We start from the raw sequence: 57,671 nt of genomic DNA, 5'->3' as shown, positions 1-57,671 counted from the left end.
GTTCTTATATTTTTTATAAATCTTAAACTGATTTTTCCAGCGAAATAAATAACAATAATATACATTGAGCATATAAAAACCAAATATAAGATGTGATAAAAAATTGGTAACCCATGTGAATCTATTATAATACGCCGCCTTTTATTAATAAACTGAACTTATCTTACCTAAAAATCCATTAACTATTTTATCATTTCCTACATACATTTGCAAATACAATGTCTCACCACCACCAAAAAACCAGAAAAACCATAGGAAAAACCATAGGGACGGTTCTTATGGCTACACCTTTAATACAATTGCCCTACTTACCCCGGTTAGTCTTGCAATTTGTCTTGTAGACATCCCCTCAGTCTTTAATCTTTTTAAAATCTCATCTCTCATGTGAGATTCAAAATTTTGGACTTCCAAGCAATTTCTAGTATTACAAACTTCTCTAATAATTTCTATTGCTTCATCATCTGTCATTCTTCTTTTTTCTTCTAACTCCAAACATCTATCATTATTAATTTCTTTATGAAGAGCTTCAAAACTTTTTGTTGCCTTTTCTCTGTCATTATTAATTATGTCTAATACAAAATCTACATCCGTAACGCTATTCTTTCCTATAAACTCATTATAACTACTCCATTTATAGTCAGCGATATCCGTTACTAAACCTGCTTTTAAGGGGTTCTGGTGAATATATCTTACTACCACCATGAAATAACTCTCACTATCAACCGTTTCACTCTTATATCTATCTTGAAATAAATGTCCGCAACGCTTATATTTGCAATTATACCAGTATACATAACTTGCTCCTATTCGCCGCATTGTTATTCCTAATTCTTCACTCCCTTCTTGCAAAAGTAAATGAATATGGTTTCCCATTAAGCAATATGCATATATCTTATACCCGCTTTTTTCTTTATAGTCCTTCAATGTCTGTAAAAACCTTACATTGTCTTCCTCTTCCTCAAATATGGTTTGCTTATTTATCCCACGTAAAATAATATGATATATTCCATTTTCACTTTTCTCTCTTGCTTTTCTCGGCATATAAATTCACCTCTGCATTTATGCTATCATAAACACAGAGGTCTATCAAACCACAAGAACCGTCCCCTTGGTTTCTTTGATTAAGTATTGAATAACTATTACAATAATGTTAATATATACATATATGTTAAATTTATTACATTTGCTAGGAGGTTTAATATGTTGAAGGTTCATAATAAATATTCTCTTATATTTTCTATGGGTGTCCTTTTACAATCAATTTGTATTTTAGGAGCTTGTATTTCCAGTACAAACCAGTACAATGATATTCGAGATGTGTTATTTAGAGTGTTATCTATACCCAATATTTTAAGCTATTTTTTTATGGCTATTGGGTTGATTGGATTCACGGCATTATTTGATAAAATCAAAAAATGAATCTATAACTTAATGACTATTACTTTCAGATATATATATAGTAGACTAAAAAATACTTCTGTTTGCTGACTCTTCTTATTTGTAAAAATTTATTCAGGAATTAATTTGAGCATTGCATATAATTAGCAGACTTTCATTTTTATGCTATCTTCTAAATATTGGTGTAATTCTATCTAAATAAATATTGCCAACTTTATTAACTCAAAGTTGGCAATATTTTAATATTACTTAGTTAGTATATGAATCTAATGAATATGAAATATATTTTGTGGGTTCTGTAAAGCTTCCGCTAAAGAATAAAGGCATCCCATTTAGCATACCTACTTGCGTCCAAGTTCCCTTGTTCTGATAAAACTTACATCTATATTCTCTGGTATTATAGGATGAGTCCTCAGGTGGACCTGTTAATGTTTGACCTCTTGTAATGGAATATGAGATCTCATTGTTTAAATTTAATGACCCGAATTTTATAGTTCCGTCTACAGAGGCTGATAGCTTTTCTGTTATTGTTGATGAAATAGTTTTTGTTTCACCTCTTGCACAAGAGGCCATAAATCTGTCTGATTCAAGAACATTGTAGTGGGTATATTTTTTACTAGGATATGTTAGGTAATCACCTATGCCATTAGGAGACACCTGAGATTTATCACTATTTGTGTCTAATTGTGATTCTGTTACATCTTTTTTATCTGTAGTCGATGATACAGCGTATCCAATTTCATATATTGTGATACTATCTGTATTTGGGTTTGAGGTTGCTAGAGATTTTAACTCTTCATCACTGATATCGTCTTTGACATTAGATCCAATGTTAAATTCAACATTTCTTCCATCGATCTTTAATACTCTTGTTTGTTTTTCACTCTTAGCAAAAGCAGAACATACATTACAGAGTAGAAAAACTAAACATAATGATAAAACAACTATTTTTTTCATAAAATACCTCCATTTGTTTTTATTATACAGCTCAATTATCCTTCATTTTTCACAAAATCCATCTTTTATTTTAGCGTAGAAATATTTCCGATCTACTTGCTTGATTTTTCCCTTCACAAATGCTCCGATATATTGTATACTTATAATAACTTGTTGCTTTTGTGCAGGGGCATGCCTCAAAATCAATGTAGCTTTTGAACAGTAATGATTGATTTTTGAGGTGTTTTGCTTTTATACATCTAAATAACTGGCGACCTTATATGTATCATGCTTATCCACCTTCTTTCATGCAATTTAATTATAATCAAATTTTCCATTCACTATATAAGACCAAAAAATTCTTCAAGTGTTCCCATATTATTTACTTGAAAATTTTCTTAAACTTTTTGTAAGAAATATGGAATCAATTATATATTTCCCCTGTCTTATACGACAAATCCAATTTCTATACCAAACGCGCTTAGTATGTTTTCACTATATCACACATCCCCATTTTTTCAATATTTTTGGAATGAAAACGTAGTTTAAGGGAACGAAACTGCACATAATGTTTTTTCGTTCCCTTAAACTACGTTTTCATTCCTTTTGGGTTGCTTCAGTTTCATTTTTGTGCTACCATTGCAACAGCTTAATAAGCTATCTTACCGGAAATGCGGTTGTAAAATGATTGTCCGGTTTTTCAATGTTAAAGATTCAGCAGTGGGAATTTTTTCAGCCGCTTTCTTATTTATTGATTCGAAGGATGAGTTTCAGATGCATAGCTTGATAGATGTTTTTACGTATAAAGTCTATAAGGAGAAATTGTTATCTCATCGTGACCTTCGGAAGATGAGGTATGCGATGACGGTTGTTTGGAATGAGGCCATCAAATTTGCAGCACTGCTGGCTTTATTTTTATTACTCAATAAAATCCATGAATTTTTGCTTTGTGTAAGTATCTTATTGTCTATACGGATTTTTTCCGGTGGCTTGCATTTTGAGAGTAATTTCGCCTGTTTTATAGCCAGCGCAGTATTCTTCTGTATTATTATTGTATACTTGCCATTTTTATTTACTGTGATGACAGATATAAGTATCCTCTTAATGCTTATAAGTATATTGACTATTTTTATTTGTTCTCCTGCGCCGTCTCCCAATAGACCGATTATAAGTAAAAAAAGAAAACAAAACTTTAAATATCTTTCCGTCTTCTTTACTCTCGCATGGATATTTATTTTATATACATTTATTCATGATGTTACCTTTTTTGAATGCGGCATATGGACGATTAGTCTGCAAGCATTCCAATTATTTATAGGAAGGAGATGAAACCAATGAAAAAGATTTCTCCGGTATTAAAAGCAGTGTTATATTCCTTTGCTTTTATATTTATTTCAGCCGCAGATTTGATTACGGCTTCCGGCTCATTTCTTCTTTGGGGTGAACCGAAATGCCCGAAAGGTTTATTAAAATAGTATTTTGAATACTACATATTGCTTGTCAAAGGAAAGCTCTATGGTACCTTTATAAGCAGTTACAATTTTCTTTACATTATAAAGGCCATACCCTCGGTGCTTTCCTTGTTTTTTCGAATAGCGCCGATCAAATATATGCGTCATATCTACTTCAGATATTGATTGGCACGTGTTTTTTATCTGGAACACCTTTAAAACTCCTTGTGTACCAAGTGTTAAAATCACTTGGCCATTATCAGTACTTTCTGCTGCCTCAATGGCATTATTCAGTAAATTTCCCAATAACTCAACCAAATCATGCTTTTTCAAAGGATAATCGGGGATCTCTCCTTCAAATTCTACACTGAAAGTAATATTCTTCTCCTCTGCCAAGGCTTTTTTACTATAGATTATGGCGCTTAATATCGGGTCTTTTATATTTAAAAGCTGATCAACAGGCTTTGTTCTGCCAATTAATGCTTCTAGATACTCTTTCACTTCTTTCCGTGCTTCATGATCACCTTCAATTTCTACAATCCCATAAAGTGTATTAAGATGATTCTTAAACTCATGTTGTTGCTGCCGTACTTCATGTATTAAGTTCTTCAAAAACGGGATATATCTTTCATGAATGCGAATCATCTTTTCCTGCTCTTTCATTTTTATCAATTGATACACAAAGTATATATTTACCGCTTCCCATACGATTATACCGGTTAAGAAAGCAACAAAATGCCTCCATATAAAAGCTTTATCCGTTTGCCACACATAGATGATTAATAATATGATTACTACTATATTTACAATAGCCGATGCTATAAATGAATAATACTTTGATTAAAAACCATAGGGACGGTTCTTATGGCTACACCTTTAATACAATTGCCCTACTTACCCCGGTTAGTCTTGCAATTTGTCTTGTAGACATCCCCTCAGTCTTTAATCTTTTTAAAATCTCATCTCTCATGTGAGATTCAAAATTTTGGACTTCCAAGCAATTTCTAGTATTGCAAACTCCTCTAATAACTTCTATTGCTTCATCATCTGTCATTCTTCTTTTTTCTTCTAACTCCAAACATTTATCATTATTAATTTCTTTATGAAAATCTTCAAAACTCTTCGTTGCCTTTTCTCTGTCATTATTAATTATATCTAATACGAAATCTATATCCGCAATGCTACTCTTTCCTATAAATTCATTATAACTACTCCATTTATAATCAGCGATATCCGTTACTAAACCTGCTTTTAAGGGGTTTTGGTGAATATATCTTACTACCACCGTGAAATAACTCTCACTATCAACCGTTTCACTCTTATATCTATCTTGAAATAAATGTCCGCAACGTTTATATTTGCAATTATACCAGTATACATAACTTGCTCCTATTCGCCGCATTGCTATTCCTAATCCTTCATTCCCTTCTTGCAAAAGTAAATGAATATGGTTTCCCATTAAGCAATATGCATATATCTTATACCCACTTTTTTCTTTATAGTCCTTCAATGTCTGTAAAAACCTTACACTGTCTTCCTCTTCCTCAAATATGATTTGCTTATTTATCCCACGTAAAATAATATGATATATTCCATTTTCACTTTTCTCTCTTGCTTTTCTCGGCATATAAATTCACCTCTGCATTTATGCTATCATAAACACAGAGGTCTGTCAAACCACCAGAACCGTCCCCTTGGTTTCTTCCTTGGTTTCTTCCTTGGTTTCTTTTCATATTTACTTTATACTCATATTTTAAACCTTCTTTGCTTAATTCTGCGTTCTCATCAGCTTCTGCTTTTGCCATTGCCATAAGGTTCGATAAATATATAGTTGCATAAAAATCCTGCATTATAGCTGTTGGATTAACTCCCGAAAAGTTTTCCATCTCATATCGGCTTTTTAATTGACTGTATTTAACTTCTATCCCCCAACGTTTGAAATATAGTACTTTAAAATCTTCAGTAGTGAAATCTTCATCCATAATATTAGTAACTAATTTTTCAATTTCACCCGTTGGCAAAATAACGTTAATGATCCGCAATGTTAATGTCTTGTTTTTATGAATGCGCGTGATAATTTGATCCGGTTTATTTGCAGTATCAACTTCCGGCTGAAATTTATTAACCTTTACTCTCATCAAATATTTTAATTTTTTACTTTCTAAGAAATCAAATATATCCTTTGACGGATAACCCCTATCAAATAAAAACAAATCATTTTTAAATCCTTTAATTTCAAGCCTTTCGATAAGCTCTTTTGCTAGATCCCTTTCTGCTGCTTTCCATGTACGTATATCTGATTCAAGTATGTAATCATTTTCCATATCATATATTACAGAAACCATCGCTCTTGCCTGCTTCCTGTTACTTTGATTATGATAATACCCAAAATGTTCCCTGTTACTAACCGTATTAGGGATTTCAGGAATGCTACCATCAATAGAGAGGAGTCTATAACCATTATATTTTTTAAAGTTATCATCATTATAAAACCAGCTTATATAATTATCATTAAGCTGTATAAAGGCATCAGGCTTAATTTTTTGTCGTAGTTGTGAAAAAGCTTGTTTTGTCATAGCGTTATCTCCACCTAAGAATTCAAACCAATCATCTATCTCTATTTGTAATGTCTTTCTTAGTCCCTTTAATATAAAATATATTGCATCTTTAAAATTCATCTTAGCAGTGTCTTTTGTAAAATATGTGCTCTTTTTACGGTTGGTCAACATAAAGATAGCGTCGTTGATTTGTTCTCTAGCTATTTCAAGAGCAGTCATAAAATTTTTTAACATTTGTATCACCCAATATCGAGAAGATATACCATCAAAAAGGTATCCATCTCGATTATTGAGGTGTTTCAAAAAAGTCAAGTGTTTTTTATACTTTTATGTTAAGTTTTCATTACATTTGTTTGAGATTGCAAATTCCAATTATTGTATTCTTAGCTTTATGACATTGGTCTGCCGTCCCCTTGGTTTCTTTTAGCTGGTCTTGCCTTGTTGCTATTTAATGTCTCTGGCACCCTATTTTAAATATAAATAACGCCATATGGGTTTAATATTTTTATTATATGGTCTAGTCCTATATAGAAGTACATTATCACTCATCAATTCTGCATAAACTTCTTGGCCTTTATCAAAGGATATAATTGTATATAGTTTTTCATCCATAAAATTAAAAAGCATGAGTGTTCTTTGTATTGCAGTCTCCCATAATAGATATTTGTCTGTAGCAGTTAGTGTATTCAGATAAGTATTTTTCATTTGATTATATTGCGTATGTTCTCCATTAATTTTGTACTGCCATTGGTTATTTTTTAAATTATAAATACATACCTCGCCATCATAATATGTCTTTCCTGGCTTACCTTCTGCACAAATAAAATCACCGCTTATTGTAGGGTTTATGACGTTTTCATCTGTAACCAATACGGTTTTCTCTTTCGTCAATATATCATAGACAAAGCTTTGTCCTTTATAGGTACCATCTGGATTAACCAAAGCTTTACACCAAACTACTTTGTCATTAGAGATATTAGGATACCCGAATGCGTTCTTTGATAAGTCCTCATCTAGATAATCAATTATTTCAAGTTTTTTAGTTCTTATATTATATAATTTTATAACGGCAGTAACTCTATGCTCTACATTATAATCAAAAGTAATATATGAAATATACTCTGGAGAAATCGCAATTTTAGACGGTGCAAGATAGCCATATTCGATATGCCCTTCTGGGAGGATAATACCTTGATCACTGTCAATTTTTACTATTTTCTTTGTTAGTAAATCTATATAATATAACTTCCACCCTGCTCCATGTGTTTTATCTTGGGTTGGAAAAACATCACCATAAGGGCACTCCGCCCAAGCTACAATATTATTTCTCATATTGATTGCATATACTTTATTCTTACGATTATTTATAATATTCCAAGTCTCTATAATTTCCCCTGTATTCATATTGATGCTTTCAATTAAATTATTATCCGTATTATAATATATAAGCGCATCGTTCTCTTTTTCTACTCCCAATTTTAACATACCATTTAAATTGATTTTAGAATTGACCTGCCCACTTTTCCCTACAATATCTGTGTTTATTCCAAGCCCAATTTCGTCATTCGTCTTATAGCTTTTTTCTGTAATAAGTTCTTCTTGTTTAATAAAACTAGAATCTACGTTTTTTGCCTCTTTTTTATTTTCAGGCTCTATTTTAAAAGAGTTACTAAAACTACATGATGTCAGTACCAGTAATAATAATATCCAAATAGCTATTCTATTCATCGTATTTCTCCCTAATTAGTTATGGTAAGCAACAGAATACAGTATGATCATACTGTATTCTGTTGAAGCTCCCTAGATTAATTCATCTTAATAAACTAATCCCATATCATTTGTTAAGACTCCCATTGTTTGAAACGTCACATGCATATGCCTATCACCTAGATTGTCCTTTAGATTATTTGAATCATAATAATAACAAATTCTATTAGAAGGGTCAGAGCTATCGAACCCTTCACCAGCAACATAGTGATATATGTTACCAGAAACCATTGTTGAATACCCTTGCAAATAATGCGCTGAACCTTTTACTTGGTGCACATCATATACTACCCCATAATTACCCACTATGGTTGCAATGGCACTATCAGCCATTTTTACATTCCATTCAGACGCTTGAACAGCTGACGGCAATAAAGTATAGTATTTATAACTTAAATTTGATCTTCCACTAGCCTTATTATAATAATTAAGTGCTGGCGCTACTTTATATAGAATTGTTCCTGATCCATTAGGAACAATTCCACATAGCTTAGCTAATTCGGTTTGAGTTTTAGATAGACCTTTGTGTTTTAAAATAGCTTGAATTGATGCAGGAGCACAATAATTACCATATTCTTGTACCTCTCCTGGCAAATGAAGGTTTTTAGATTGCCAATCTCCTATTGCAGATACCGAAATATCACCTTTTTCTTTAGAAATATAATCATCCTCAACAGAATCTGGTGCATATTTTTTTATATAGTCTTTTACCTTTGCAATGTCTTTTGCGGTCACCGATTTTGAATTACTGATAGATTTCTTTCTTATAGCAATTACCTCACAAGCCATATCTGACTTTTCAAGTCCGTCTTTAATTTCTTTATCTGTAAATTCGCCAATACCTCTTGGATCTTCAGCAGTGAAATATTGACCTTCTGTTGAATTAGGATCTTCATTAGTATAAATCTGGCTTTCAGCAAAAACTGTAAAACTTGCTAATGATATCATTAATGTTGCACTTAGAATAGTACTAGTGATTTTTAAATTTTTTTTCGACATTAGTTTAATCCCCCTATTTTTATTAGTTTCCGTTGCTGTATCATATGAAATACTATCAAGTTATATGGCCGATAGTTTTTTAAAGATTTTTGCTCCTCTCCTTATTAAAGTTAGTCAAAACACTAAATGTTTATTTAGAGTAATTGCATCCTACTACCAAACGCGCTTAGTATGTTTTACTATATCACACATCCCCATTTTTTCAATATTTTTCAAATGAAAACGTAGTTTAAGGGAACGAAACTGCACATAATGTTTTTTCGTTCCCTTAAACTACGTTTTCATTCCTTTTGGGTTGTTTCAGTTTCACTTTTGTGCTACCATTTCAACAGCTTAATAAACTATCTTGCCGGAAATGCGGCTGTAAAATGATTGTCCGGTTTTTCAATGTTAAAAATTCAGCAGTGGGAATCTTTTGCAGTCGCTTTCTTATTTGGAGATTCAAAGGATGAGTTTTAGGTGCATAGCTTGATAGATGTTTTTACGTATAAAGTCTATAAGGAGAAATTATTATCTCATCGTGATCTTCAAAAGATGAAGTATGCGATGACGGTTGTTTGGAATGAGGCCATCAAATTTGCAGCACTGCTGGCTTTATTTTCATTACTCAATAAAATCCATGAATTTTTGCTTTGCGTAAGTATCTTATTGTCTATACGGATTTTTTCCGGTGGCTTGCATTTTGAGAGTAATTTTACCTGTTTCATAGTCAGCACAGTATTCTTCTGTATTATTATGGTATACTTTCCATTTTTATTTACTGTGACTACAGTGATAGGTATCTTCTTAATGCTTGTAACTCACATTCAGCATGAATAAATTACCATGCATTATTTATGTAAACTTGAATGGAATTTAGAACTTTTGGCGAATCTCTTTTATATACAAAATTATAGGAGTGATTCGTATGGCAAAAGCTTCAAAGAAGTCACATAAACACAAAAGAAATAAAAAGCGTAAAATTACTATACTGCATCCGGCAAAAGTAGAGCAACCTTTGATCCTTCCTTTTGCTTTACTGCTTGCAAACAAGTTTTTAAAACTCATTGGTTTTGTTGAATTCATAGATGGTAGTGTTGAATGGGATGAAAGTCATTGGAAAGTGTCTCCCGGTAATTTAGCTAAGGCCGTGATATTGGCAACATTTATGCAGGTACGAGCCCCACTTTACAGGATCAAGCGGGCATTTGCCGGTTATGATACTGAAGCATTGTTTGGCAAAGGGGTTATGCCAGAACACTTAAATGACTATTCCATCGCACGTGCATTAGACCGAATCAGTGAAGCTAAACCTGAAGGATTGTTTTCATCTATCTGTTTGTCTATGTACAGCGTGTTTCATATTGCTTTCAATCGGCTGCATTCTGATACAACAACATTGTCCTTTTATGGGCAATATATGTGCGACGATGCGCCGGAGGGTGCTTTGAACATCACCAAAGGATATAACAAGGATCACCTTCCGCATTGCAAACAGGCCGTAGTAGGTAAGATTGTCAATGAACATGGTATTGCCGTAGCCAGTTCAACTATGGATGGAAATACTTCCGATATTGAATGGAATCAAAAAGCCTTAGCCCTTACAAAGCAAATATTCGGAGATTGTTTGAATGAAGTAACTTATATTGCTGACTCTAAGCTTATTAATCTGCCAACGTTCAAGCAGCTTACCGATCCAGACAACAGGATACGGTTCATATCGCGGTGTCCTGCAAATTTTTACGGCAAGGTTGCCGGAAGACTGATCGAGAAAGCTTATAAATTTGATCAATGGACTGATATCGGTCAGATAGGTTCTGGCAAGAACGCATGTACCTATGAAATGCAGGAGTTTATGGAGGCTGTTGAAAATTGTGATACCCGGTTTATTGTTGTCCGCAGTAGTGCGGGAAAAGATCGTTTTGAGCATAAGCTGGAGAAGCAACGTATGGAGCTTAAAAAAGATATCCTGACATTATCGGGCAAAGTATTTGTTTGTGAAGCGGATGCCCGTGAAGAGTGGGCTCGCTTTGAAAAAGCTCACAAGAAGAGTCTTTTTCTATTTGACGTCTGTTTCAAGGAAGAAAAAACAGAAAAAAGACCACGTGGTAATCCGGGAAAAAATCCTAAACCTCCAGTTATCGTAATATCTTGGCGTGTAACTGTACACATACAAGCAGAAAATGCTACAGCTGTGGAGAAACTAAAACACGAAGAAGAATGCTTCGTGCTGATCACAAGTATTCATGAGACAGAATTTGATGGCAAGGAGATCCTCCGTCAGTACAAAGAACAAACTGTTGTTGAGGCGCAGTTTAGACTGTTGAAAGAACCTGCACTTGCAGCTTCAATCTTTTTAAAAACGCCAGAGCGAATTAATGCCTTGGTCATGCTCATGAACATCTCACTTCTGATTCGTGCAATTGTTCAGTACAAGATTCGTAAAAGTATCAATGAATCAGAAGAGGAGCTTCCACGTATTGGCTGGAATAACAAGAAGCTTGAAAACCCTACCATCAAATATGTGCTTGAAGCTTTAGAAAAAGCATACTTTGTGAAAGAACAAGAAGATACCTACAGTTATGGGTTTTATAGCGAACACCAACAATTAACTGTAACAACAGTGCTGGAACTGCTAGATATAGACATTGAAGAATTCTTAGAATGACAGTTAACACGACATCCATAGTAATCTCGAAAATGTATTATTAATAAAAGGGATATATTGGGTTGCCGGAGTTAGTGGTATACCTTGGTTCAGTGCGCTTTTTTTACGTAAGCTATGGTAAATCCACTAATTCTGACCGTAATCATGCTCATTAGCAAGTTGATATATCGCTACGCAACATAAAAGGGTAGTGGTAATTTATTCATGCTGAATGTAAGTTGTAAGTATATTGACTATTTTTATTTGTTCCCCGGCGCCATCTCCCAACAGGCCGATTATAAGCAAAAAAAGAAAACGGAACTTAAAATATCTTTCCGTTTTCTTTACCCTCGCATGGATATTTATTTTATATACATTTATTCATGATGCTACCTTTTTTGAATGTGGCATATGGACGATTAGTCTGCAAGCATTCCAATTATTTATAGGAAAGGAGTGAAACCAATGAAAAAGATTTCTCCGGTATTAAAAGCAGTGTTATATTCCTTTGCTTTTATATTTATTTCAGCCGCAGATTTGATTACGGCTTCCGGGTCGTTCGTTTTCTGGGGAGAACCAAAATGCCCGAAAAGTTTGTTAAAATAGAATTTTAAATACTACATATTGTTCGTCAAAGGAAAGCTCTATGGTACCTTTATAAGCAGCTACAATTTTCTTTACATTATAAAGGCCATACCCTCGATGCTTTCCTTCTTTTGTTGAATAAGCTCTGTCAAACATACGCGCCATATCTATTTCAGATATAGATTGGCACGTATTCTTTACTTGGAGCATCTTTAAAGTTTCTTGTGTACCAAGTGTTAAAATCACTTCACCGTTACTAGTACTTTCTGCTGCCTCAATGGCGTTATTTAATAAATTCCCCAATAATTCAACCAAATCATGCTTTCCTAGCGGATAATCGGGAATTTCTCCTTCAAATTCCACACTAAAAGCAATATTCTTCTCTTCTGCCAAGGCTTTTTTACTATAGATTATGGCGCTTAATATAGGGTCTTTTATATTTAAAAGTCGATCAACAGGCTTTGTTCTGCCAATTAATGCTTCTAAGTACTCCTTCACTTCTTTTCGCACTTCATGGTCATCTTCAATTTCTACAATTCCATAAAGTGTATTAAGATGATTTTTAAACTCATGCTGTTGCTGCCTTACTTCATATATCAAGTTCTTTAAAAATGGTATATACTTTTCATGAATCCGAATCATCTTTTCCTGCTCTTTCATTTTTATTAATTGATACACGAAGTATATATTTATCACTTCCCATATGATGATAGCTGCTAAAAACACAACAAAATATCTCCATATAAAAACTTTATCAATTTGCCATGCATAGATGCTCAATAATATTACTACTGCTATATTTACAATAGCCACTGCTATAAACGTATAATATTTGAAAAAGAACTGGCTGGTTTTATCAAGTACTGAAGATTTATAAATCATCAGGCAAACTGCAAATGTGGCTAAGTTTATAATGATGCCATTGTTAAATGAATAATTCATACTCCCTTTATAGATTGACAATGCATATGTAAATATTAATTGCACACTGGAGAATATGGCAAGAATAATGAAAAAATGCACTAGCACATCTCTGATTCGCATTTTAAAAAGCCAAGTAACAAGAGCACATAATATTGTAAAATTAATAACAAATCCCCATGCTATATCAAAATGATCTAGTATAACCGTTATTATTGAAAGAAGTACTATAATAGCCGCATTTTTCACCATAGATTTATTTAATGCCGGATTTAGCCGACTCCATAATAGTAGTAATGATAAAATCTCTATATTTGAGAGCACAAATATCTCATACCATTTCATGATATTCCTCTCCTTTAAACTACTCCATATCATACTTTTTCATAAAACTTTCCTTATATCTATCACTAATATATGCGGGAAGCGAATAATCTTTAAAATATGCCAGCCATGAATTTCTATCTGACTTGTCTATTCTATCAACACTTCCAGTATTTATAATATATGACTTATGAGTCTGCATGAAAGTTTCACGCTGTAACTTATCCAGCATTTTTTTCATTGCTATATTAGGTATTGTATACAGCCTGGTGTTTGTATGTATAACACAGTTCTTCCCCTGGGACTCGATAAATAATATATCATCTATTCTAATTCTAAGAATAAAATCCCTCAGCTCAAAGCATACCTGTTTTTCAACAGGAGGGATCTTTTGAACACCCCTTATCAACCGCTCGGCAACCTCTAACACTTCTTTTTTTGTATAAGGTTTCTCAATATAGTCATAACAATGATATTTTTTAAAGGCTTCAAGCTGATATTGAACATGGGTGGTGATAAATACAACATAGGCTAATTGATACTTTGAAATAGACCTTATAGTCTCCGCTACTTTCAAACCTGACATATCGGGCAATTGAATATCTAAAAAAAACAAATCAATATCTGTTTGCTTTAATAGCTGTATGGCTTCCTTTCCTGTGGATGCTTCCAATATCTTGATATTCCCGTTCAAAGATGTAAGCATCCTGGATAAATTTCTTCTTGCTAATTCTTCATCTTCAACTATTAATATATTTACCATTGGACCTCCGAAAGAATAGTATACGTTTACGTAATATATATACAATCTTATCATATAAAGGTAATTTTTTCAATATTTATACAGTACTTTGTATTATATTGTAAATTAATATGTCAAATGATGAAAAAATACTTTAGAATTTTGTATAAAATACTTTCTAAAAATTAAAAAAGCTGCTGACATTTTATTGTCAACAGCCATCTCTTTTCTATTTATTTAACTGCGTTTTTTAATGCCTGATCCAGATCATATATCAAATCGTCGGCATCTTCAATCCCGATGGATAATCTAACCATATCCGGTGTTACCCCTGCTACAGCCTGCTGTTCTTCCGACAGCTGCTGGTGGGTTGTGCTTGCAGGGTGTATTACCAGTGACTTCGCATCTGCTACATTGGCAAGATGGGAGAATAGCTCAAGGCTTTCAATAAATCTCTTTCCTTCTTCTACGCCACCTTTGATTCCAAAAGTAAATATGGAGCCGGCACCCTTGGGCAGATATTTTTGCGCCAATGCATGATATTTGTTACCCGGCAGGCTCGGGTAATTCACCCAGTTTACCAATGGATGGTTCTGTAAGAATTCCACTATTTTCTTTGTATTGGAAACGTGTCTTTCCACTCTTAGTGACAGCGTCTCCAATCCTTGTAAGAACATGAACGAATTGAATGGGCTTACAGCTGCTCCGGTATCCCTCAACAATGTTACTCTCGCTTTAATGATATATGCCAGAGGCCCCAGTGCTTCTACAAATTTAATCCCATGGTAGCTTGGATCCGGTTCGGTTAATACCGCAAATCTCCCGCTTGCAGCCCAATCGAATTTCCCGGAGTCTACAATGATTCCTCCGATAGATGTTCCATGCCCTCCGATAAACTTAGTAGCCGAATGGACAACAATATCGGCGCCAAACTCAATCGGTTTGATCAAATAAGGTGTACCGAAAGTATTGTCAATAATCAATGGAACACCATTTTCGTGCGCTATTTTTGCTACTGCTTCGATATCAATAATATTAATGCCCGGATTTCCTATGGTTTCTATAAATACCGCTTTCGTCTTTTCATTGATTGCCTGTCGGAAGTTTTCCGGTTCGTCAGGGTTTACGAATACTGTCTTAATGCCGAACCTTGGAAATGTGTTTGCAAATAAATTGTAAGTACCTCCATACAGCGTACTCGCCGCGACAATCTCATCCCCTGCACCGGTGATATTTTGAATTGCGTAAGTGATTGCTGCGGAACCGGAAGCAACCGCCAGTGCTCCTACTCCTCCTTCAAGAGCCGCCACGCGCTGCTCAAACACATCAGTGGTAGGATTCATAATTCTTGTATAAATATTTCCGAATTCCTTTAATCCAAAGAGATTGGCAGCGTGCTCAGAATTTTTAAATACGTATGATGTGGTTTGATAAAGGGGTACCGCTCTGGAACCTGTTGCCGGGTCAGGCGTCTGGCCTGCATGAACTTGCAACGTGTCAAATTTGTATTCTCTTTTACTCATTTTCTTATTCTCCTTTATTATTTATTTTCATTCTATTTAGATAATACAAAACTCTCCTGCGGATACAGGAGAGTCATTCATTTCTTCTCCTCTTATCTCTCAGCTTTGCTGCAGGATTTAGCACCTTGCACATACGTACCGGTTGCCGGGCTTCATAGGGCCAGTCCCTCCACCTCTCTAAATAAGAGCTTATTGTATATTATTTTTATATGTTTAGTTGGTTTAATCTAATTTATCATAATCATATGGGAATGTCAATACCTATATTGACTAATATTTATTATTATAACACTTTTTTTGATATTTGAAACTGTCTCCTCTGCCCATATCCACTTGGAATCCGACTGAATTGATTCTCTTTTCGATGCACTGCCTGCAGTGAGCCGCTTCATCTCCGGTACAAATTTTATTCTCATATAGCTCATATTTTGCTCTTACGTTTGTAGGAGAAAGATTGGGCATCGCGACATTCGCCCCTGCTTTGAGCGCCATTTCCCGCCCCTTCGGGTTTAATGTTCCCATGGCTGTCGTAGCAGGCAGCAAGCAATCAGGTACTAACAGTCGGGTAAATGCCAGCATTACAAGTGTATCTTCCACCGTACCGCCTATTGCATCCTTAAGAGGCGTAGCATTATGCGGAATAAACGGCCCTATCCCTATCATATCCGGCTCCAGCTCTTTCAAAAAGATTAGGTCTTCTGCCAGATCTTCCGCCCTCTGTCCCGGTAACCCAACCATAAACCCTGCACCTACCTGATATCCGATCTTTTTTAGTGTCTTTAAACAGTCTCTCCTATTGTCAAAATCCATGGTAGGATGCAGCTTTTGATACAATTCTCTCGATGCGGTTTCATGCCTTAACAGAAAACGATCTGCTCCTGCTTTGAACAGGTTTCTGTATACCTCTTCACTTCTCTCTCCTATGGAAAGCGTAATTGCCGTATCTTGAAAACGTTCTTTAATCCTTTTGATAATATCAGTTAAGATTTCCTCGGTATACCAAAAATCTTCCCCACTCTGCAAGACAAACGTTCTGTACCCTAATTGATACCCTTCCTGACAGCATGTCAATATCTCATCCGGCATAAGTCTATATCTTTCTACACCGGGGTTAGATACCCGTATACCACAGTAGAGACAATCCTGTTTGCATATATTGGAAAACTCCACAAGTCCTCGCATAAATACTTTGTTACCGTAATACTTTAGTCTGGTTTTATGTGAATATTCAAACAGATTTTCTTTATGTTCTTCATCCAAGTTTTTAAGCAGATAAACGATTCCATCTTTTTCTAAGGAGTTTTGCATATATAACTTATCCAATAAGGCCTTCATATTCATATCTCACCCTATCTTTTGCGATATTTTTATGTTACTGCGTGCATCTATATAATAGCGTAGAAACTGCACAGTATAGGAGATTGTGATAAAGTCAAATTTAGCACATAGAGAAAATCGAACTTGGGGACTGTCCCTGCTGTTTGCCCGGTTTTGGCATAACAGAGGGACTGTCCACATGTTTGATTTTCGAACGATTAAGCACTTTTTCACAGCCTTCTATGAGTTCATTTACACCAGCTTAGATTTACACTTTATCTCATACTCTACCAATTCCGTAACCGTTGGATTTTGACCGCACAGCGGACAATCGTGTCTCCTCTCCCATGGAATTTCACGTATATCCATATCCAACCCCTCAAAAGTCAAAATCCTTCCTGAAAGTGTTTCTCCAATTCCTAAAACCACTTTCACCGCTTCCAATGCCTGCATAGAACCAATGACACCTGTTACCATTCCCAGTATGCCTGTATCATTACAAGTGGCGACTACCCCATCTTGAGGCGGCATAGGGTATAGACATCTGTAACATGGAGATTGATCGGGAATAATGGTCATCAGAATGCCATCAAACCCCAGCACAGCCCCTTCTATCAAAGGCTTCTTCATAAAATAGCAGCAGTCACTGATTATATATCGCGCCGTAAAATTATCTACGGCATCAATGACTACATCATAATTTTCAATGATTTCTTCAATATTGTCAATGGTAGCTCTGCAGACATGTTTGACAACTTTTATGTCAGGATTAAGCCGAAGTAATTTTTCTTCTGCCGAGTCTACTTTTTTCTTGCCGATATCATCTGTGAAATGCAGAATCTGCCTTTGCAAATTTGAGATAGTAACTGTATCAAAATCAACTATGCCGATAGTTCCCACACCTGCTGCCGCAAGATAAGAAAGAATGGGCGACCCCAGTCCGCCGCACCCTATTACAAGCACCTTGGACTTTAATAGTTTTAACTGCCCTTCCAATCCTACTTCTTTAAGTATAATTTGCCTTGAGTATCTTAATTGCTGATTTCTATCCAACACCTTATCACCTACCATCAAATTATATTATGATTTCAGCACTTCATTCATACTTCCGGTACGGTACCCCTCTAAATCCAAACACACATAAGTAAAACCCAGGGTTTTAAAATGCTTGCTCACCGTCCGCATTAAATCTTTATCTAAAAACTTATCAAATTCTTTCTCACCTATTTCGATCCGAGCAGTATCTTCATGGTGGCGTATACGAAGCTGCTTAAATCCCAAATCCATAAGATACTGTTCTGCTTGTTCCACCATAGATAACTTTTCTCTGGTAATCTTATGCCCATAAGGGAATCTGGATGAAAGACATGCAAAAGCAGGCTTATCCCATGTAGGAAGCCCGAGCTGTTTAGACAAAGCGCGAATGTCTTCTTTTCTCAATTTTGCATGCTTCAAAGGACTTACTACCTGCAGTTCCTGTGCTGCCTGCATCCCCGGCCGGTAGTCATTTAGATCATCATAATTTGAACCGTCAGACACATATTGTATTCCTTGTTCTTTCGCAACTTCCCCTACCTTTTGAAACAATTCTTTCTTGCAGTAATAACATCTGTTTGTAGGATTGTCAGAAAACCCTTGAATATCCAGCTCTTCGGATTCTATAACAATATGCCGCGCTCCGATCTCCTCTATATATCTTACCGCTTCATGAAATTCCCTCTCCGGATAAGTGGAAGAACGTGCAGTTACAGCGATAGCCTGATCTCCCAACACATCATAGGCCACCTTAATTAAAAATGTACTGTCTACGCCTCCGGAGTATGCTACTGCAATGCTGCCCAGACTTTTTAAATAATCTTTTAAATCAGTAAACTTTTGTTCTAACATATCTAACAACTCCTTTGATCATATAAACTAGAATATGCGTATATGGACTTTGGGCAGACACAATGCCTGCCCTTCATCATAAATAGGGGATTAATTATTCACTTAAATTCATCAGATAGTTTTCTTTATTTCTTTGTAATAATCAGCTCACATACATCGTCACCATCTGCAATGAGCTTAGAAAATTCAAGCTGCAGATGCGGGAAGTTGCTGACGATTCCATAGTCACCATAGCGTGCAAGCTTACATAGCTTTGAAATTTCCTCATCACTGCACCCCAACTTCTTCCATGATTCTACAAGGGCACAATAATGAAATCTCATAACTCCTTTTTCATCAGTCTTTTCTACTTTCTCCATATCAAAAGCTTTTTCTGCGTAACCGCAGCCAAGCGCATCCACAAACTCACCCGGTGTGTTTACTTCTCCTAATTTTTTTCCTTTACTCTGACCAAATTTTGTGATCGCCTTTTCCGCTATAACCTCAGCATCCCCACCGATTTCTTCCGCTGCTTTCAATAATAGGTAAAACCATGTTGCCCTATCTTCTATCGCAGTACGAAATGCAGTAGTTACTTCACCATAATCAATATTTCTTGGCATCATTCAGACCTCCAAAATCTCATTTATTAATATTCTAAACTGCTTCTCCAAGGTACGCTTCCCGCACCTTATGATTTAGCAAAAGCTCTTTCCCTCTACCTTCCAATACAATGTTTCCTGTTTCCAGCACATACCCACGGTCAGCCACACTTAAAGCCATGGAAGCATTCTGCTCAACCAGAAGAATGGTGACCCCTTGGCTTCTGATCTCTTGGATCAACTCAAATATTTTTTCTACCATAATAGGTGCCAAACCTAAGGACGGCTCATCCAACAAAAGAAGAGAAGGTCTGGACATTAATGCCCTTCCTATCGCCAGCATTTGCTGTTCCCCTCCTGACAGTGTTCCGGCCATCTGATTTTTTCTTTCAAGCAATATCGAAAAAAGGGAGTATACCTGCTTAAATGACGACTCTTTTTCCCACTGCAAGTTTCGGGTATATGCTCCAAGCTCCAAATTCTCCAATACAGTCATTTTCGAAAAAACCTGCCTGCCCTCCGGACAAAGGGCAATTCCTGTCTTTACAAGATTATGCACCGGTTCGCGGGTAATTTTATTATCTTTGAAAAAAATATTTCCGTCACTAGGCGGCTGCACACTGGTAATAGATTTTAACAATGTTGTTTTTCCCGCTCCGTTGCTTCCAACCAAAGCGACGATTTCTCCTTCTTTAACCGTCATGTGAATACCCTGTATCGCATGAACTTTTCCATAATAGGTATGAAGGTTTTCAATGCGCAACATCAGCACCGGCTCCCTTCCCTAGATATGCCTGAATCACTCTGGCATCTTTCCTAACTTCACCAGGGTCACCTTCAGTTAATTTGACTCCATGATCCAAAACAACAATATGGTCTGAAATCTCCATCACCAATTTCATGTCGTGTTCTATTAAAAGCACCGTAATTCCTTCATCAGGAAGCGTCTTAATCAGGAGATTCAGTTCTAGAGTTTCTTGGGGATTCATGCCGGCCGCCGGTTCATCTAAAAGGATAAGCCGTGGCGAAGAAACAATGGCTCTCGCGATTTCAAGTTTTCTCTGCTGACCATAGGGTAAATTCTTAGATATTTCATCCCTTTTATCCAAAAGGCCTACTTTTTGTAATACCCTCTCCGCCTGAAAGACACTTTCTTTTTCTTGTTTATCTCTTTTTTTTGTTTTAATGATAGAATCCCATAAGTTATATGAGATTTTACCTTGAATACCAATTAAAACATTATCTAATACTGTCAGCTCAGAAAAAAGTCGAATATTCTGAAATGTTCTGACAATACCCTTGCGGATAAAATGATGCGTTTTCAATCCTGCAATTTCTTCACCGTCTAAACAGATACTTCCGGAATCAGGGATATAAAAACCGCTTAGCATATTAAACACAGTCGTTTTTCCTGCCCCATTTGGCCCTATAATACTGGTAATCTTACCGATCTGGGCTGCAAAATCAACTTTCTGTACTGCCTTTAATCCGCCAAAGGTCTTGGATAATTCAGTCACTTTTAGTAAGTCCATATTTATCATTTCTCCTTCCTAATACAAAGGATATGTCAAAAGGAATATTCCCCAAAATTCCTTGGGGACGTACCAACATCATAAGAACCAGCGCGAATCCATAGATCAGCATCCGGTATTGGGCAAGGAACCTCAATAACTCGGGAAGTATTACCATGATCACTGCACCTAAAGCTGCACCTGCCAGATTGCCCATCCCTCCTATAATCACCATACTAAGCACGATAATGGATTCGTCAAACGTAAAACTCTGCGGATCAATATAAGATACATAGTGCGCATAAATGCTCCCTGCCATACCCGCGAAAGCTGCACCAATTACAAAAGCGGCAACCTTATGCTTCAGAAGATTGATTCCCATTGCTTCAGCGGCGATATCATCTTCACGAACAGCCAGAAAATTTCTTCCGATCTTAGAATGTAAGATACGGTACATAACAATGAAGGTGATTACTACAAAAATCAATATAAGGTAAAAGTATGACGCATTCGTATCCAAGCTTTTACCAAACAGATTAGGTGCCGGTATTCCCGGCAGCCCCATAGGCCCTCTTGTAAGCGTATCCCAATTGATTAGCACCAATCGTACGATCTCATTAAATCCTAGTGTTGTGATTGCCAGATATCCTCCGCTTAGTTTTAGCGACGGAAGTCCTATCAATAATCCTGCTAAACTTGCCAATACAACCGCTGCAGGCATAGTTACCCAAAAAGAAATGCCATAACTTAATGAAAGTAATGCGGACGTATATGCGCCTATCCCATAAAATGCAGCATGGCCAAGTGAAATCTGTCCTGTAATGCCTGTAACCAGATTCAGGCTAAGTGCAAGAATAATATAAATCCCTGCCATCACCGCAATTCTTAATATATAATCTCCTAATCCAATGAAAGGTAATAATAATATAAATGCTGCACCAATAAAAAATATGATTTTTTTCATCGCTTCCTACACCTTTCTTTGAAAAGGTTTGCCTAACAACCCGCTAGGTTTAAATAATAACACCAATATCAGGATAGAAAATGCTACCGCGTCACGGTAGCCGGCATGAATATATCCCGCTGCCATAATCTCACTTACTCCTATTAAAAGACCTCCCAGCATAGCTCCCGGCAATACTCCAATCCCACCGAGGACAGCTGCCGAAAACGCCTTCAACCCTGCCATGTAGCCAATCCCCGGATCAACGGTCTGATAATACATGCCTACTAATATTCCCGAAACAGCAGCAATAGCAGCTCCTAGAAAGAATGTAAAAGATACTACTCTATCAATGGAAATACCCATCAAGGCAGCAGCTTCCATATTCTGTGCAGTCCCTCTCATCGCTTTACCCATCTTTGTATATTTAATGAAAAAGTGAATCGATATCATCATCAACAGCGAAAAGGCCAATATAAACAGTTGTATATATGCGATGTCAGTACCTAATACAGATAAGTACTTACCTTTTAATATAGTAGGAAAGCCTTTGGTTTCTGAACCCAACAGCAGCATAACGCCATTTTGAAGTATGATAGAAACACCTATGGTACTAATAAGTGCCGTAATCTTAGCCGCTTTTTTTATTCTTAGCGGTTTCAACGTGAGTTTCTCCAAGATATATCCGAGTGCGCCGGTTACCAATATCGCGAGTAAAAAAGCTGCTATGATATTTACGTTAAACATTACCACCAATACATAAAACAGAAACGCGCCTGTCATATAAACAGAACCGTGAGAAAAATTAATCAGTTCCAAGATCCCGAATACCATTGTATATCCTATTGCCGTAAGCGCATAAGTACTGCCAAGAGTAATACCGTTAATTAATTGCTGGAAGAACATATTCATCACCTAAATCAATTTATAGATAAAAAACTAAATACTTTGTAACACAGGGACTGTTCTTTAATTAGCTGAAAATGTTCAGACAGAAGAACCGTCCCCATGTCTTTCGACAGAAGAACCGTCCCCATGTCTTTTCATCTTTTTTTATTCTACTAACATAAACTTGCCGCCCTCAATTTTTAAAACTACCACTTCTTTTTCAACATCTCTATTTTCATTAAAGCTGGTCTTGCCGGTAATCCCATCGTAATCTTTCACTTGTGCAAGGGCATCGCGGATGGCTTTTCTATCGGTACCACCAACTTCTATCGCTTGTGCAAGTATTCCGATTGTATCGTATGCAACTGCGGCAAATTGATCCGGTTCTACACCATAAGCTTGTTTGTATGCTTCAACAAAGCTCTTTACTTTTTCACTCGGATCCTGCGGGAAAAAGTTACTTGTAAGGTATACACCTTCTGCCGCTTCGCCTGCCATCTTGATTAATTGCTCATTGTTTAAAGAACTCGGTCCCAATATGGTAACATCAAATTGCAACTGCTTTGCCTGCTGTAAGATGAGTCCTGTATCCGAATACATGGCCGCGATAAACAATAAATCAGGCTGCAACTCTTTTATCTTGGTCAACGTCGGTGTAAAATCCTTTGTTTGCCCGCCTATAAACGGTTCTGAGGCAACGATATCCGCACCTAATGCTTTTGCTTTTCCTTCGAATTTATCTTTTGTTACTACACCCCAATCATTGTTGATATATATGACTGCAATCTTCTTCTTATTTAAGGAATTCACTGCATATTCTGCAAGGATAGGCCCTTCGATTGCCTGCGTATTGATATTTCTGAACATATACTCACCTTGAGATGTAAACTCCGGATGTGATGAAGTAGGTGAGAATTCTACCAATCCGCCTTTTAAGTAAATAGGTGCTGCCGCCATACTCGGCGTGCTTCCAAAATGTCCGATTACGGCAGAAAACTTCTTATCGGATACAAGCTTCTGCGCGATATTTGTTGCTTCTTTCGCATCATTTTTATCGTCAAATATTTCTATATTGATTTTAGCGCCTTTGACTCCGCCTTTTTCATTGATGGATTTGACATGTAGATCGATTGCCTTTTTAAAACTTTCTCCATACTGTGCGTAATCTCCGGTAAATGGTGCTGCTACTGCAATGTTGATTTGTTCTTGTGATACGGATTTTGTCTCTTGTGTGCTGCATCCGGCCAATACCAGCATCAGACTTAGTATAGTAATTATAATAATTTTCTTGTTCATGAGAACACCCTCCTATTTCATAGTATTTTTATATGTTTACTATGTATTGATACCTATTTTACACAGAGTCAGTAATAATGTCAATAGTTTTTCAGAATAATATCTTAAATCCCTATATGTTTAGTATGGATTAAAATATATTTAGCATTTCTATTGTGCGCACAGATTTCATATCTGCCCTTGAATACTCCGATAACTTATTCGGGTGGATATGGAATCCACCCCTACCAAAGCTTAGCTGTTAGCATTCTATATAACTTGCCAGATTGTACATGTAAAGCTCACCATCTACATATTTCACTTAATTGCAACCTTAGAAGTTACTGTATCATGATATTCCTCTAGCGAGGTCTTCCATTAAGTCATCAGCTTCTTCCAATCCCACAGAAAGCCGGATTAATGTATTGGTAATGCCCAATCTTTCCCTCTCTACTTCAGGCATGGCAGCATGAGACATCTTTACAGGATACGACAATATGGACTCTACTCCTCCCAGACTGACAGCCACTGCCCATAGCTTAACATTCTTCATAATTGCCTTTGTAACTTCTTCAGAAACCGCTTTAAATGAAAGCACCGCACCGGCGCCTGATGCCTGACCGGCATGAATATGAAAACCCTTATGGGATTCTAATCCAGGGTAATAAACCTCTTCCACCCAAGATTGCTGCTGAAGCCATTTTGCGATTTCTCCCGCTGATTTTTGCTGCATTTCCATCCTGGCCCTTAACGTCTTAATCCCTCTATGCAGCAGCCAGCAATCATGAGGCCCCAGTATTGCCCCGTAGCCATTTTGAACAAAGTATATCTTTTTAGCAAGATCTTCGCGGTCGGTAACAACCACTCCGCCGATTACATCGCTATGACCTCCCAGAAATTTTGTGGCGCTGTGGATGGAAATATCTATCCCTAATTCCAACGGACGCTGAAGGTAAGGTGACATGAAAGTATTGTCGATCATAGTAATTAAACCATGTTTTTTCGCTATGTCCACGGCAGCCTTCAAATCCGCAATTTTTAATAAAGGATTGGACGGAGTTTCCAGGAAGATTGCCTTCGTATGATCCTTGACAGCAGCTTCGATATGATTGGCATCCTGCATATCCACAAAACTTACCTCTATTCCAAACTCAGTGAAAAAACTCGTGAGCATACGGTAAGTCCCCCCATAGATATCTTCCGGAGCGATAATATGGTCTCCGGGACGGAATATCGATAACACTGACGATACCGCAGCGATTCCCGATGAGAAAGCATATCCGTAACGTCCTCCTTCCAGCGCTGCTACTGTTTTCTCCAGTGCTTCTCTTGTAGGATTACCGGACCGGCCGTAATCATATTTTCCCGGCTGCTCTATATCGTGCTGATGATATGTGGAAGCTTGATAAATAGGAATGCTGATTGCCCCGGTATGGGCGTCCACTTCATTACCATTGTGTAATATTTTTGTACCGTATTTCATATACTGTTTCCTCCCTCTATAGCTTGTTTCAAATCGTATATTAAGTCATCCGCATCCTCTATCCCTACCGAGAATCTTAACAAGTCCTCGGTCACGCCAATCTGATCTCTGATTTCCTTTGGAATATCACCGTGTGTCTGCTTGGCAGGATAGGTAATGAGGCTTTCTACTCCTCCAAGACTTTCTGCGAAAGAAATCAGTTTAACACCATTGACTATTTTCTCCACAAATGCGGTATCTGTCACTTTGAATGAAACCATGGCACCAAATCCCTTTGCTTGTGTCTTCAATATCTCATGCCCGGCATGTGCCGCTATGCCTGGATAATATACTTTACTGACCTCAGGTCTTTCATTAAGCCAGTTGGCGATCTTCAAAGCATTTTCTTGCTGCCGTTCCATCCTTAAAGCCAGCGTCTTAATGCCTCTAATAATCAGCCAACTATCCTGCGGCCCTAGTACATTCCCTGTTGAGTTTTGAATAAAACCTATTTTTTCACATATTTCAGGGTTAGCAGCTACCACAATCCCTCCAAGAACATCGTTATGTCCTCCAAGATACTTCGTTGCGCTATGCAGTACAATGTCTGCGCCCATCTTGATAGGCTGCAGCAAGTAAGGCGTCATGAAAGTATTATCTACAATTGTTAACATATTATTACTTTTCGCAAGAGAAGCAACCCCTGTAATATCAGTGATTTTCATCAGCGGATTGGAGGGACTCTCAATAAATATCGCTTTTGTTTTACCTGGGTCAATTGCCTCGGCTACCTTGCTAAGATCTGAAGTATCTATATAACGGGCGGTAACCCCATATCTGCCAAAAACTTTTTCCAATAATCTATATGTGCCTCCATATAAATCGTCGGACACGATAAGATGATCGCCTGGGGATAAAAGCATCAATACTGCCGTTACAGCTGCCATACCCGTTGAAAAGGCATAGCCTCTACATCCTTCTTCCAATAACGCGGCAGTATCTTCCAGTACCTTTCGGGTGGGATTAGCGGTTCTGCTGTAATCATACCCGGTGGATACGCCTAACGCCGGATGACGGAAAGTCGTACTATGGTATATCGGAACGCTAATAGAGCCTTTCTCCGGGTCAGCGCCAATCCCTGCTTGCGCAACAATAGTTTCGATTTTCATTAATGTGTTCCCCTTTCATCAAAATAAATAAAACAAAACCTCCTATCCTGCAATTGAGAATAGGAGGTCTCTTCTCATCTTCCAGAATTTCTTCTGACGGATTTGGCACCAATGCTTCATGCTGGTTGCCGGGCTTCACAGGGCCGCTCCCTCCACCTCTCTTGATAAGTGTGCCATATTAAATTTCATTCTTTTATGTCAGTCTTTACAAGAACATTATAAATTATTTTAATATCTAATTATTCCTATATGTTTAGTATGATTTTAGCGCATATTTATTTATTTGTCAACAGTTATTATTACCATTGTTACCGAATTAAGCTTTTCAGCATTTCTTCAGAACCATCGAAAAAGTAATGGCGCTCGAAAATCCGGTCAGGGCTAGGGGCAGGCCTCGTGTCTGCCCACAGAGCATAGCTCGGGCAGACACAAGGCCTGCCCCTACATTAACTATAATAACTTGATTGATTATAAAAAGATTGACAAACTGTGACTACTGAAAAAGTGCTGATTGGTCATCTTAAATCATCGAATCACTCATGTCCATTCATCACTATTCGTTATTCACTGTCCATTGTACATTGTCCATTGTACATTTTTTCCGGTCTATCCATTCAAACTTTCATGCTGCCCCGTAATAATATAAATTACCCATTCCCCAATATTCGTAGCATGATCAGCGATTTTTTCGATATACTTTACAATTAATATAAATATGGTTGCCTGATTGATACATTGCGGATTTTTTCTCATCAACTGTTGAAGATCATCAACAATCAACTCAAAATAATCATCTACCTCTTTATCCTTCATACATACTTGCTGCGCAGCCGCTACGTCATTATTGATATATGCATCTATGGCATTCTTAACCATTTCACGGGCGGTTTTAGCCATTTTAGGTATATCAATGAGTGGTTTGATATATTCTTCATCGGCGATTTGTAATATTAGCTCACTAATATCCGCCGAATGGTCTGCAATTCTTTCAAGGTCAGTAATCATCTTGAGTATGGAGGTAATAAGCCTTAGGTCTTTAGCGATAGGCTGTTGGGTTGCAATCAACTTAATACATTTTGTTTCTATGGTTCTTTCCATCTCATCAATTTGGTCATCTTGTTCAATAACCCGTTGCGCCAATTCTTTATCTTTCTGCTTTAACGCATGAATAGCCTCTTCTATCGACTTTTCCACTAAGCTCGCCATCCTCACAACGTCCAAATGCAACTGCCGCAAATTCTCATCAAATACATGCCTTGTAGCCATCGGCCTCTCTCCTTGAAGAACTTTTATTATTTCACTGTTCCTTCATATTATACACCGCCAATATTACTATATATTTTCTTGCGTGTTAAGTTTTTGTAAATAATTCATATTCATTGGGGGCCTACGTTTTTATTCCACAGCTATTTGCTCAAATCGCTATTGGCAGCCGGATTATAAACTCAGTCCCTTTTCCTACTTCACTCTCAACATTTAATTCACCATTATACAGGTTAACAATATGCTTTACAATGGATAATCCCAAACCGGTTCCCCCTTGATTTCGTGAGCGGCCTTTATCTACTCTGTAAAAACGTTCAAACAGCCTTGGAATATGCTCTTTCGAAATCCCTATTCCACTGTCGGTAATATGAAATTCTACTGTTTTTCCAATCTTTACGCATGTTATTTCTACAATTCCTCCGGGGTTGTTATACTTTATGCCGTTATCTATTAAATTAATTAGCATTTGCTTTAATCTGTCCTTATTTACGCGAACTTTAGAAATTTGTGGGTCTACATGATGCTTTATCCGGATATTCTTCTTAGCTGCACTTTGAAATACCACATTCATTGCTTCTTCAATAATATCATGTAAATCATAGTCATCGATACGGACATCTTGTTTCATGGTTTCAATTTCTGACAGTTCGAGAATATCCTCAATCAGCGTAGTTAGCCGTTCTGCCTCTATATCAATGATATCAAGAAATCGCTCCGCAACATCCTCATCATGAATCGCACCGTTTTTAAGGGTATCAATAAAACCTTTTATTGACGTAAGAGGAGTTTTTAATTCATGGGTAACATTGGATACAAAGTCACTGCGCATTTGCTCCAGCTTTTTTATGTTTGTAACATCCTGAATGATAATCAGGGTCCCCATGACTTGAGCCTTCTCGGTTTTTTCGCCAATGGGCGAACGGTAAACCTTATAATATCTGTCATCATACTGAATATCCAGCATTTGCTGCTTTTCGTCTTCAAAAGAATCATTGTATTGTCTTAGAAATTGGTTAAACACATGATTTCGAATTACAAGAAGAATATTTTCACCTATAATTTTCTTATTGGTAATATCAAACATTTCTATCGCAGTTTTATTGATAAGCATGACCCGGTTATCTTTGTCTAACGCGATCAACCCGCCAATCATACTGTTTATAATAGTCTCCAGCTCTACATTCTTTTTCCAGAGCTGCGTGATTGTCTTATCCAGCTCATTTCTCATGTATACAAATGATTTGGCAAGCTCGCCGATTTCATTGGTTGCTTCTATATTTATTGTTCCTTTAAAATTTCCTCTAGCGATATTTTTAGCGAAAGTGGATAGCTGCCTAATAGGCTTTGTAAATTTATTGGTAAATTGAACTCCTAAAAGACTGGCTGCAACAAACGCCACTAAAATACCGAATATGATATATGAAACCATCTTCTTTCTGATGTCATTAATATCATCTATTGGAATGGATAGTCTCACGACGATGGTTTCAGGTTCTAATTCTACACGCATTGCAATATATTTCAAATACGTACCGATGGAGGTACTAAAACGAGTACTCTCACCTGTTCCTTTTTCAAAAGCTTGTATGATTTCCGGGCGGTTTGCATGGTTTTCCAACGTTGTATAATCTGTCGATGAATCCCCCAGCACTTTTCCTTCCCTACTCACAAATGTTACCCTGGTTTTTGTAATTTCACCATATTTTAAAGCTACATTGTTGAGCACCTCATAATCATTTGATACACCCATAGATAATAGTTCCATTCTTACCAGTTGACCAATCACCGTTAACTTGTTCTTTACTTCCGAAGTATAATGTTTTTGTGCCACCTGGTAAGAAAAAATTCCTGTAATCAAGGTTCCCAGTAATATCATAAGGACATAATTGATCATGATCTTCTTTTGCATAGACCTATACCCCTATTCTTTCAACTTATAGCCGACTCCCCGTACCGTTTCAATATAATTTTCCGCTTCGTCCTCAAGCAGCTTCCTTAAGTGCCTGATATGAACATCCACAGTCCTTGTCTCCCCGCAATAATCATATCCCCATATTTTATCCAGAAGTACATCCCTAGATAGTACATGTCCTTTATTAACAGCTAAGATTCTTAATAACTCAAATTCTTTTAAAGTCAACTGCAGCAGTTTTGTTCCCTTATAAACTTCACGTTTATTTAAATGAATCATAATATCCTTAATCTGAATGGTTCCGTTTTCATTTTGAACTTCCGGCTCATAATGAGACCTTCTGAGCACTGCTTTGATACGAGCCACCAATTCTCTCACACTGAAGGGTTTTGTGATATAATCATCCGCCCCCATTTCCAAACCAAGCACCCTATCGAACTCTTCACCTTTTGCGGTAAGCATAATGATAGGTATGTTTTTCGTCTCGTCCATAGAACGAAGTTTCCTGCAGACATCCAAACCATCCATACCCGGCAGCATCAAATCTAATAAAATCATATCCGGTTTACCGGCTTTAAGTTTAACTAATAATTCTTCTCCCGTCTCGGAAACGGTCACATCAAATCCGTTCTTCTCCAAGTTATATTTTATCAACTCACAAATATGCATCTCATCTTCTACTACAAAAATCTGCTTCTTATCCAATGCATTCACCCCTATCTTGCATCAATTATTTTTATTGGCCTTTATTAACTATCATTTTAACACAATCCCCGCACAAGTTTAATACCTATTTAAACATAAAAAAAGGATGCGCCTAAAACACACCCACTTTCACTATACTATTCACTATACTATTCACTATACTATTCACTATACTATTCACTATTCATTATTCACTATTCATTATTCACTATTCACTATTCATTATTCACTATTCACTATTCATTATTCACTATTCATTATTCACTATTCATTAAAGATCTGGCTGCTCTGATATGAACCGGTACAGCAATGTTTCCATTTCATCAACAGTTACAATTTTATTGACCGCTTCTTTTACGCGAGACCCATTCCTCAATCCCTTTATATACCATGCTACATGCTTTCTGGCTTCTCTAATTCCAACATATTCACCTTTGTATTTAACCAGCAGGCGCACATTTTCGATGGCTTTCTGAATTTTTTGCTCAGCTGACGGTTCCGGCAGAAGTTCTCCGGTTTTTAAATAATGGATGGCTCTGCTAAAAATCCACGGATTCCCCTGTGCGCCCCGGCCGATCATGATCCCGTCACACCCAGTATGTAATAGTATTTTTTTTGCATCCTCGGGGTTTGAAATATCACCATTCCCAATCACCGGAATGCTTACTCGCTCTTTTACCTTTTTTATAATATCCCAGTCTGCATTTCCACTATAGAACTGCTCCCGCGTACGCCCATGTACGGTTACTGCCTTCGCCCCGTTCTCTTCCGCTATTGCAGCAATTTCTACCGCATTGACAGTGTTGGCATCCCAACCCTTGCGTATTTTTACTGTCACAGGCAGACCAACGGCACCCGATACTGTCTTTACAATTCTGCCCACCAATGCAGGATTGGTCATTAGCGCCGACCCTTCCCCATTCTTAATGATTTTGGGTGTCGGACATCCCATATTAATATCTATAATACTCGCTCCTGTTGACACCGCATCATTAGCTATTCTAGCCATGATATCCGGATCCGAACCGAAAATCTGCACCGCTACCGGTTTCTCCCTATCATCTATTTGAAGTAATACTTCTGTTTTTTTATCCTGGTAATACAAACCCTTTGCGCTTACCATTTCGGTATATACCAAACCGCATCCTTGTTCCTTGCACAACAAACGAAAAGGCAAATCGGTAACACCGGCCATTGGTGCAAGAAACACATTGTTTTGCAGCTTTACATTTCCTATTTGCATAGTATCCTCCCAAAAAAGTGATGATAGTATTTTAACACATCGGTAACGGTTTTTAAATAATATTCTGTTATAGGCTTTTCAGCAAATTAGCCATTTCAATGGCTGTTACAGCAGCGTCCCATCCTTTATTTCCTGCCTTAGTACCTGCTCTTTCTATGGCTTGTTCAATGGTATCGGTCGTAAGTACCCCAAATATCACAGGAAGATCCGAATCCAATGAAACTTTTGCAATCCCTTTGCTTACTTCGGCAGCCACATAATCAAAATGAGGCGTCGATCCCCTTATGATAGCACCTAAACATATAACAGCATCATACTTTTGACCGGATGCCATCTTTTTTGCGGCCAATGGAATTTCAAAAGCGCCCGGAACCCAACTTACTTCAATATCGTTTTCTTGCGCGCCATGACGTACCAATGCGTCCAATGCTCCTGACAATAATTTTGAGCCGATAAACTCGTTAAATCTTCCTACTACAACACCAAATTTCAGCCCTTGTGCAACTAGATTTCCTTCATACGTTTTTACCATCATGATACTTCCTCCTAATTATTTATTTGCATGCTGATGGAACATGGTATCCAACATATGTCCCATTTTTTCATGCTTTGTTCTTAAATAGTATTCATTTTCCTGATTGTACGGTATTTCAATAGGCACTCTCTCTACAATCTCCAAATCGTACCCTTCCAAGCCAACCAGTTTTTTCGGGTTGTTTGTCATAAGCCGCATCCTTCTTACCCCTAGATCTACCAAAATCTGCGCCCCTGTGCCATAATCCCGCAAGTCAGCCGGAAAGCCGAGTGCTAAATTGGCTTCAACAGTATCTTTCCCCTGATCTTGCAGTTCATATGCCCGGATTTTGTTTACAAGCCCGATGCCTCTGCCTTCCTGACGCATATACAACAGAACACCTTTCCCTGCGTCATTTATTTGTTTGAGTGCTGTGCCCAATTGGTTTCCGCAATCACAGCGCATGGATCCGAAGGCATCCCCGGTAAGACATTCGGAATGTACTCTTACCAGAACAGTTTCATCAGGACGAATATCCCCTTTTACTAATGCGACATGATGCTCTCCATTTACGGAATTTTCATACGCATAGATCATAAATTCTCCGTAGGCGGTGGGCATCTTGGCCACTGCAGCCCTTCTTACCATCTTTTCTTGTTTTCTTCTATAACGAACCAATTCAGCAATGGTAATAATCTTTAGATTGTGTTGCTTGGCATATTCCATTAGCTGCGGTACCCTTGCCATGGTGCCGTCATCATTCATAATCTCGCAAATCACGCCCGCAGGATAAAGACCTGCCATTATTGGTAAGTCTACTGCAGCTTCCGTATGCCCGGTTCGGCTTAGCACGCCCCCTTCTTTTGCAATAAGAGGAAAAATATGCCCGGGGCGAATCAAATCTTCCGGCTTTGTCTCTTGGCTAATAATTGCTTTGACGGTATCTGCTCGCTCAAATGCCGAAATTCCGGTAGCCACCCCCTTCACATCCACCGAAACCGTGAAAGCAGTTTCTCTGGCATCAGTGCTTCTCATAACCATGGCGTTTAATCCCAATTCTGTGCCTCTCTGCTCGGTAATGGGCGCACAGATAAGACCTCGACCGTATTTTGCCATAAAATTAATAGCCTCCGGAGTAGCTTTTTCGGCCGCCATTAAAAGGTCTCCTTCGTTCTCCCTGTCCTCATCATCCACAACAATAATCATCTTGCCTTGCTTAATATCTTCAACGGCTTCTTCTATCGTATTGAATTTCATAAGTTCACGCTCCTTTTCTAGTTCACGGTTCACAGAATAAAAACCAGTAAAAAAGTGCTTCATCTATATATGTCACACTAAGTACATTACATACTCGTTCAAGAACGGGAACGTGACACGGGGACGGTTCTCCTGTCACCCAAAATCGTTGTGACATGAAAACCGTCCCCATGTCACATTCTTTCTTTTGTGCCTGACTGTAATATACATAGTGTTATTTATATAGATAAAAAACCTTCAAGTTATTATTAAATTCTTGTTTCAATATATCTGTTTTATTATTGTAGGGGTGGACGACCCTGTCCACCCGCTGTGCTATTACCTCATCTGCGGGCGGATATTGAATCCGCCCCTACGAAATCTTAACTGTCAGCGTAATATATACCTTGTTAATTACAAGTTTAAGGTTCGTTATCTGTAGTTATCTTATGCTCTTGATCATTGTCCATTGTCCATTTTTTCACTATTCACTATTCGTTGTTCACTGCTCTTAAAATCCGTTTTCCATCAAAAAGTCCATCGTAATTCCTTTACTCTGGCCCTGGGCTCTATTCGTCATCAGTTTCTCAATGTATTTCCCCAATATATCGCATTCCAGATTTACTATATCCCCGATGTTTTTTAAAGACAAAATGGTGACGTCCGCCGTATGCGGGATTAACGATACCTTAAAACCTTTTTCATCAACAATGGCTACTGTGAGGCTGGTCCCGTCTATCGCAATCGAACCTTTATTAACGATATGTCTCATAATGTCCTGGTGCGCTGAGATCCCTATCCATATGGCATTTCCTTCACGTTTTTTTTCAATAATTGTCCCGGTCCCGTCGATATGCCCGGTTACAAAGTGTCCTCCCAGTCTCCCATCTGCTCTAAGGGCCCTTTCCAAGTTTAACTTACTTCCTGCTTTTAGACTGTTTAGGCTGGTTTTTCTTAAGGTTTCAGGCATCACATCTGCCGTAAAAGAATCCGGATATAACTTTGTTACCGTTAAACATACGCCATTGGTTGAAATACTATCTCCAATATGTACATCTTCCAATATATTTCGGCAGTAAATACTTAGCTTAATGCTCTGAGTTCCGAACTCTATGCCTTTGACTTTTCCTATTTCTTCTACTATTCCTGTAAAAATATGATCACCCCTTCCTAAAGTAACCTTCTATGAGAAGATCCTGCTCAAATTGTTTTACATTGGTATGATAGATCTGCCATGCATCTTTCACTTTTTCCACACCCTTTCCACCGATGGGACCGGGTGCCTGCACTCCGCCGATAAGCTTAGGTGCGATAAACACCAGCGCTTTATCTACAATGCCGGCCTCTATCGCTGCTGCATTTAGCGTACTGCCTCCTTCCAGCAGTACACTGTCAATCCCCAAATCGTATAGCTGTACCATCAAACCTTGAAGATCTACCTTCCCTTCCCCTGAACCGGATTTTATCACTTTCGCGCCTTTGCCTTTCAGCATCTCCTCTTTTTCCCGGGAGATAAGATCTGTTGTAGCGATGAAAGTTTGCGCATCCGACCTGATGTTCAGTACATTGCTCTCTATTGGTATCGTTCCCTTACTGTCTACAATAATTCTAACAGGGTCACTGCTTTTCTTATCTTCTAGCCGTGTATTCAAGGAGGGGTTATCAGCCTTGACAGTATTTACGCCTACCATAATTGCCGCCACACGGTCACGGATTTCATGTACATACCGGCGGGCACCTTCTCCGGTAATCCATTTTGAATCACCGGTACGCGCAGCAATCTTTCCGTCCAAACTCATAGCGTATTTCATCATGACAAACGGGAGCTTTCGAGTAATATATTTGATAAATATTTCATTAAGCTCTTTTGCCTCTTTTTCCATAATGCCTACGTCTACGTCGATTCCCGCTTCTTTCAGCATATTTAACCCTCTGCCGCTTACCTTAGGATTAGGGTCTGTCATCGCAACAATGACTTTTGAAACGCCGGCTTCAATAAGCGCTTTTGCGCAAGGCGGAGTTCGACCATAGTGGGAACATGGTTCAAGCGTGACATAAATCTCCGCCCCTTTTGCCTTATCACCGGCCCGATTAAGTGCATTCACTTCCGCATGATAACTGCCGATTTTTTCATGCGCACCTTCTCCTACAATCACACCATTTTTTACAATCACAGCGCCTACCAGAGGATTGGGATTTGTTCTTCCCCATCCTTTTTTGGCTAACTCCAACGCTCTTTTCATATACTTTTCATTCATATCACTCACCTCAAAAAATCAACAAAAAAAGTTCCTGAAGTATAGTTTTTACTTCAGGAACCTTTTATATAAAAAAATATTTATACACAATATAAAAAAACAATGCATGTATCACTTCTTCCATCCAGACTATACTGTCGGCTCCGGAATACAACCGGATCTGCCTGTTAAGGCTCGCGGGCTTTTATACCGCCGGTAAGGAATTTCACCTATCCCTGAAGTTATTTAATTACATTAATAATACAAAAAAACATGTTTTTTGTCAATATAAAAGTGAAGACTTACACAGTCTTCACTTTTATGGCAATTTGCCAATTAAATATTTTTATTGAGCATTAAAAATATTCTTTACCTGTTGAAGATCAGCCTGACCTGCAGGCGCTGCCGGTTTATAGTACCCTTTTTGTTCAGCAACTTTGTATAGATCGTACTGGAATGTCTCACAGTTATTTCTAATTTGCTGCAGTGTCTGTCTTACCTGCTGATTACCTGCCTGCGCTATCGCATTGGCATAACCGGTAATACTGCTGTTTATCATGGAAAGCACGTCATTTACCATATCTTTTTCCTGCATCATTTTTTCCCTCCTAGCTTAATAATGACATTAGTTTTTGTTTTGTGTTTTGCGCATCCTGTGCAGACTTCTGAAACATCTGCTTAATCTGAGGATCTGTAGCCTGCTGCGCATAAGTGCTTAATTTTTGATAAGCAGTCTCATGCGAACCGATAAGGTGTCTTAAATTTTGAAGTTCCAATTGGTTTAATTGTGACATAAATAACACTCCCTTCTTTAATATCACCTATAGTATTTTGTATTATCCACTTGATTATTCATTACTGGTCCAGCTATGGATAATCCAATTTTTGGTTATCCATTAGACGTGTACTATCTGTAATATATTGTATTTGCATTCACTTTTATCATCCACTTTAAATTTCATAAAATATGATGTTATTTTAATATATTGAGAATACTAATTATTGAGGAGGGATACTATGGCTAAAAATAAAACAAAAGAACATTTTATGCAAAAGCCCATTGAACCGCATGACACTGCCGCATGGGCAAATATCAATGAGATGAAACCCGTTTCTCAAGTAACGGTTCCCAGTGAACTTGAAGTCAGAAACGCTAAGGAATACGTAGACACAAATCAAAAATAGCAAGTTGTATAACAATATTATCCATAAAAAAATCCCCTGTTCTCAGGGGATTTTTTTATTTCTTTATGATTGATACTGCATATCTGCAAGCCGCCTGTAAGTCTGATATCTTTCTTTTGCATGTTGTTCTGCTGCATCAAACATTTCTGCTGCTATATCGGGGAATACATTCATTAACTGAGAATACCGGACTTCTCCATGAATAAAGTCTTTAAAGCTTCCGGTCGGTTCTTTCGAATCCAGTATAAACGGATTCTTGCCTTGCTCTTTAAGCATCGGATTATACCTGTACAAATGCCAGTATCCGCTTTCTACCGCTTTCTTTTCTTCCATGATACTTGTTCCCATACCGGTTTTGATACCGTGGCTGACACATGGAGCATAGGCTATAATCAACGATGGTCCCTTATAGCTTTCGGCTTCGGTAATCGCTTTAATGGTATGGTTCATATTTGCTCCCATCGCGATCTGGGCAACATATACATAGCCATAACTCATCGCCATCATCCCAAGGTCTTTTTTTCTGATTTTTTTACCGGCCGCAGCGAATTTAGCTACTGCAGCTGTCGGCGTGGACTTTGAGGACTGGCCTCCGGTATTTGAGTAAATCTCTGTATCCAAAACAAGAATGTTCACGTCGTCACCGGCTGCAATAACGTGGTCAAGCCCGCCATAGCCAATATCATAAGCCCATCCGTCTCCGCCGATAATCCATTGGGACTGTTTCACCAGGTAAGCTTTTTTGTCCATAATTTCCTGAATGATCTTATTATCGTTATGTTTGTGATGCTTTAGTGCATCCAATACTTTTGCAGCTGCTGCTTTGGATTTCTCACCATCATCCATGCCATCGAGCCATTCACTAAAGGATGCTTTGATGCTTTCGTCCATTGGCGAATTAATCCCTTGTCTCATTACCTCGGCAATTCTTTCCCTAATCTGCTTCGCACCAAGATAGATGCCATATCCGTATTCCGCATTATCTTCGAATAGGGAGTTCGCCCATGCAGGTCCCCTGCCTTCTGAATTGGTCGAATATGGTACCGAAGGCGCACTGGCGCCATAAATAGAGGAACACCCTGTCGCATTTGCAATAACCATCCTGTCACCATATAGCTGTGTGACCAGCTTAACATACGGTGTCTCACCACACCCCGGACATGCGCCGTTAAATTCAAATAATGGCCTTAAGAACTGGCTGCCTTTTAGTGTTTTTGAATCCATCGCATTTTCCTTTGTAGTGATTGTTAATCCGTATTCCCAGTTTTCAGATTCCATTTCGATCTCCTGTTCAGCCGGCTTCATAATAAGGGCTTTTCCGGGAGCAGGGCAAATATCGGCACAGTTACTGCATCCTGTACAGTCTAACGGACTGATCTGGATGCGGTATTGATAGTTCTCCATACCTCTTCCGATTGCTTTTTTCGCTTTAAAAGTATCCGGAGCACTTTTCACTTCTTCTTCATCCAATAGATACGGCCTTATGACAGCATGAGGGCAGACATAGGCACACTGGTTGCATTGTATGCATTTATCAATCTGCCATTCAGGTACCATTACCGCGATACCGCGCTTTTCATAAGATGTCGTGCCTGTTGGGAACATTCCGTCTTCCATTCCGTTAAAAGTACTAACAGGAAGTTCGTCTCCTTCATGTCTTGCCATAGGTCTTTGGATTTTCTTAACAAACTCCGGTTCTTCCTTCACAGGCAATTCTTCATCTACGGCATTTGCCCATGCGGCAGGAACATCTACTTTTACTAACGCTTCTAAAGAACGGTCTATGGCCGCAATGTTCATTTCAACAATTTTTTGGCCTTTTTTACCGTACACATCTTGAACAGACTCTTTCAAATATTTAATGGCATCTTCAACGGGTATAATCTTTGCAAGCTTGAAAAATACAGTTTGCATCACCATATTGATTCTATTTCCAAGGCCTACTTCTCCGGCAATACCGATTGCATTAATGATATAAAAATCAATATTATTTTTTGCAATATCTCTCTTAATAGACGCAGGAAGCTTTTCTTCCAATTCGTTGGCATCCCACAGGCAATTTAATACAAACGTACCGTTTTGCTTCAGTCCTTTAAGCAAATCAAAGTGATTCACATAAGCAGGATTATGGCATGCAATATAGTCAGCATCATAAACCAAATACGGAGATTTTATCGGCTTTTTCCCAAACCTAAGGTGAGAAATGGTAGACCCTCCGGATTTTTTACTATCGTAAGAGAAATACCCTTGGGCGTATAAGTCGGTTTTGTCCCCTATAATCTTAATTGCAGTCTTATTTGCTCCTACGGTACCATCAGAACCTAAACCCCAGAATTTACAGCTGATAGTTCCTTCAGGTAATGTTTGCACAATGTCTTCTTCCGGCAGCGATGTATTCGTAACGTCATCTACAATACCAATGGTGAATCGATCTTTTGGAGTCTCCTGTTTTAAGTTTTTAAATACAGCAACTATTTGTGAAGGCCTTACATCTTTAGATCCTAATCCATAACGGCCGCCAACAACAGCCGGTGCATCCGGCCTGCCGTAAAACAGCTTGGCAATATCCAGGTATAACGGCTCACCTATTGACCCAGGCTCCTTTGTCCTATCAAGAACCGCGATCTTCTTTACTGTCTTTGGAAGTACATTAAAGAAATATTTCGCTGAAAACGGTCTGTACAGGTGAACTTTAATAGCACCTACTTTTTCTCCTTTAGCTGCTAAATAGTCTATGACTTCTTCAATGGTATCGCATCCTGAGCCCATTGCTACAACAACATGCTCTGCATCTTTTGCGCCGTAGTAGATAAATGGATGATATTCACGTCCTGTGAGTTTGCTTATCTCCTGCATATAGCTCTCAACGATATCCGGAATTTGCTCATAGAACTTATTAGACATTTCTCTTCCCTGGAAGTAGATATCCGGGTTCTGCGCTGTCCCTCTTACGATAGGATGCTCAGGATTTAACGCTCTATTTCTGAACTCCGTAATGGCTTCATAATCTACAAGCTTGGCAAGATCGTCATAATCAAGCACCTCAATCTTCTGATATTCATGAGATGTTCTAAAACCATCAAAGAAATGTAAGAAAGGTATTCTCGATTTAATAGCACAAAGATGCGCAACACATCCCAAGTCCATTACTTCCTGGACATTAGATGAAGCTAGCATCGCAAACCCTGTCTGGCGCGCGGCCATCACATCCTGATGATCCCCAAATATAGACAATGCATGCGCGGCAATGGCCCTAGCACTTACATGAAATACTCCCGGGAGCAGTTCTCCGGCTATTTTATACATGTTAGGTATCATTAGCAGCAGCCCTTGAGACGCGGTATAAGTAGTTGTCAACGCTCCGGCTGCCAGCGATCCGTGCATTGCGCCGGCGGCTCCGGCTTCTGATTGCATTTCTACAACCTTGACCTCTTGGCCGAATATATTTTTCTTCCCATGGGCAGACCATTCATCAACACCTTCTGCCATAGGAGAAGATGGTGTAATAGGATATATTGCCGCAACTTCGGTAAATGCATAAGAAGCATATGCCGCAGCCGCGTTTCCATCCATTGTTTTCATCTTGTTAGGCATTTTATTTACCTCCTTTTAAAATCAAATCTTAAACTACTCTAGATTATTATTTGAACTTTACCGGTAATCATGCATAAAAATGCTTTTATTTCCTGCTTTCTCTTCTAATCTGAGGAATAGGCTTGCGGAATAATATATGTGACAATGCTTTTGCATCAAATGGAATAAGCGGCCATGTGTACTTTTTGCGGTCCAATGTCTTGGTAGTAAATACTATCACGGCAATGATCAGCATTCCTGCAATAAATCCGTAAATCTTGAATACACCTGTTAGTATGAGTAATAACAATCTGAACATTCTAATCGCCATTGCAAATTCCATACTTGGCGTAGCAAAAGTTCCTATACCTGCTACAGCCATATATAAAATGGTTTCAGGTATAAACCATCCTACCTTCATGGCTACTTCACTTAAAATCAGCGCGCCAATGATCCCCAGTGAAGTCGATAGCACATTAGGCGTATGAATGGAAGCAATCCGAAGTGTATCCAGTCCAAACTCCAATATGACAAACTGTATGAAAAGAGGAACCTTCCCTGTTTCCTTAGGACCCAGAAACTGCAAGAATTCGGGCAGATACTGCTTATTAAATACCAGCAGCAGCCATATGGGAATAAGTAAAAATGAAGCTGTCATTGCCATAAATCTTATCCATCTTATATAGGTTCCTACTGAAGGGTTTTGATAATAATCTTCCGCATGCTGTGTAAAATGAAATAGTGTAACGGGAAGCAGCATGACACTGGGTGATGTATCAACAATGATAGCGATATGCCCTTCAAGAAGATGGGCAGCCACCACATCAGGACGCTCAGTGAATTTCATCTGCGGCAATGGATTATACCATTTTTTCTTTACAATCAACTCTTCCAGTGTTTTTTCCGCCATTACCAGCGCGTCTACTTCAACTTCATCCAGTTTTTCCTTGATATCCTCCAGCAGCCTCTCGTCCACAAGATCCTCAATGTAACCAATCACAACATCACTTTTTGATCTTTTCCCTACATTTTTGATTTCGAAAACCAGCTTAGGGTCGCGTATTCGCCTTCGAATCAAAGCAGTATTAAAAATAATGGTCTCAACAAGTCCATCTCTTGATCCTCGGGTCACTCTTTCAAGGTCCGGTTCTTCCGGTCCTCTTACGGGATATTGCCGGGCATCAATAATGATACCTTCCTCCTGGCCGTCCAATAAAAGCGCAACAGCTCCTGAATACACCGAAAGTGCCAGTTGATCTACTTCTTCTACCGTCTCTACCTCGATATAGCCTATTTTATTATTTAGGAGCTTCTTTACCGAGTCTACCGCGATGTCTTCTCTTTTCATCGCCTGAAGGGTCTCAAGAATCCACAACATAATGTCGTCCTTCGCAAAACCATCCACAAAAACCAAAAAAGCTTTTCTCTCTCCAATGATAAGTTCCCTGCCGATGATATCAAAACTTTTCTCAATATTCAATTTTTCTTTTAATAGTTCCTTATTCTCTTCAAGCTTTCCGGACAATTTCATCTTTAGCGTCACCCAACTTATTTAATAATCATCCTTATTGTTTAATATATAAATTGGTTTTATACCCTATTGGTACAAAAAAAGAAGACCGATCATCCGGATCAGTCTTCTTTTTTTAAATATTTACATTTTATCGATTATTATTTCGCATTTGCCAATGCTTCCTGTGCCAGATCAAAGAACTCTTTCACATGGATGGAAGCACCGGAAATCGCATCGGTGTGTCCTTCTTCATCTTTGTACTCGATCTTTGTAGGGTCTTGTGTTTCTAATAAGTATGCTTCAGCCTTTTCAGCCTGCTCATGCCACTCGGCCTGTGCTTTTCCTTTTTCCTTCATACCGTATCTGCCGTCTTTGGATTGGGTATCTTTATCGTCCCCGCCGTCTTTATGAACACCATTCCAGTCTGCTGCAACGATGTATCCATTGATCACTGTAAGATCAGCAGTATATTTCCAACCTGTTTTAGCGTCAAAGTCTTTTTGCTCTGCATGATAAGCACCATCTTTATATGCGCCTTTGCCTACAGGACCTTTGTCTAATGCCGCTTTTGCCAAGTCAAAGAATTCTTTTACATGAATGGAAGCACCGGAAATCGCATCAGTGTGTCCTTCTTCATCTTTGTACTCGATCTTTGCAGGGTCTTGTGTTTCTATTAAGTATGCTTCAGCTTTTTCAGCCTGTTCATGCCACTCGGCCTGTGCTTTTCCTTTTTCTTTCATACCATATCTACCATCTTTGGATTGGGTATCTTTATCGTCTCCACCTTTCACATGAGCGCCATTCCAATCCGCTTTTACGATTTTACCGTCCTTTACTTCAAGCGTCGCTACGTATTTCCAACCGGTTTTTTCATCAAACTTATCTTCCTGCGCAAAGTAAATGCCGTCTTTATAATTTCCAGCCTCTGCTTTAGCCTCAGGTGCCTTTGTCTCGGTCTTATTTTCGGTTTGCGCCGGCTTCTCTTCCACCGGTTTTGACTCTTCCTTCTTCTGAGCACATCCTGCAAATAATCCCGCAGCAATTACAACAGATAATCCTACTGCCAATGCTTTTTTCTTTAACATTAAAATGCATCCCCCTTTTCCTTTGTTACATTTTTGTCAAACCTTTTCATTATAGGCCCTAATTTAATTATATATTATGCGTATTTTTTATCAACACTCTATAAGCATTTGTTCATTTTGATCATTTAATTTATTTTGATCATTCCGACAGTTTTAGTTATAAATAACCTATTATTATGTCACTATCAGTGCAATGAAAGGAATAGTAACTATAGAAAGCAGCGTTGAAATAAATACACTCTGAGCGCCTAAATATGAATCTCCGTCATACTTTTCTGCTAATATGGAAGCACTTGCGGCTATAGGCATTGCCGTGATGATTACAGGAACACCTATCATTAAAGAATCAAATTGGAAGGCTTTTAGAATTACAAATAAGCATATCGGCAACACAATAAGGCGGATCACACTTACTATATAAACTTTATAATTCGAAAACATTGCAGCAAATTTAGCATTCGCCAAGTTCAATCCTACAATCATCAGTCCCAACGGTGTCATTGTACCGGCAACCATTTTTATAGATGTATTGACCGCACTGGGAAGTTGTATTGAGAATAGAAAAATTATAAAACCTGCTGCCACAGCAACAATGGGTGGATTTATCAAGCTTTTTACGCTGATTTTCACATCTTCTCTTGTCCCCCTCTGCATGATTAATACACCTATCGTATTAAAGGCCAGCCGCAGAGGCACTATAAATATGGAAGTATAAAAAATTGCCTTTTCTCCAAAAACAGCGGATATTACCGGAAAACCCATAAAGCTGAAATTAGAAAACAATAGCCCAAAATGAAATATATTCTCAGATAACGTATCCGCTTTTAAAAGCTTTACAGAAATGATAGAGACAATACCCGAGAAAAGTAATATTCCAATACTTATAACAATCAACCATCCGCCGTCAATCAACGCTTTTTTTGAGAATGGAAAATCCATAGAATAAATAATCATGGCAGGAAATACGATATTGAACACAAAATTAGATAAATTTTTGCTGAATAAATCGTCAACTATATTTAAACGTCGGACCATAAATCCTGTCATCAGTAAGATAAAGAGTACTACAACTTGGCCAACTGTGGTATAGAATTCCATCATATCTCACAAACTTTCTTTTTTAATAGTAACCTGTTAAAAAAGCCAAGGTACATAATGTACCTTGACCATAATATAATAATGCTAGTGGATGACTAAAGTCAATATGGTGTTGCTATGCATTTTGCAACTTTTCCTTGCTATTTTTCATGTTTTTTCTAACCGACATCACAATAGAAAATACTGCAATAGCGAGGAATATAGCTGCAATCGGCTTGGTTACAAACGGTAAAAAACTGCCGTTTGACATCATCAACCCTCTGCGCAGATTTGTCTCCGCAATGGGTCCAAGGATAAATCCGAGAATAATAGGCGGCAAAGGATATTTGAACTTATCCAATACATAGCCTAGTAAACCAAAGAGAAACAATGACCATACATCAAATACTCTATTATTGAGTCCAAAGGAACCAACTACGCAAAGAGAAATAATGACCGGTAATAATATATGCTTTGGAATGCTAAGAAGTCTAACAAATAATCTCATTCCAAAGAACTCCATAATCAACATCATTACATTTGCAATGATAAGTGCGGCAAATATACCATATACAATTTCACCACTTGTTTGGAATAGTAATGGTCCCGGCGTTAGCCCATGAATCATCAATCCTCCAAGCAGCATTGCTGTAACGGTATCTCCCGGAATACCTAATGTTAACAAAGGAATCAACGCGCCACCTACAGATGCATTGTTGGAAGTCTCTGATGCAACAATTCCGTCTATAATCCCTGTTCCAAACTTCTCGGGATATTTTGATTGATTTTTTGCAGTAAGATAAGCGATGATATTGGAAGTACCTCCCCCAATCCCCGGCAAGATACCCACTCCGGTACCAATCAAACTGGATCTAACAAAATTCCACTGCTGCTCAATGAATTCCTTCATCGTAAATCCAAAACCTTTTATTGAATAATCTCTGATTTCATCTTTCTTTAATACCAAGCTGGTTTCTGCTGTTTTTAATATTTCCGATATCGCAAAAAGTCCGATCAAAACAGGAAGAAGATCAAAACCGGCGGATAGTTCATCTAGCCCAAAAGTAAATCTTGGATACGCATCAATAGGTGCCGTACCGATAGTCGCTAATGCCATCCCTATAAAGCCGGTAAGTAATCCTTTTGCCAAAGAGTTCCCGGATAAGCTGGAGATCATCGTAAGAGAGAAAATAGCAATAGCAAAATATTCAAAAGGTCCGAATTGCAGTGCAAACTCCGCTAAAGGCGGTGCAATAAATATTAATGCCAATATACTAAATAATCCGCCTAAGAAGGAGAAAACAATTCCTGTCCCCAATGCTTTTCCAGCTTGGCCCTTTGCGGCCATAGGATGTCCATCAAAAGTTGTGGCAATTGAAGAAGGTGTTCCAGGTATTTTTAACAATATTGCGGAAATCAATCCTCCTGAAACCCCACCGATATACAACCCGATTAACAATGACATGCCTTCTACCGGGCTCATACCGAATGTAATAGGCAAACATAGTGCAACGGCCATGGTCGCAGTCAATCCTGGAATCGCACCGAAAATAATTCCGACCGCAACACCAATGGTAATTAAAAGCATCGCTTTAAAGGTAAAAACTGCTGAAAAACCCGCTACGAACAATTCAAACATTGTAACCCCTCCTTAACCTAAGATTCCTGGTGGCAGCATTAGACTGAATACACTTACAAACAGGTAATATACTGCTACCGCTATGACAACAGCTATAATTGCGAACATAGGCAGCTTTCTTTGTGATTTATCGGCAAGTATAGTGAATTGTGCAAATAGATATGCTGCAGTCATAATAATAAATCCTATGCTTTCAAGTAATGCAATATAAAGAATTAATATTGCGATAGTTCCCAAAACTGAAAACCCTCTGATAGGTTCTTGTTCTTCATCTTCCTGCACATCGCCTGCCATTTTAAGCTTTTTAACGCTGTTAATGATAATGATTACACTCAACAGTGCGATCCCGCCTGAAATAAGTTGAGGTATAAACGCCGCTCCAATTCTGGAAACCGTTAACATCTTGATGCTAAATGAAGCACTAAAAATACCTACAGCTACCAACAACATAAATGCACCAGATATGATATCCCCATACCTCTTAATCATAATTCCTCTCCTCCCCCTAAATTAATTCGGCACTAGCAAACCACATTAAAACCCTTTATATATTCCCAGACCACTAAAACCTTTGGATAATTTTTTCCCTATATCACCAAGGTCAAATCATAAAATAAAAGATTTCGTATTCTTCTAACAATAATATTATCAAAAGTAATTAATAAACAATAAGTGTATTGCTAAACATAACCTTACGCATCTCCATTGGTACTGCTTATAGAGATGCGCTAAGGTCAAACCACTTGCGGTACGGCAAATTCGTATATTTATTACGCTATACCTGCCATACTACGGTTACTGTTTCTTTTCTGCCATAATGGTTTCTTTAAACGTATCATAGAAAGCTTCTTTGTCTTTTAAATAATTAATTGCTTCTTCCGGCGCCATATAAGTTGGTGATACTAAGAAGTTCTTTGCAGCTTGCTGATATTCAGTATCATTTTTAACAACATTTTCAACTGCTTTAGAGAACTTTTCTACGATTTCTTTAGGAGTTCCTTTCGGGAACGCATAGAAGAAATATTTTGTAAAGGCTACATCATATCCTTGTTCTTTAAATGTCGGCACTTCCGGCATCAACGGATTCTTTTCTTCGGACATAACACCTAGCACTTTGAACTTACCTGATGTAATGTGATCTTTAATCAAGCCGTACTGTGTTCCGATCACATCGATTTGTTTACCAAGTAATGCAGCTGTCTTTTGAGCAGCGCCGCCAACATCAACGATATTCAATTCAACACCGGCAGCTTTTTCAAATGCCAATGACTGCAAATGAGTGAAAGATCCTACCTCTGTAGCGAATTTATATTTCTTAGGCTCTTTTTTAGCAGCTTCTACGAATTCCTGCAAGTTGTTGTACGGAGCTTCAGCGTTTACAACGAATACGTTAGTATCGTCTAAAACCGCAATCGCAGCTACTTCAAGATCAGAGAACGTAAACTCTGTAAGGCCTAACATTTTATTCAACAACATTCCCGGATGGAAGAACAATACGTTATATCCGTCCGGATCGGAATCTTTTACCTTTTTTGAACCAAGAGATCCACCGGCACCGTTTACATTCACAATGACTACAGGTTGACCAATTTCTTTCTCAAGGGCTTTTCCAAGGATTCTGGCATTGAAATCAGTATCTCCACCGGCTCCGGCAGGAACTACAACCTGAATAGGTTTTGTTGGGTATTTTACATCGTCTTTGCCTGCCTGATCTTGATTTGGTGCCTCATCCTGCTTCGGCGGTTGCTCTGCAGGCTTAGTGGTACACGCAGTGAATACCACTGACATACTTAAAACTAAAACAAGCATCACTGATAGTATTTTCATTGATTTCTTCATATTGCGACTCCTCCCAATAACTTTTTCTCTTGTTTACATAATGTTTCATCCGTATTATAACAACCATGTTTTACTTAGTAAATACACCAAATATATCTCATAGTATTAACCAATCATTTGGTAATATACTACATGATTTATCCGGTTGATTACTTCAGAAGTTCCATCTGTATAAGCACTTTCTTTAACTGCTCTTTTTCTTCTGTACTCATAGGTCCAACCGGATCCATACATGGTCCCGCTTCAATACCTAACAGTTCCAAAGATTCTTTTATCACTGTCGGAAACGTACCTAGTGCAAATCCGATTCTCAATGGCGCGAGCATATATTGGGCTTCTAATGAGCCTTTTACATCACCTGCCACATATTTATCATATATATCTGCACATAATCTTGGCGCCACATTGGCGCATGCTGCGATTGAACCGGTTCCTCCGTAACAAAGCGCCGCATGAATCAATGTATCTCTTCCGGCTAAAACATAAAAGTTCTTATCTCTCGTTCTTCTTATATATTCTCCGGTTAATGTAAAATCTCCACTGCTGTCTTTAATACCTACAATGTTATCAATATCCGCTAATTTTTCTGCAGTTGCCGGCGTAATGGTCACACCTGTTTTCGGCAGATTATTGTATAGCAGAACAGGCAGCTTCGTATTATCTGCAATGGTCTTATAATGCGTACAAAGCTGATCCTGATTTGGAGTAATAAAGAATGGCGTAAGTACCGATATGGCATCTGCCCCACACTCTTCAGCGATATTGGCCAGTTCAACACATTCTTTGGTAGTAATGGCAGCCGCACCTGCGTAAACAGGTACTCTTCCTTTCGCTTCATCTATAGTAATCTGCAGCACTTCTTTATGCTCTTCTTTTGTCAAACCATAAAATTCACCTGTCGTACCTGCGGCAAAAATCCCATGAATACCGCCGTCGATTAAATAGTTCACCAATTTTCTCAGCGCTTTTTCATTTACTTTGCCTTCCTTGGTCAGCGGAGTAACCATCGCAGGCAATATACCCTTTGGTACAAAATTCATAACCTAACCCCCTATGTTCTATACCTTTTCCCATTTACGCGGATCATTTTTCAAATTAAACTTTTCTTTAATATTGATGAGGTCTCTTAATACACCCGGACCAATTTCAAAACCTATTTTGCTTAACTGTTCTTTTTTAAGATATTCCAATTCACCGGGCATATAGATCTCTTCAACATCTTTCTCTTTTCTTGAAGCTTTAAGATCGTTCACCAACTGATCAATTCTACTTTTAAAATTATCTACATCCTGAAAACTAGAAATATCCATGGCTCCAAAGAAAAAGCCTACATTTTGTCCTTTTTCAGGATCCGCACGCAATTCACCGGTATACATACCGAATTGTGCACCGCTTAGGACTGCACTAAAGACGTCCACCATAATCGCCAAACCGGACCCTTTATAACCTCCGAAAGGCAATATTGCGCCTTCAAGAGCCGCTTTTGCATCAGTAGTCGGATTTCCTGCCTTATCGATTGCCCATCCTTCCGGAATAGCTTTTCCTTCAATATCTGCTACCATCACTTTTCCTAATGCAACACCACTGGTGGCAGCATCAAAAACCAACGGATATTTTTTTCCGGCCGGTACGGCAATACTGATAGGATTGGTCCCAAGCACAGGGTCAATCCCCCCGTATACTGCCATTTTGGCAACACTGTTACATAACGCAAATCCTATCATATTATGCTCTAATGCCATCATAGAATAAAACGCTGCAATACCGAAATGATTTCCCTTATGAACAGCTGCACAAGCTACACCGGTATGCTTGGCTTTTTCTATGCACATAGACATCGCTTTGGTACCCGCCACTGCACCCAGGGAATTATCTGCATCCATGACCACCATAGAGGGTCTGTCTTGTACGATTTTTATATTAGGCTTAGGATTGAATCCTCCGGCCGCCAGTTTATTAATGTAGAATTTCATTCGTGAAAGACCATGGGAGCCTAGCCCTCTCAATTCTCCTTCAATAAGATTATCAGCTACAACTGCCGCGTCTTTATAAGGTACCTCTAATACTTCAAATGCTTCTATACAAAATTCTTTAGCTTTTTGAGGATCTACAATTATTTTGGCCATTTTATCTCACCATTCATCATTAATATTATATGTGATTAACATATATTATTTTGCCTATTTATTCATTGCTTAATGCACTCTCACAGAACATTAAAGTTTAGGATTATTTACAGGCCAGCTCGGCTTCTTACCTGAAAGAACTTCATCAATTCCTGTGGCTGCGTGCAATCCCATTCGATCCATAGATTCTTGCGTCAATGCAGCATTATGCGGTGTCACTATCACATTATCCAATGCGAACAGCGCATTATCTTTTTCAGGCGGTTCTTGTTCAAATACATCTAGCGCAGCACCGGCAATGGCTTTATCCTTTAATGCCTGAATCAACTCCAGCTCGTCTACTACCTCGCCTCTTGCACAATTTATCAGAAAAGCGGATGATTTCATCATTTCAAAATATTTCTTACCTATACTGCCTTTTGTCTCCTTTGTAGCAGGCATATGCAAGCTGACAAAATCAGCGTTTTTGAATATGGTTTCCATGTTATCAACAAATTCAATTTCCGGAGCTACTTTATCTTTTGTTATATACGGGTCATAGCCAATCACTTTCATTCCCAGCCCCAAAGCCGCTTTCTTTGCTACCATCGTACCAATTCTGCCTAGCCCCACCAGTCCTAAAGTTTTTCCATCCAGGTCCATACCTTTTAAGCGGTTTCTAATTTCAAAATCACCATTTCTAAACACCTTATCAATATAGGCTAGGTTTCTTGCCGAAGCGAGAATCAGGGTTATCGTATGTTCCGCAACTGAATTTGCATTAGATAGCGGTGCATTGGTGACCCAAATTCCTAATTCTTCTGCACGTGCAACATCAATATTGTCTACACCGATCCCATGTCTTCCAATTACTTTAAGGTTTTTTCCGGCTTCAAGAACTTCCGCCGGAAATGGAGCTGTTCTTGCGAGTATTGCATCACAATCTACAACATCCTGTTTTATCGCTTCAACCGTTATGCCCGAACCCATCTTAATCTCATACCCTTTTTCACGAAGGTACTCTTTTCCTGCTTCCGTAATGTCCTGCGGTATTAATACTTTATATGCCATTAAATACACCCTCCTAAATATTAAATTCACGGCTCATATCCGCCCATATTGATTTTCTGTGAACCGTGAATTATGAACTGTGAACTAATAAATCTTCTTGCCAAAACCAGTGTCAAAGCCAGTTGTTCATTACTTCTTAAGCTTGGCCAATCCATCTCTGGCGGAATTCATCAGCATTACAACATCATTTGCCCAGAGGTTCAAAGTCATACCTTTATCAATCCACTTTTGCAATGCGTCGGTTGCCATCATATGGATCCCTGAGAACTTATTTCTCTCCTTAGCCGCTGTAATGACACTCTCAATTGCTTTTATAAATTCAGGATTATCCATCTGCCCCATGATTCCCATACTTTGAGATAAATCGTTAGGTCCGATAAATGCCGCATCTATGCCTTCTACATCTAGAATATCACCAACATTTTGCACACCGATTGGAGATTCGATTTGTATCATCAAAATGGTCTCATCATTGGCCTTGTTCATATATTCCACAGCACTCGGCACTTTTTCATATCCTGTATGACCTCTTAATAAGGAAACACCCCTATTGCCCATCGGGTAATATTTTGAATAATCAACCAAAGCTTTTGCCTGATCAACGGTTTCTGTATTAGGTAATAATAATCCATCGGCCCCCATTTCCATGTATTTTAATACAACTTCTCTTTTTACTTCCGGGATTCTTACCAGACCGGCAATACCTGCTGATTTCGCTACAGCGAATAGTCCGGCTACCTTGCTGTAATCCATGTACCCGTGTTCGGAATCAACAATAAACAAATCAAATCCGCATACTTTTAACATTTTAACAATATCCGGATTATCAAATACTGTCACCATTGTTCCAACAACAGACTCCCCATTTTTCAATCTTTCTTTTAAATTACTCATATTAAGTCCTCCTTATTTTTTAAGGTATACCCATACCTTTTTATTTTACCCGCCAATAACTTTTTATTGCATCATGTTTTGGCAGCATACGTAAGTTTTTATTATTCACTAATTATTATTTGCAATATCTATGCCAAGTTTCATATTACATAAAAAAAGGTTTAATAAATTACCCTTTTCTATATTATTTCTATTAAAAGAAATAATTAGTGATGAACCTTGGTAATTTATTAAACCATTCCAATATTTCATTTGCGTCGTTTTCGTTTCAAAACGTTTCATTCCCGAAACCGTTTTGAAACACAATTCCACACATACCCACAAATACAGAATAAAACCCCACTATTTTCCTAGCGAATATTCAATTCTTTCATTTTTCTCCATAAAGTTGTTCTGCTAACACCTAAAAGCTCCGCAGCCTTATTCTTATTATATCTGACCTTGGCAAGCGCGTCTTTAATTCTATCTTTTTCAAATTCTTTCATTTCCTGAATATAATGATTATTCGAAAGAGTTGCGTCACTCACCACATTTTCCTCTTCTACCGTCAGCTTCACACTCATTCTGTTGGGTAGAACAGCTTTAACCTCATCTACATCTATAATATTACTTCGACTTAATACTACCAGTCTTTCACAGATATTGCTTAGCTCTCTGATATTTCCCGACCAGTTATACTCCCGCATCATCTTTTTTGCACTTTCCGACACTACCATATCCGTTTTTTTGAATTGATCTCCATATTTTTTCACCAAACTATCTGCTATAAGTGGTATATCCTCTTTCCTTTCCTTTAGTGCAGGCAAATTAATTTTCAGTATATCCAGCCTATAATATAAGTCTTCTCTAAATTCTCCTTTTTGCGAAAATGTATATAAATCTTTATTGGTTGCGGCAATAATTCGTACATCTACCGGAATAACCCTATCATGTCCAAGACGCATAATCTCTTTTTCTTGTAAAACCCTCAGCAAACGGCCTTGAAGCTTTAAAGATATTTCGGAAATCTCGTCCAAAAAGATAGTTCCCCGGTGCGCTAACTCGAACAGCCCGGGTTTTCCGCCTTTAGCGGCACCTGTAAAAGCACCTTCTACATACCCAAACAACTCACTTTCCAGCAAATTTTCCGGAAGCGCAGCACAGTTTACTGCCACAAACGGCCCCTGGGCTCTCGGACTATAGTTATGGATACTCTGAGCGAATAGTTCTTTTCCTGTGCCGGTCTCACCCACAATTAGAATATTAGAGTCCACTTGGCTGAATCTTTTGGCAGTTTGTATTGCTTCATTCAGTTTGCTGCTCCGGCCAATGATATCATCAAAAGTATGCTTCGCTACATGCCCCCGTGTATAGATCTTTTCTCTAATCTTTCCCTCTATTTCTTGGATTCTTGTTACATCTTGAAACGTAATTACGGCTCCTACTTTTTCTCCCTTAAGCATGATGGGAACCCTATTTACAGCCAATTGAACATTATTATGCCTGACGATCTCACCAATATATTCCTTATAGGTATTGATCAAATCTCTGAATTTGGATTTTGGCAGTATATCATTTACGCACCTACCGATGGCTGCTTGCGCTTGAACGCTAAATATCTTTTCCGCAGAAGCGTTAAACACAGATATTATATTACTATCATCAATAGCAATAACACCCTCATAGGCGTAGTCCAATATCGTCTTAAAACGCAGGGCTTTTTCTTGCTCTCTCCTGCTGATATTCGCTACTCTTTTAGCTTCCGAGATGGCATACAATATGGCTTCCGGGCCCGATTTAAGCAGTATAGCCTTAGGTCCCAATTTCTCTGCAAATATACATGTATTAATCCCTCCCATGATGATTTCCACGCCTTCTTTTACTGCTAAATTTATCGTGTCAATAATACCATCATGATCGGTAAAAATATAGGACTTAATATCCAACCCTAATATATCGGAAAAATCTTCAACACCCATAACCATATTCACAGTGCCTATAGCACCGATTTTTTTATTACCATACTTCACTTTACACTCATACAGGGCACGAACAATATCATGTCCGGGTATTGGGATTTCAACTATAGGTATCTGGCAGTTTTTATTCCTCAATATCGTTGCTGTTGCACCTCTTGCTACAATCACATCGGAATCTACGCTTACTTTATTAATAGCATTATCCGCAGTTGCAACGATTACTTCCAGCTCATATTCGCTTTCTTCATTAGCTTCATAGTCGGTTTTATGCATATACTGTTCATGTTTTTCAAACATATCCCTAAATAGATCTCCAAACTCCTGATACGGTGCTATCGCCGTGATCTTTATCATCTGCTATCCCTCACAAGTTCTATTTGACTAATTTTATATACATTATACCATTAATGTTACATCATTGAAACATTTTTTCATATTTTAAACAAAATCTATCAAGTTAACTTATAGGGTTAATAGAATAAATAGAAGTTTGTTGAAAGCGCACATGAATAATGAGAAATACGGCAGGAAAAATGCAAAAAAATAAAAGCAGGAACCAAAATTCCTGCTTTTATTTTTAAATATGATTATTTCTTTTGAGACATAATCGTTTCTTTAAATGTATCATAGAAAGCTTCTTTATCTTTCAAATACTTAATAGCTTCTTCCGGCGCCATATAAGTTGGTGATACTAAGAAGTTTTTTGCAGCTTGCTGATATTCAGTATCATTCTTAACAACATTTTCAACTGCTTTAGAGAACTTTTCTACGATTTCTTTAGGAGTTCCTTTCGGGAACGCATAGAAGAAGTATTTCGTAAAGGCTACATCATATCCTTGTTCTTTAAATGTCGGAACTTCCGGCATCAACGGGTTTTTCTCTTCGGACATAACACCTAACACTTTGAATTTACCGGATGTAATATGGTCTTTGATTAAACCATACTGTGTTCCGATGACATCGATTTGTTTTCCAAGCAATGCAGCTGTCTTTTGAGCAGCGCCGCCAACATCAACAATATTCAGCTCAACATCTGCCGCTTTTTGGAATGCCAATGACTGCAAGTGAGTGAAAGAACCTACTTCTGTAGCGAATTTATATTTTTTAGGCTCTTTTTTAGCCGCTTCTACGAATTCTTGTAAGTTATTATATGGCGCTTCCGCATTTACAGCAAATACGTTAGTATCATCTAAAACCGCGATGGCAGCTACTTCAAGGTCAGAGAACGTAAACTCTGTAAGGCCTAACATTTTATTCAACAACATCCCCGGATGGAAGAACAATACATTATATCCGTCCGGATCGGAATCTTTTACTTTCTTTGAACCTAGAGATCCGCCGGCACCATTTACATTAACAATTACAATAGGCTGACCAATTTCTTTCTCAAGGGCTTTCCCTAGTATTCTGGCATTAAAATCAGTATCTCCGCCAGCTCCGGCAGGCACTATAACCTGGATAGGTTTAGTCGGATATTTCACTTCTTCTTTCTTCGGTTCAGCAGCTTTCGGTTCTTCTTTTTTAACATCTTCCTGTTTTGTTTCTGCTGCAGGTTTCGGCTCTTCTTTCTTTGCGCATCCTACCGCAAATACAGAGATAAGCATCAGCATAGCTAACGCAAGTGCAAAAACTTTTTGATACTTTTTCATTGAACATCCTCCTCATAATCTTTTTATTAATGAGTTACGCAATTTAATATTTGCAAGAATTATGCCATTTTTTATTATAATACTCAATAATTAGAAAAAAACAATGAACCACAAACAAATAAGTGTTTATGAGCTACTGCCTTTAAATGATATATAATAAAATAAAATCAAGATGCAAACTATTCGCACAGCATGATATCATGAATTGTTTCATAATCGATACATGTTTGTTTCATATGTAAAACATGAAATGAATTGATATTTTTTTCACTAGATTAAATACACAGAGATTTTAAATGGGATATATTGCTTTAGTGGGGAGTGGATAGTGGGGAGATTATGAAAAAGTTCACGGCCTACAGTTCTTAATACAAACTGTAAGCCGTGAACAAAATTATATTACTTACTACTATTTACTACTTCTTTTAACTTCTATTTGAGCTAATTTTTCATAGAACTGAACAACACCGCCATGATCATCTTTAGCTTTACCATCCACTTTAAGTGCTTGCATGATCTCCATGATCTGAGTAGTTAATGGCAGCGGCACTCCTACTTCATGTCCTGTATCTATAGCATTCATAAGATCTTTAATATGTAATTCGATTCTAAATCCAGGTTTGAAATTTCTATCCAACACCAACGGAACCTTAGCATCCAGAACCGTACTTCCTGCTAATCCGCCACGAATCGCCTGGTATACGCTTTCAGGATCCACACCGGCCTTGGTAGCTAGTACCATCGCCTCAGACATCGCTGCAATGTTCAACGCCACGATAATCTGATTTGCAAGCTTAGTAGTATTACCGCTTCCGATTTCTCCAACTCTGACTACCGAGCCGCCCATTACTTCCAGTATGTCTTTTACTTGCTCAAAAGCATCTGCCGGTCCGCCTACCATAATAGATAATGTGCCATCAATTGCTTTAGGTTCTCCCCCACTTACCGGCGCATCTATCATCACGATATCCTTTTTCTTAACCGCATCAGATACTTCTTTTGAAACCAAAGGCGCGATAGAACTCATATCAACTAAAATCGCCCCTGGGTTAGCTCCTTCCAAAACTCCATTCTCTCCTAATACCACTTGCTTTACATGTGGTGAATTAGGCAGCATGGTTATAATTATTTCACTCTTTTGAGCCACATCTTTAATAGAATCGCCTTTTTCAGCGCCAGCGGCTACAACTTCATTCACCGCATCAGCATTGATATCAAATACCACCAACGAGTAACCTGCCTTCAACAGGTTTTTAGCCATGGGTTTTCCCATGATTCCCAATCCTATAAATCCAATTTTCTTACCCATATGTGTACCTCCTATTTAAATTGTATAATATAGAACTACATAAATCCGCCTCATATAGGCCTACTTCAAGTATAGTATATTGCATTAGTATACATTTTGCAATATTTACCTAAGATATTATGTTCTTACTTCTGTTATCTTGTGAAAATCCTTGAATACTATACCTAATAAAAGTATAATTTATATAAAAACGCTTTTTAAGTTATTTTGGAGGAAATAAATGATGAAGATTCTAGTAGATGCCGATGCATGTCCTGTTAAAGATATTATTGTACGTGTTGCAAAACAGTTGAATTTACGTGTACTCATGTTCATAGACACCAGCCATTCCTTAAATGACGGCTATTCTGAAGTGACCACCGTTGACAAAGGACGAGATTCGGTAGATATCGCACTGATCAACCAGACACAAAAAAATGACATTATTATCACTCAAGATTATGGTGTTGCCGCCATGGCTCTTGCAAAACAAGCCCACTGTATAAACCAAAACGGCCTCATCTATACAAACGAAAATATAGATAGCCTTCTTTTCGAGAGACATCTTTCTCAAAAAGTACGCCGTGCAGGCGGTAAAACCGGTAATCCCCGCAAAAGAACACAAGAAGATAACGAACGCTTTGAAAAGACGTTTCGACAGCTATGCAACACATTAATATAGTGGCTTCTTTATAATAAAAAAAGAAGACAACCGGAGGTCCGGCTATCTTTAAAAAAGATTTATATCAAAATGCCCTCGATAGCAAATATAGAAGCAATGCAATAGAAACAACCAATGAAACATTAAGAAGGGTACCT

Annotated in this window: 54 protein-coding genes and 3 riboswitches (1 of these 57 running past the window's edge); of the genes, 8 read left to right on the top strand and 46 right to left on the bottom strand. The window is 38.1% G+C overall.

The annotated features are described in order from the left end of the window. Positions 1 to 282: 282 nt before the first annotated feature. Positions 283 to 1,041, bottom strand: coding sequence for a transposase (locus QKW49_RS17820; protein ID WP_282864007.1), 759 nt, complete (start codon positions 1,039 to 1,041; stop codon positions 283 to 285). A gap of 159 nt (positions 1,042 to 1,200) precedes the next feature. On the opposite strand from QKW49_RS17820, the gene QKW49_RS17815 reads away from it, so the two are divergent. Continuing rightward, a complete protein-coding gene (locus QKW49_RS17815; protein WP_282864006.1) occupies positions 1,201 to 1,419 on the top strand; it encodes a hypothetical protein in 219 nt (72 codons plus the stop codon). Between the two features lie 228 nt (positions 1,420 to 1,647). Here QKW49_RS17815 and QKW49_RS17810 read toward each other — a convergent pair whose 3' ends face one another. Next, positions 1,648 to 2,355, bottom strand: coding sequence for a hypothetical protein (locus QKW49_RS17810; protein WP_282864005.1), 708 nt, complete (start codon positions 2,353 to 2,355; stop codon positions 1,648 to 1,650). A 663-nt stretch (positions 2,356 to 3,018) separates the two neighbouring features. Here QKW49_RS17810 and QKW49_RS17805 point away from each other — a divergent pair. Together QKW49_RS17805 and QKW49_RS17800 are read left to right on the top strand one after the other, a co-directional pair. Then, positions 3,019 to 3,663: an accessory gene regulator B family protein gene (locus QKW49_RS17805; protein ID WP_282864004.1), complete on the top strand. Its 645-nt coding sequence runs from the start codon at positions 3,019 to 3,021 to the stop codon at positions 3,661 to 3,663. A 5-nt stretch (positions 3,664 to 3,668) separates the two neighbouring features. Next, positions 3,669 to 3,809, top strand: a complete 141-nt coding sequence (locus QKW49_RS17800; protein WP_282864003.1) for an AgrD family cyclic lactone autoinducer peptide — start codon at positions 3,669 to 3,671, stop codon at positions 3,807 to 3,809. Here the strand turns inward: QKW49_RS17800 and QKW49_RS17795 are convergent. The 5 genes from QKW49_RS17795 to QKW49_RS17775 form a co-directional block, all read right to left on the bottom strand. Continuing rightward, positions 3,801 to 4,430: a GHKL domain-containing protein gene (locus tag QKW49_RS17795; RefSeq protein WP_282864002.1), complete on the bottom strand. Its 630-nt coding sequence runs from the start codon at positions 4,428 to 4,430 to the stop codon at positions 3,801 to 3,803. The genes QKW49_RS17800 and QKW49_RS17795 overlap by 9 nt on opposite strands. Before the next feature lie 223 nt (positions 4,431 to 4,653). Further along, positions 4,654 to 5,412, bottom strand: a complete 759-nt coding sequence (locus QKW49_RS17790; protein WP_282864001.1) for a transposase — start codon at positions 5,410 to 5,412, stop codon at positions 4,654 to 4,656. Continuing rightward, positions 5,384 to 6,577, bottom strand: coding sequence for an IS4 family transposase (locus QKW49_RS17785; RefSeq protein ID WP_282864000.1), 1,194 nt, complete (start codon positions 6,575 to 6,577; stop codon positions 5,384 to 5,386). Before QKW49_RS17785 ends, QKW49_RS17790 begins: the two co-directional genes overlap by 29 nt. A 231-nt stretch (positions 6,578 to 6,808) precedes the next feature. Then, entirely contained in the window at positions 6,809 to 8,071 is a 1,263-nt protein-coding gene (locus QKW49_RS17780; protein WP_282863999.1) for a hypothetical protein, read from the bottom strand. Positions 8,072 to 8,158: 87 nt separating this feature from the next. After that, entirely contained in the window at positions 8,159 to 9,109 is a 951-nt protein-coding gene (locus QKW49_RS17775; protein ID WP_282863998.1) for a C39 family peptidase, read from the bottom strand. Between the two features lie 459 nt (positions 9,110 to 9,568). Here QKW49_RS17775 and QKW49_RS17770 point away from each other — a divergent pair, with 459 nt between their 5' ends. The 3 genes from QKW49_RS17770 to QKW49_RS17755 all read left to right on the top strand — a co-directional run bounded on the left by QKW49_RS17770 (position 9,569) and on the right by QKW49_RS17755 (position 12,341). Beyond that, a complete protein-coding gene (locus QKW49_RS17770; RefSeq protein ID WP_282863997.1) occupies positions 9,569 to 9,928 on the top strand; it encodes an accessory gene regulator B family protein in 360 nt (119 codons plus the stop codon). Positions 9,929 to 10,016: 88 nt separating this feature from the next. Next, complete coding sequence (locus QKW49_RS17765; protein WP_282863996.1) at positions 10,017 to 11,756, top strand: IS1634 family transposase; 1,740 nt, start codon at positions 10,017 to 10,019, stop codon at positions 11,754 to 11,756. Positions 11,757 to 12,200: 444 nt separating this feature from the next. Further along, on the top strand, positions 12,201 to 12,341 hold the full coding sequence (locus QKW49_RS17755; protein WP_282863994.1) for an AgrD family cyclic lactone autoinducer peptide: 141 nt from the start codon (positions 12,201 to 12,203) through the stop codon (positions 12,339 to 12,341). Here the strand turns inward: QKW49_RS17755 and QKW49_RS17750 are convergent. From QKW49_RS17750 to QKW49_RS17635, 24 genes are all read right to left on the bottom strand, one after another. Next, positions 12,333 to 13,586, bottom strand: a complete 1,254-nt coding sequence (locus QKW49_RS17750; RefSeq protein WP_282863993.1) for a GHKL domain-containing protein — start codon at positions 13,584 to 13,586, stop codon at positions 12,333 to 12,335. The two genes, QKW49_RS17755 and QKW49_RS17750, sit on opposite strands and share 9 nt — an antisense overlap. A 19-nt stretch (positions 13,587 to 13,605) precedes the next feature. Beyond that, a complete protein-coding gene (locus QKW49_RS17745; protein WP_282863992.1) occupies positions 13,606 to 14,328 on the bottom strand; it encodes a LytTR family DNA-binding domain-containing protein in 723 nt (240 codons plus the stop codon). Positions 14,329 to 14,540: 212 nt separating this feature from the next. Next, a complete protein-coding gene (locus QKW49_RS17740; protein WP_282863991.1) occupies positions 14,541 to 15,830 on the bottom strand; it encodes a homocysteine synthase in 1,290 nt (429 codons plus the stop codon). 89 nt (positions 15,831 to 15,919) lie between these two features. Next, positions 15,920 to 16,018, bottom strand: a riboswitch (SAM riboswitch). 82 nt (positions 16,019 to 16,100) lie between these two features. Next, positions 16,101 to 17,165, bottom strand: a complete 1,065-nt coding sequence (gene hydE, locus QKW49_RS17735) for a [FeFe] hydrogenase H-cluster radical SAM maturase HydE (RefSeq protein ID WP_282863990.1) — start codon at positions 17,163 to 17,165, stop codon at positions 16,101 to 16,103. Positions 17,166 to 17,399: 234 nt separating this feature from the next. Further along, positions 17,400 to 18,203, bottom strand: coding sequence for a HesA/MoeB/ThiF family protein (locus tag QKW49_RS17730; RefSeq protein WP_282863989.1), 804 nt, complete (start codon positions 18,201 to 18,203; stop codon positions 17,400 to 17,402). A gap of 24 nt (positions 18,204 to 18,227) precedes the next feature. Beyond that, on the bottom strand, positions 18,228 to 19,034 hold the full coding sequence (gene larE / locus QKW49_RS17725; RefSeq protein ID WP_282863988.1) for an ATP-dependent sacrificial sulfur transferase LarE: 807 nt from the start codon (positions 19,032 to 19,034) through the stop codon (positions 18,228 to 18,230). A gap of 125 nt (positions 19,035 to 19,159) precedes the next feature. Further along, the gene (locus QKW49_RS17720) at positions 19,160 to 19,639 is read right to left on the bottom strand and encodes an L-2-amino-thiazoline-4-carboxylic acid hydrolase (protein WP_282863987.1); all 480 of its coding nucleotides are present in this window, start codon (positions 19,637 to 19,639) and stop codon (positions 19,160 to 19,162) included. Between the two features lie 31 nt (positions 19,640 to 19,670). Beyond that, positions 19,671 to 20,381: an ABC transporter ATP-binding protein gene (locus QKW49_RS17715; protein ID WP_349239036.1), complete on the bottom strand. Its 711-nt coding sequence runs from the start codon at positions 20,379 to 20,381 to the stop codon at positions 19,671 to 19,673. Further along, positions 20,368 to 21,147 (bottom strand): ABC transporter ATP-binding protein, encoded by a 780-nt coding sequence (locus tag QKW49_RS17710; protein WP_282863985.1) that lies wholly within the window; start codon positions 21,145 to 21,147, stop codon positions 20,368 to 20,370. The genes QKW49_RS17715 and QKW49_RS17710 overlap by 14 nt, the downstream gene beginning before the upstream one ends. Then, the gene (locus QKW49_RS17705) at positions 21,125 to 22,090 is read right to left on the bottom strand and encodes a branched-chain amino acid ABC transporter permease (protein ID WP_282863984.1); all 966 of its coding nucleotides are present in this window, start codon (positions 22,088 to 22,090) and stop codon (positions 21,125 to 21,127) included. The genes QKW49_RS17710 and QKW49_RS17705 overlap by 23 nt, the downstream gene beginning before the upstream one ends. A gap of 6 nt (positions 22,091 to 22,096) precedes the next feature. Beyond that, on the bottom strand, positions 22,097 to 22,975 hold the full coding sequence (locus QKW49_RS17700) for a branched-chain amino acid ABC transporter permease (protein WP_282863983.1): 879 nt from the start codon (positions 22,973 to 22,975) through the stop codon (positions 22,097 to 22,099). A 147-nt stretch (positions 22,976 to 23,122) separates the two neighbouring features. Further along, positions 23,123 to 24,253 carry an ABC transporter substrate-binding protein gene (locus QKW49_RS17695; RefSeq protein ID WP_282863982.1) on the bottom strand — a complete coding sequence of 377 codons (1,131 nt, stop codon included), beginning with the start codon at positions 24,251 to 24,253 and terminating at the stop codon, positions 23,123 to 23,125. Between the two features lie 328 nt (positions 24,254 to 24,581). Beyond that, positions 24,582 to 25,715 (bottom strand): PLP-dependent aspartate aminotransferase family protein, encoded by a 1,134-nt coding sequence (locus QKW49_RS17690; RefSeq protein WP_282863981.1) that lies wholly within the window; start codon positions 25,713 to 25,715, stop codon positions 24,582 to 24,584. Further along, positions 25,712 to 26,863, bottom strand: coding sequence for a PLP-dependent aspartate aminotransferase family protein (locus QKW49_RS17685; RefSeq protein ID WP_282863980.1), 1,152 nt, complete (start codon positions 26,861 to 26,863; stop codon positions 25,712 to 25,714). Before QKW49_RS17685 ends, QKW49_RS17690 begins: the two co-directional genes overlap by 4 nt. Before the next feature lie 71 nt (positions 26,864 to 26,934). Beyond that, positions 26,935 to 27,034, bottom strand: a riboswitch (SAM riboswitch). 435 nt (positions 27,035 to 27,469) lie between these two features. Continuing rightward, the gene (gene phoU / locus QKW49_RS17680) at positions 27,470 to 28,129 is read right to left on the bottom strand and encodes a phosphate signaling complex protein PhoU (protein ID WP_282863979.1); all 660 of its coding nucleotides are present in this window, start codon (positions 28,127 to 28,129) and stop codon (positions 27,470 to 27,472) included. Positions 28,130 to 28,277: 148 nt separating this feature from the next. Further along, positions 28,278 to 30,038 carry a two-component system histidine kinase PnpS gene (locus QKW49_RS17675; RefSeq protein ID WP_282863978.1) on the bottom strand — a complete coding sequence of 587 codons (1,761 nt, stop codon included), beginning with the start codon at positions 30,036 to 30,038 and terminating at the stop codon, positions 28,278 to 28,280. Positions 30,039 to 30,050: 12 nt separating this feature from the next. Beyond that, on the bottom strand, positions 30,051 to 30,746 hold the full coding sequence (locus QKW49_RS17670) for a response regulator transcription factor (RefSeq protein ID WP_282863977.1): 696 nt from the start codon (positions 30,744 to 30,746) through the stop codon (positions 30,051 to 30,053). 271 nt (positions 30,747 to 31,017) lie between these two features. Beyond that, a complete protein-coding gene (gene dusB, locus QKW49_RS17665) occupies positions 31,018 to 31,989 on the bottom strand; it encodes a tRNA dihydrouridine synthase DusB (RefSeq protein ID WP_282863976.1) in 972 nt (323 codons plus the stop codon). Positions 31,990 to 32,056: 67 nt separating this feature from the next. Beyond that, positions 32,057 to 32,524 (bottom strand): 6,7-dimethyl-8-ribityllumazine synthase, encoded by a 468-nt coding sequence (ribE, locus tag QKW49_RS17660; RefSeq protein ID WP_282863975.1) that lies wholly within the window; start codon positions 32,522 to 32,524, stop codon positions 32,057 to 32,059. 15 nt (positions 32,525 to 32,539) lie between these two features. Beyond that, positions 32,540 to 33,760, bottom strand: coding sequence for a bifunctional 3,4-dihydroxy-2-butanone-4-phosphate synthase/GTP cyclohydrolase II (locus tag QKW49_RS17655; protein ID WP_282863974.1), 1,221 nt, complete (start codon positions 33,758 to 33,760; stop codon positions 32,540 to 32,542). A 490-nt stretch (positions 33,761 to 34,250) separates the two neighbouring features. After that, a complete protein-coding gene (gene ribE / locus QKW49_RS17650; RefSeq protein ID WP_282868172.1) occupies positions 34,251 to 34,895 on the bottom strand; it encodes a riboflavin synthase in 645 nt (214 codons plus the stop codon). A gap of 4 nt (positions 34,896 to 34,899) precedes the next feature. Beyond that, positions 34,900 to 35,997 carry a bifunctional diaminohydroxyphosphoribosylaminopyrimidine deaminase/5-amino-6-(5-phosphoribosylamino)uracil reductase RibD gene (gene ribD / locus QKW49_RS17645; RefSeq protein ID WP_282863973.1) on the bottom strand — a complete coding sequence of 366 codons (1,098 nt, stop codon included), beginning with the start codon at positions 35,995 to 35,997 and terminating at the stop codon, positions 34,900 to 34,902. A gap of 108 nt (positions 35,998 to 36,105) precedes the next feature. Next, a riboswitch (FMN riboswitch) is annotated at positions 36,106 to 36,224 on the bottom strand. A gap of 98 nt (positions 36,225 to 36,322) precedes the next feature. Beyond that, positions 36,323 to 36,571 (bottom strand): spore coat protein, encoded by a 249-nt coding sequence (locus QKW49_RS17640; RefSeq protein WP_282868171.1) that lies wholly within the window; start codon positions 36,569 to 36,571, stop codon positions 36,323 to 36,325. A 13-nt stretch (positions 36,572 to 36,584) separates the two neighbouring features. Beyond that, positions 36,585 to 36,770: a hypothetical protein gene (locus QKW49_RS17635; RefSeq protein WP_282863972.1), complete on the bottom strand. Its 186-nt coding sequence runs from the start codon at positions 36,768 to 36,770 to the stop codon at positions 36,585 to 36,587. A gap of 223 nt (positions 36,771 to 36,993) precedes the next feature. On the opposite strand from QKW49_RS17635, the gene QKW49_RS17630 reads away from it, so the two are divergent. Next, positions 36,994 to 37,161, top strand: coding sequence for a DUF3787 domain-containing protein (locus QKW49_RS17630; RefSeq protein ID WP_282863971.1), 168 nt, complete (start codon positions 36,994 to 36,996; stop codon positions 37,159 to 37,161). Between the two features lie 63 nt (positions 37,162 to 37,224). On the opposite strand, the gene nifJ is transcribed toward QKW49_RS17630, so the two are convergent. The 14 genes from nifJ to garR all read right to left on the bottom strand — a co-directional run bounded on the left by nifJ (position 37,225) and on the right by garR (position 56,873). Beyond that, entirely contained in the window at positions 37,225 to 40,755 is a 3,531-nt protein-coding gene (nifJ, locus tag QKW49_RS17625; RefSeq protein WP_282863970.1) for a pyruvate:ferredoxin (flavodoxin) oxidoreductase, read from the bottom strand. 85 nt (positions 40,756 to 40,840) lie between these two features. Further along, on the bottom strand, positions 40,841 to 42,265 hold the full coding sequence (locus tag QKW49_RS17620) for a spore germination protein (protein WP_282863969.1): 1,425 nt from the start codon (positions 42,263 to 42,265) through the stop codon (positions 40,841 to 40,843). 140 nt (positions 42,266 to 42,405) lie between these two features. Continuing rightward, positions 42,406 to 43,332: a hypothetical protein gene (locus tag QKW49_RS17615; protein ID WP_282863968.1), complete on the bottom strand. Its 927-nt coding sequence runs from the start codon at positions 43,330 to 43,332 to the stop codon at positions 42,406 to 42,408. Positions 43,333 to 43,506: 174 nt separating this feature from the next. Further along, positions 43,507 to 44,433 (bottom strand): AEC family transporter, encoded by a 927-nt coding sequence (locus tag QKW49_RS17610; protein ID WP_282863967.1) that lies wholly within the window; start codon positions 44,431 to 44,433, stop codon positions 43,507 to 43,509. Positions 44,434 to 44,545: 112 nt separating this feature from the next. Next, positions 44,546 to 46,048 (bottom strand): tripartite tricarboxylate transporter permease, encoded by a 1,503-nt coding sequence (locus QKW49_RS17605; RefSeq protein ID WP_282863966.1) that lies wholly within the window; start codon positions 46,046 to 46,048, stop codon positions 44,546 to 44,548. Between the two features lie 12 nt (positions 46,049 to 46,060). Continuing rightward, positions 46,061 to 46,537 (bottom strand): tripartite tricarboxylate transporter TctB family protein, encoded by a 477-nt coding sequence (locus tag QKW49_RS17600; RefSeq protein WP_282863965.1) that lies wholly within the window; start codon positions 46,535 to 46,537, stop codon positions 46,061 to 46,063. Between the two features lie 306 nt (positions 46,538 to 46,843). Next, positions 46,844 to 47,887 carry a tripartite tricarboxylate transporter substrate binding protein gene (locus QKW49_RS17595; protein ID WP_282863964.1) on the bottom strand — a complete coding sequence of 348 codons (1,044 nt, stop codon included), beginning with the start codon at positions 47,885 to 47,887 and terminating at the stop codon, positions 46,844 to 46,846. Between the two features lie 149 nt (positions 47,888 to 48,036). Next, entirely contained in the window at positions 48,037 to 48,927 is an 891-nt protein-coding gene (dapA, locus tag QKW49_RS17590) for a 4-hydroxy-tetrahydrodipicolinate synthase (RefSeq protein WP_282863963.1), read from the bottom strand. Positions 48,928 to 48,945: 18 nt separating this feature from the next. Further along, positions 48,946 to 50,013 (bottom strand): Ldh family oxidoreductase, encoded by a 1,068-nt coding sequence (locus QKW49_RS17585; protein ID WP_282863962.1) that lies wholly within the window; start codon positions 50,011 to 50,013, stop codon positions 48,946 to 48,948. A gap of 90 nt (positions 50,014 to 50,103) precedes the next feature. Further along, positions 50,104 to 51,063, bottom strand: coding sequence for a hydroxyacid dehydrogenase (locus tag QKW49_RS17580; RefSeq protein ID WP_282863961.1), 960 nt, complete (start codon positions 51,061 to 51,063; stop codon positions 50,104 to 50,106). 129 nt (positions 51,064 to 51,192) lie between these two features. Continuing rightward, complete coding sequence (locus tag QKW49_RS17575; RefSeq protein WP_282863960.1) at positions 51,193 to 51,957, bottom strand: aldolase/citrate lyase family protein; 765 nt, start codon at positions 51,955 to 51,957, stop codon at positions 51,193 to 51,195. A gap of 350 nt (positions 51,958 to 52,307) precedes the next feature. After that, complete coding sequence (locus QKW49_RS17570; RefSeq protein WP_282863959.1) at positions 52,308 to 54,269, bottom strand: sigma 54-interacting transcriptional regulator; 1,962 nt, start codon at positions 54,267 to 54,269, stop codon at positions 52,308 to 52,310. Positions 54,270 to 54,502: 233 nt separating this feature from the next. Then, positions 54,503 to 55,564, bottom strand: coding sequence for a tripartite tricarboxylate transporter substrate binding protein (locus QKW49_RS17565; RefSeq protein ID WP_282863958.1), 1,062 nt, complete (start codon positions 55,562 to 55,564; stop codon positions 54,503 to 54,505). 409 nt (positions 55,565 to 55,973) lie between these two features. Continuing rightward, positions 55,974 to 56,873 carry a 2-hydroxy-3-oxopropionate reductase gene (gene garR / locus QKW49_RS17560; protein ID WP_282863957.1) on the bottom strand — a complete coding sequence of 300 codons (900 nt, stop codon included), beginning with the start codon at positions 56,871 to 56,873 and terminating at the stop codon, positions 55,974 to 55,976. A gap of 223 nt (positions 56,874 to 57,096) precedes the next feature. Here garR and QKW49_RS17555 point away from each other — a divergent pair, with 223 nt between their 5' ends. After that, positions 57,097 to 57,534: a YaiI/YqxD family protein gene (locus QKW49_RS17555; protein ID WP_282868170.1), complete on the top strand. Its 438-nt coding sequence runs from the start codon at positions 57,097 to 57,099 to the stop codon at positions 57,532 to 57,534. Between the two features lie 64 nt (positions 57,535 to 57,598). On the opposite strand, the gene QKW49_RS17550 is transcribed toward QKW49_RS17555, so the two are convergent. Beyond that, positions 57,599 to 57,671, bottom strand: the final stretch of a protein-coding gene (locus QKW49_RS17550; RefSeq protein ID WP_282863956.1) for a hypothetical protein. Its footprint extends 287 nt past the window's final position; the window shows 73 of its 360 coding nt (coding positions 288–360); the start codon falls outside the window, past its right edge; it ends in the stop codon at positions 57,599 to 57,601.

The organism is Petroclostridium sp. X23 (genome assembly GCF_030013905.1).
In the GTDB taxonomy this organism is placed as follows: Bacteria; Bacillota; Clostridia; order SK-Y3; family SK-Y3; genus X23.
This window is presented reverse-complemented; position numbering and strand designations above follow the sequence as displayed.

Excerpts from the sequence above, each read along its gene's own strand:
- QKW49_RS17765 (WP_282863996.1), top strand. The coding sequence starts at position 10,017 with ATGGCAAAAGCTTCAAAGAAGTCACATAAACACAAAAGAAATAAAAAG.
- QKW49_RS17610 (WP_282863967.1), bottom strand. The coding sequence starts at position 44,433 with ATGATGGAATTCTATACCACAGTTGGCCAAGTTGTAGTACTCTTTATC.
- nifJ (WP_282863970.1), bottom strand. The coding sequence starts at position 40,755 with ATGCCTAACAAGATGAAAACAATGGATGGAAACGCGGCTGCGGCATAT.
- QKW49_RS17785 (WP_282864000.1), bottom strand. The coding sequence starts at position 6,577 with ATGTTAAAAAATTTTATGACTGCTCTTGAAATAGCTAGAGAACAAATC.
- QKW49_RS17655 (WP_282863974.1), bottom strand. The coding sequence starts at position 33,760 with ATGAAATTCAATACGATAGAAGAAGCCGTTGAAGATATTAAGCAAGGC.
- hydE (WP_282863990.1), bottom strand. The coding sequence starts at position 17,165 with ATGAAGGCCTTATTGGATAAGTTATATATGCAAAACTCCTTAGAAAAA.
- QKW49_RS17575 (WP_282863960.1), bottom strand. The coding sequence starts at position 51,957 with ATGAGTAATTTAAAAGAAAGATTGAAAAATGGGGAGTCTGTTGTTGGA.
- QKW49_RS17740 (WP_282863991.1), bottom strand. The coding sequence starts at position 15,830 with ATGAGTAAAAGAGAATACAAATTTGACACGTTGCAAGTTCATGCAGGC.
- QKW49_RS17605 (WP_282863966.1), bottom strand. The coding sequence starts at position 46,048 with ATGTTTGAATTGTTCGTAGCGGGTTTTTCAGCAGTTTTTACCTTTAAA.
- QKW49_RS17795 (WP_282864002.1), bottom strand. The coding sequence starts at position 4,430 with ATGATTCGCATTCATGAAAGATATATCCCGTTTTTGAAGAACTTAATA.
- QKW49_RS17815 (WP_282864006.1), top strand. The coding sequence starts at position 1,201 with ATGTTGAAGGTTCATAATAAATATTCTCTTATATTTTCTATGGGTGTC.
- dapA (WP_282863963.1), bottom strand. The coding sequence starts at position 48,927 with ATGAATTTTGTACCAAAGGGTATATTGCCTGCGATGGTTACTCCGCTG.
- QKW49_RS17600 (WP_282863965.1), bottom strand. The coding sequence starts at position 46,537 with ATGATTAAGAGGTATGGGGATATCATATCTGGTGCATTTATGTTGTTG.
- dusB (WP_282863976.1), bottom strand. The coding sequence starts at position 31,989 with ATGCAAATAGGAAATGTAAAGCTGCAAAACAATGTGTTTCTTGCACCA.
- QKW49_RS17555 (WP_282868170.1), top strand. The coding sequence starts at position 57,097 with ATGAAGATTCTAGTAGATGCCGATGCATGTCCTGTTAAAGATATTATT.
- QKW49_RS17705 (WP_282863984.1), bottom strand. The coding sequence starts at position 22,090 with ATGAAAAAAATCATATTTTTTATTGGTGCAGCATTTATATTATTATTA.
- phoU (WP_282863979.1), bottom strand. The coding sequence starts at position 28,129 with ATGGCTACAAGGCATGTATTTGATGAGAATTTGCGGCAGTTGCATTTG.
- QKW49_RS17720 (WP_282863987.1), bottom strand. The coding sequence starts at position 19,639 with ATGATGCCAAGAAATATTGATTATGGTGAAGTAACTACTGCATTTCGT.
- QKW49_RS17580 (WP_282863961.1), bottom strand. The coding sequence starts at position 51,063 with ATGGCATATAAAGTATTAATACCGCAGGACATTACGGAAGCAGGAAAA.
- larE (WP_282863988.1), bottom strand. The coding sequence starts at position 19,034 with ATGTTAGAACAAAAGTTTACTGATTTAAAAGATTATTTAAAAAGTCTG.
- QKW49_RS17780 (WP_282863999.1), bottom strand. The coding sequence starts at position 8,071 with ATGAATAGAATAGCTATTTGGATATTATTATTACTGGTACTGACATCA.
- garR (WP_282863957.1), bottom strand. The coding sequence starts at position 56,873 with ATGGGTAAGAAAATTGGATTTATAGGATTGGGAATCATGGGAAAACCC.
- QKW49_RS17685 (WP_282863980.1), bottom strand. The coding sequence starts at position 26,863 with ATGAAAATCGAAACTATTGTTGCGCAAGCAGGGATTGGCGCTGACCCG.
- QKW49_RS17790 (WP_282864001.1), bottom strand. The coding sequence starts at position 5,412 with ATGCCGAGAAAAGCAAGAGAGAAAAGTGAAAATGGAATATATCATATT.
- QKW49_RS17675 (WP_282863978.1), bottom strand. The coding sequence starts at position 30,038 with ATGCAAAAGAAGATCATGATCAATTATGTCCTTATGATATTACTGGGA.
- QKW49_RS17585 (WP_282863962.1), bottom strand. The coding sequence starts at position 50,013 with ATGGCCAAAATAATTGTAGATCCTCAAAAAGCTAAAGAATTTTGTATA.
- QKW49_RS17620 (WP_282863969.1), bottom strand. The coding sequence starts at position 42,265 with ATGAAATTGTCCGGAAAGCTTGAAGAGAATAAGGAACTATTAAAAGAA.
- QKW49_RS17745 (WP_282863992.1), bottom strand. The coding sequence starts at position 14,328 with ATGGTAAATATATTAATAGTTGAAGATGAAGAATTAGCAAGAAGAAAT.
- QKW49_RS17755 (WP_282863994.1), top strand. The coding sequence starts at position 12,201 with ATGAAAAAGATTTCTCCGGTATTAAAAGCAGTGTTATATTCCTTTGCT.
- QKW49_RS17635 (WP_282863972.1), bottom strand. The coding sequence starts at position 36,770 with ATGTCACAATTAAACCAATTGGAACTTCAAAATTTAAGACACCTTATC.
- QKW49_RS17810 (WP_282864005.1), bottom strand. The coding sequence starts at position 2,355 with ATGAAAAAAATAGTTGTTTTATCATTATGTTTAGTTTTTCTACTCTGT.
- QKW49_RS17695 (WP_282863982.1), bottom strand. The coding sequence starts at position 24,253 with ATGAACAAGAAAATTATTATAATTACTATACTAAGTCTGATGCTGGTA.
- QKW49_RS17690 (WP_282863981.1), bottom strand. The coding sequence starts at position 25,715 with ATGAAATACGGTACAAAAATATTACACAATGGTAATGAAGTGGACGCC.
- QKW49_RS17570 (WP_282863959.1), bottom strand. The coding sequence starts at position 54,269 with ATGATAAAGATCACGGCGATAGCACCGTATCAGGAGTTTGGAGATCTA.
- QKW49_RS17565 (WP_282863958.1), bottom strand. The coding sequence starts at position 55,564 with ATGAAAAAGTATCAAAAAGTTTTTGCACTTGCGTTAGCTATGCTGATG.
- QKW49_RS17800 (WP_282864003.1), top strand. The coding sequence starts at position 3,669 with ATGAAAAAGATTTCTCCGGTATTAAAAGCAGTGTTATATTCCTTTGCT.
- QKW49_RS17595 (WP_282863964.1), bottom strand. The coding sequence starts at position 47,887 with ATGAAGAAATCAATGAAAATACTATCAGTGATGCTTGTTTTAGTTTTA.
- QKW49_RS17805 (WP_282864004.1), top strand. The coding sequence starts at position 3,019 with ATGATTGTCCGGTTTTTCAATGTTAAAGATTCAGCAGTGGGAATTTTT.
- QKW49_RS17715 (WP_349239036.1), bottom strand. The coding sequence starts at position 20,381 with ATGTTGCGCATTGAAAACCTTCATACCTATTATGGAAAAGTTCATGCG.
- QKW49_RS17700 (WP_282863983.1), bottom strand. The coding sequence starts at position 22,975 with ATGTTCTTCCAGCAATTAATTAACGGTATTACTCTTGGCAGTACTTAT.
- QKW49_RS17820 (WP_282864007.1), bottom strand. The coding sequence starts at position 1,041 with ATGCCGAGAAAAGCAAGAGAGAAAAGTGAAAATGGAATATATCATATT.
- QKW49_RS17615 (WP_282863968.1), bottom strand. The coding sequence starts at position 43,332 with ATGTTAAAGAAAAAAGCATTGGCAGTAGGATTATCTGTTGTAATTGCT.
- QKW49_RS17775 (WP_282863998.1), bottom strand. The coding sequence starts at position 9,109 with ATGTCGAAAAAAAATTTAAAAATCACTAGTACTATTCTAAGTGCAACA.
- ribE (WP_282863975.1), bottom strand. The coding sequence starts at position 32,524 with ATGATGGTAAAAACGTATGAAGGAAATCTAGTTGCACAAGGGCTGAAA.
- QKW49_RS17630 (WP_282863971.1), top strand. The coding sequence starts at position 36,994 with ATGGCTAAAAATAAAACAAAAGAACATTTTATGCAAAAGCCCATTGAA.
- QKW49_RS17640 (WP_282868171.1), bottom strand. The coding sequence starts at position 36,571 with ATGCAGGAAAAAGATATGGTAAATGACGTGCTTTCCATGATAAACAGC.
- QKW49_RS17710 (WP_282863985.1), bottom strand. The coding sequence starts at position 21,147 with ATGGACTTACTAAAAGTGACTGAATTATCCAAGACCTTTGGCGGATTA.
- ribD (WP_282863973.1), bottom strand. The coding sequence starts at position 35,997 with ATGAATGAAAAGTATATGAAAAGAGCGTTGGAGTTAGCCAAAAAAGGA.
- QKW49_RS17750 (WP_282863993.1), bottom strand. The coding sequence starts at position 13,586 with ATGAAATGGTATGAGATATTTGTGCTCTCAAATATAGAGATTTTATCA.